Origin of the sequence: Limnothrix sp. FACHB-1083, from assembly GCF_014696485.1 — a bacterium.
In the GTDB taxonomy this organism is placed as follows: domain Bacteria; phylum Cyanobacteriota; class Cyanobacteriia; order CACIAM-69d; family CACIAM-69d; genus CACIAM-69d.
The window spans coordinates 1-56,383 of record NZ_JACJQD010000008.1 but is presented as its reverse complement, the minus strand read 5'-3'; the positions used below and the strand labels follow the sequence as shown (position 1 = coordinate 56,383).

Annotated in this window: 55 protein-coding genes, 1 other RNA gene and 1 pseudogene (1 of these 57 cut by a window edge); 27 read left to right on the top strand and 30 right to left on the bottom strand. The window is 55.2% G+C overall.

Translation table 11 applies throughout. The features are described from left to right. A protein-coding gene (locus H6F46_RS11595; RefSeq protein WP_190354989.1) for a PAS domain S-box protein crosses the window boundary here: on the bottom strand, positions 1–527 show its beginning. 3,283 nt of this gene lie to the left of the window's left edge; 527 of the gene's 3,810 nt are visible here — the first part of the coding sequence; the start codon lies at positions 525–527; its stop codon lies beyond the left edge, outside the window. A 636-nt stretch (positions 528–1,163) separates the two neighbouring features. Next, positions 1,164–1,307 carry a hypothetical protein gene (locus H6F46_RS11590; protein ID WP_190354990.1) on the bottom strand — a complete coding sequence of 48 codons (144 nt, stop codon included), beginning with the start codon at positions 1,305–1,307 and terminating at the stop codon, positions 1,164–1,166. 86 nt (positions 1,308–1,393) lie between these two features. On the opposite strand from H6F46_RS11590, the gene H6F46_RS11585 reads away from it, so the two are divergent. Beyond that, a complete protein-coding gene (locus H6F46_RS11585; RefSeq protein ID WP_099533263.1) occupies positions 1,394–2,875 on the top strand; it encodes an adenylate/guanylate cyclase domain-containing protein in 1,482 nt (493 codons plus the stop codon). On the opposite strand, the gene H6F46_RS11580 is transcribed toward H6F46_RS11585, so the two are convergent. From H6F46_RS11580 to H6F46_RS11570, 3 genes are all read right to left on the bottom strand, one after another. Beyond that, the gene (locus H6F46_RS11580; RefSeq protein WP_099533262.1) at positions 2,872–3,399 is read right to left on the bottom strand and encodes a phycobiliprotein lyase; all 528 of its coding nucleotides are present in this window, start codon (positions 3,397–3,399) and stop codon (positions 2,872–2,874) included. The genes H6F46_RS11585 and H6F46_RS11580 overlap by 4 nt on opposite strands. Positions 3,400–3,552: 153 nt before the next feature. Next, entirely contained in the window at positions 3,553–4,269 is a 717-nt protein-coding gene (locus H6F46_RS11575; protein ID WP_190354991.1) for a HEAT repeat domain-containing protein, read from the bottom strand. 88 nt (positions 4,270–4,357) lie between these two features. Further along, positions 4,358–4,975 carry a methyltransferase domain-containing protein gene (locus tag H6F46_RS11570; protein WP_190354992.1) on the bottom strand — a complete coding sequence of 206 codons (618 nt, stop codon included), beginning with the start codon at positions 4,973–4,975 and terminating at the stop codon, positions 4,358–4,360. Positions 4,976–5,128: 153 nt separating this feature from the next. Between H6F46_RS11570 and H6F46_RS11565 the strand changes: the two genes are divergently transcribed. The 3 genes from H6F46_RS11565 (at position 5,129) to H6F46_RS11555 (ending at position 10,629) form a co-directional block, all read left to right on the top strand. Continuing rightward, positions 5,129–6,622, top strand: coding sequence for an FAD-containing oxidoreductase (locus H6F46_RS11565; protein WP_190354993.1), 1,494 nt, complete (start codon positions 5,129–5,131; stop codon positions 6,620–6,622). Positions 6,623–6,748: 126 nt separating this feature from the next. Beyond that, positions 6,749–7,753, top strand: a complete 1,005-nt coding sequence (locus H6F46_RS11560; protein ID WP_190354994.1) for a BMP family ABC transporter substrate-binding protein — start codon at positions 6,749–6,751, stop codon at positions 7,751–7,753. A gap of 623 nt (positions 7,754–8,376) precedes the next feature. Then, positions 8,377–10,629, top strand: a complete 2,253-nt coding sequence (locus H6F46_RS11555; protein ID WP_190354996.1) for an ATP-binding protein — start codon at positions 8,377–8,379, stop codon at positions 10,627–10,629. Positions 10,630–10,797: 168 nt separating this feature from the next. Here H6F46_RS11555 and H6F46_RS11550 read toward each other — a convergent pair whose 3' ends face one another. From H6F46_RS11550 to H6F46_RS11540, 3 genes are all read right to left on the bottom strand, one after another. After that, the gene (locus H6F46_RS11550) at positions 10,798–11,247 is read right to left on the bottom strand and encodes a secondary thiamine-phosphate synthase enzyme YjbQ (RefSeq protein ID WP_190354997.1); all 450 of its coding nucleotides are present in this window, start codon (positions 11,245–11,247) and stop codon (positions 10,798–10,800) included. Positions 11,248–11,368: 121 nt separating this feature from the next. After that, positions 11,369–12,382 (bottom strand): ribosome biogenesis GTPase YlqF, encoded by a 1,014-nt coding sequence (gene ylqF / locus H6F46_RS11545; RefSeq protein WP_199291527.1) that lies wholly within the window; start codon positions 12,380–12,382, stop codon positions 11,369–11,371. Between the two features lie 34 nt (positions 12,383–12,416). Continuing rightward, positions 12,417–13,904 (bottom strand): proton extrusion protein PcxA, encoded by a 1,488-nt coding sequence (locus H6F46_RS11540; RefSeq protein ID WP_190354998.1) that lies wholly within the window; start codon positions 13,902–13,904, stop codon positions 12,417–12,419. Positions 13,905–14,136: 232 nt separating this feature from the next. On the opposite strand from H6F46_RS11540, the gene H6F46_RS11535 reads away from it, so the two are divergent. Beyond that, positions 14,137–16,359, top strand: coding sequence for a recombinase family protein (locus tag H6F46_RS11535; protein WP_199291526.1), 2,223 nt, complete (start codon positions 14,137–14,139; stop codon positions 16,357–16,359). A gap of 75 nt (positions 16,360–16,434) precedes the next feature. Here the strand turns inward: H6F46_RS11535 and leuD are convergent, their stop codons facing one another. Together leuD and dnaA are read right to left on the bottom strand one after the other, a co-directional pair. After that, positions 16,435–17,028 (bottom strand): 3-isopropylmalate dehydratase small subunit, encoded by a 594-nt coding sequence (leuD, locus tag H6F46_RS11530; RefSeq protein WP_099533286.1) that lies wholly within the window; start codon positions 17,026–17,028, stop codon positions 16,435–16,437. A gap of 92 nt (positions 17,029–17,120) precedes the next feature. Continuing rightward, the gene (dnaA, locus tag H6F46_RS11525; protein ID WP_190354999.1) at positions 17,121–18,539 is read right to left on the bottom strand and encodes a chromosomal replication initiator protein DnaA; all 1,419 of its coding nucleotides are present in this window, start codon (positions 18,537–18,539) and stop codon (positions 17,121–17,123) included. A 744-nt stretch (positions 18,540–19,283) separates the two neighbouring features. Here dnaA and H6F46_RS11520 point away from each other — a divergent pair. Together H6F46_RS11520 and H6F46_RS11515 are read left to right on the top strand one after the other, a co-directional pair. Next, on the top strand, positions 19,284–20,093 hold the full coding sequence (locus H6F46_RS11520) for a carbon-nitrogen hydrolase family protein (protein WP_099533253.1): 810 nt from the start codon (positions 19,284–19,286) through the stop codon (positions 20,091–20,093). 166 nt (positions 20,094–20,259) lie between these two features. Next, on the top strand, positions 20,260–20,904 hold the full coding sequence (locus tag H6F46_RS11515) for a hypothetical protein (protein WP_190355000.1): 645 nt from the start codon (positions 20,260–20,262) through the stop codon (positions 20,902–20,904). A gap of 2 nt (positions 20,905–20,906) precedes the next feature. Here the strand turns inward: H6F46_RS11515 and H6F46_RS11510 are convergent, their stop codons facing one another. After that, positions 20,907–21,422: an AAA family ATPase gene (locus H6F46_RS11510; protein WP_190355001.1), complete on the bottom strand. Its 516-nt coding sequence runs from the start codon at positions 21,420–21,422 to the stop codon at positions 20,907–20,909. Positions 21,423–21,619: 197 nt separating this feature from the next. On the opposite strand from H6F46_RS11510, the gene hflX reads away from it, so the two are divergent. Further along, positions 21,620–23,494 carry a GTPase HflX gene (gene hflX, locus H6F46_RS11505; RefSeq protein WP_190355002.1) on the top strand — a complete coding sequence of 625 codons (1,875 nt, stop codon included), beginning with the start codon at positions 21,620–21,622 and terminating at the stop codon, positions 23,492–23,494. 140 nt (positions 23,495–23,634) lie between these two features. Here the strand turns inward: hflX and H6F46_RS11500 are convergent, their stop codons facing one another. The 4 genes from H6F46_RS11500 to H6F46_RS11485 form a co-directional block, all read right to left on the bottom strand. Continuing rightward, the gene (locus H6F46_RS11500; protein WP_242027915.1) at positions 23,635–25,059 is read right to left on the bottom strand and encodes a type IV pilus twitching motility protein PilT; all 1,425 of its coding nucleotides are present in this window, start codon (positions 25,057–25,059) and stop codon (positions 23,635–23,637) included. 347 nt (positions 25,060–25,406) lie between these two features. Further along, positions 25,407–26,630, bottom strand: coding sequence for a folylpolyglutamate synthase/dihydrofolate synthase family protein (locus tag H6F46_RS11495; protein WP_190355031.1), 1,224 nt, complete (start codon positions 26,628–26,630; stop codon positions 25,407–25,409). A 374-nt stretch (positions 26,631–27,004) separates the two neighbouring features. After that, positions 27,005–27,118 carry a photosystem II protein Y gene (locus H6F46_RS11490; protein WP_099533248.1) on the bottom strand — a complete coding sequence of 38 codons (114 nt, stop codon included), beginning with the start codon at positions 27,116–27,118 and terminating at the stop codon, positions 27,005–27,007. Positions 27,119–27,265: 147 nt separating this feature from the next. Continuing rightward, entirely contained in the window at positions 27,266–27,820 is a 555-nt protein-coding gene (locus tag H6F46_RS11485) for a gamma carbonic anhydrase family protein (RefSeq protein ID WP_190355003.1), read from the bottom strand. A 139-nt stretch (positions 27,821–27,959) separates the two neighbouring features. Between H6F46_RS11485 and H6F46_RS11480 the strand changes: the two genes are divergently transcribed. Then, positions 27,960–28,466: a TIGR02652 family protein gene (locus tag H6F46_RS11480; protein ID WP_099533247.1), complete on the top strand. Its 507-nt coding sequence runs from the start codon at positions 27,960–27,962 to the stop codon at positions 28,464–28,466. A 27-nt stretch (positions 28,467–28,493) separates the two neighbouring features. Continuing rightward, positions 28,494–28,949 (top strand): VOC family protein, encoded by a 456-nt coding sequence (locus H6F46_RS11475; protein WP_099533246.1) that lies wholly within the window; start codon positions 28,494–28,496, stop codon positions 28,947–28,949. A 92-nt stretch (positions 28,950–29,041) separates the two neighbouring features. Here H6F46_RS11475 and H6F46_RS11470 read toward each other — a convergent pair whose 3' ends face one another. Next, positions 29,042–29,413: a DUF1818 family protein gene (locus H6F46_RS11470; protein WP_099533245.1), complete on the bottom strand. Its 372-nt coding sequence runs from the start codon at positions 29,411–29,413 to the stop codon at positions 29,042–29,044. Between the two features lie 178 nt (positions 29,414–29,591). On the opposite strand from H6F46_RS11470, the gene H6F46_RS11465 reads away from it, so the two are divergent. The 3 genes from H6F46_RS11465 (at position 29,592) to H6F46_RS11455 (ending at position 32,453) form a co-directional block, all read left to right on the top strand. Further along, positions 29,592–30,236: a histidine phosphatase family protein gene (locus H6F46_RS11465; RefSeq protein ID WP_099533244.1), complete on the top strand. Its 645-nt coding sequence runs from the start codon at positions 29,592–29,594 to the stop codon at positions 30,234–30,236. 221 nt (positions 30,237–30,457) lie between these two features. Continuing rightward, entirely contained in the window at positions 30,458–31,429 is a 972-nt protein-coding gene (locus H6F46_RS19860) for a 2OG-Fe(II) oxygenase (protein WP_199291524.1), read from the top strand. Beyond that, on the top strand, positions 31,407–32,453 hold the full coding sequence (locus H6F46_RS11455; protein ID WP_190355004.1) for a hypothetical protein: 1,047 nt from the start codon (positions 31,407–31,409) through the stop codon (positions 32,451–32,453). The genes H6F46_RS19860 and H6F46_RS11455 overlap by 23 nt, the downstream gene beginning before the upstream one ends. Positions 32,454–32,531: 78 nt before the next feature. On the opposite strand, the gene ruvX is transcribed toward H6F46_RS11455, so the two are convergent. Both ruvX and H6F46_RS11445 read right to left on the bottom strand, forming a co-directional pair. Then, a complete protein-coding gene (gene ruvX, locus H6F46_RS11450; protein ID WP_099533241.1) occupies positions 32,532–33,005 on the bottom strand; it encodes a Holliday junction resolvase RuvX in 474 nt (157 codons plus the stop codon). Between the two features lie 42 nt (positions 33,006–33,047). Continuing rightward, the gene (locus H6F46_RS11445; RefSeq protein WP_099533240.1) at positions 33,048–33,824 is read right to left on the bottom strand and encodes a hypothetical protein; all 777 of its coding nucleotides are present in this window, start codon (positions 33,822–33,824) and stop codon (positions 33,048–33,050) included. Positions 33,825–34,262: 438 nt separating this feature from the next. Here H6F46_RS11445 and H6F46_RS11440 point away from each other — a divergent pair, with 438 nt between their 5' ends. Next, on the top strand, positions 34,263–34,634 hold the full coding sequence (locus tag H6F46_RS11440; protein ID WP_099533239.1) for a hypothetical protein: 372 nt from the start codon (positions 34,263–34,265) through the stop codon (positions 34,632–34,634). Between the two features lie 69 nt (positions 34,635–34,703). On the opposite strand, the gene H6F46_RS11435 is transcribed toward H6F46_RS11440, so the two are convergent. Then, entirely contained in the window at positions 34,704–35,219 is a 516-nt protein-coding gene (locus tag H6F46_RS11435) for a hypothetical protein (RefSeq protein WP_099533238.1), read from the bottom strand. 151 nt (positions 35,220–35,370) lie between these two features. On the opposite strand from H6F46_RS11435, the gene H6F46_RS11430 reads away from it, so the two are divergent. Together H6F46_RS11430 and H6F46_RS11425 are read left to right on the top strand one after the other, a co-directional pair. After that, entirely contained in the window at positions 35,371–36,612 is a 1,242-nt protein-coding gene (locus H6F46_RS11430; protein ID WP_190355005.1) for an FtsX-like permease family protein, read from the top strand. A 965-nt stretch (positions 36,613–37,577) separates the two neighbouring features. Then, positions 37,578–38,219, top strand: coding sequence for an ABC transporter ATP-binding protein (locus H6F46_RS11425; protein ID WP_347278321.1), 642 nt, complete (start codon positions 37,578–37,580; stop codon positions 38,217–38,219). A 62-nt stretch (positions 38,220–38,281) separates the two neighbouring features. Here the strand turns inward: H6F46_RS11425 and H6F46_RS11420 are convergent, their stop codons facing one another. From H6F46_RS11420 to sipA, 3 genes are all read right to left on the bottom strand, one after another. Then, positions 38,282–38,977: a DivIVA domain-containing protein gene (locus H6F46_RS11420; RefSeq protein ID WP_190355007.1), complete on the bottom strand. Its 696-nt coding sequence runs from the start codon at positions 38,975–38,977 to the stop codon at positions 38,282–38,284. Then, complete coding sequence (coaD, locus tag H6F46_RS11415) at positions 38,935–39,444, bottom strand: pantetheine-phosphate adenylyltransferase (RefSeq protein ID WP_099533235.1); 510 nt, start codon at positions 39,442–39,444, stop codon at positions 38,935–38,937. Before coaD ends, H6F46_RS11420 begins: the two co-directional genes overlap by 43 nt. 79 nt (positions 39,445–39,523) lie before the next feature. Continuing rightward, positions 39,524–39,769 carry a regulatory protein SipA gene (gene sipA / locus H6F46_RS11410; RefSeq protein ID WP_099533234.1) on the bottom strand — a complete coding sequence of 82 codons (246 nt, stop codon included), beginning with the start codon at positions 39,767–39,769 and terminating at the stop codon, positions 39,524–39,526. 329 nt (positions 39,770–40,098) lie between these two features. On the opposite strand from sipA, the gene H6F46_RS11405 reads away from it, so the two are divergent. Beyond that, positions 40,099–41,277, top strand: a complete 1,179-nt coding sequence (locus H6F46_RS11405; protein WP_190355008.1) for an acyltransferase family protein — start codon at positions 40,099–40,101, stop codon at positions 41,275–41,277. A 293-nt stretch (positions 41,278–41,570) separates the two neighbouring features. Beyond that, positions 41,571–42,032, top strand: a complete 462-nt coding sequence (locus tag H6F46_RS11400; protein ID WP_099533232.1) for a DM13 domain-containing protein — start codon at positions 41,571–41,573, stop codon at positions 42,030–42,032. A gap of 90 nt (positions 42,033–42,122) precedes the next feature. On the opposite strand, the gene H6F46_RS19855 is transcribed toward H6F46_RS11400, so the two are convergent. The 3 genes from H6F46_RS19855 to H6F46_RS11390 are packed head-to-tail and all read right to left on the bottom strand — an operon-like array spanning position 42,123 to position 43,922. Beyond that, positions 42,123–42,212 carry a 4-Cys prefix domain-containing protein gene (locus H6F46_RS19855; protein ID WP_370567125.1) on the bottom strand — a complete coding sequence of 30 codons (90 nt, stop codon included), beginning with the start codon at positions 42,210–42,212 and terminating at the stop codon, positions 42,123–42,125. Further along, complete coding sequence (locus tag H6F46_RS11395) at positions 42,209–43,249, bottom strand: adenylate/guanylate cyclase domain-containing protein (RefSeq protein ID WP_370567134.1); 1,041 nt, start codon at positions 43,247–43,249, stop codon at positions 42,209–42,211. The genes H6F46_RS19855 and H6F46_RS11395 overlap by 4 nt, the downstream gene beginning before the upstream one ends. Before the next feature lie 4 nt (positions 43,250–43,253). After that, a complete protein-coding gene (locus tag H6F46_RS11390) occupies positions 43,254–43,922 on the bottom strand; it encodes an MASE1 domain-containing protein (RefSeq protein ID WP_190355009.1) in 669 nt (222 codons plus the stop codon). Positions 43,923–44,461: 539 nt separating this feature from the next. Here H6F46_RS11390 and rplU point away from each other — a divergent pair. Next, a complete protein-coding gene (gene rplU / locus H6F46_RS11385; RefSeq protein WP_099533282.1) occupies positions 44,462–44,800 on the top strand; it encodes a 50S ribosomal protein L21 in 339 nt (112 codons plus the stop codon). A 124-nt stretch (positions 44,801–44,924) separates the two neighbouring features. Continuing rightward, positions 44,925–45,194 (top strand): 50S ribosomal protein L27, encoded by a 270-nt coding sequence (rpmA, locus tag H6F46_RS11380; RefSeq protein ID WP_190355010.1) that lies wholly within the window; start codon positions 44,925–44,927, stop codon positions 45,192–45,194. Between the two features lie 206 nt (positions 45,195–45,400). On the opposite strand, the gene H6F46_RS11375 is transcribed toward rpmA, so the two are convergent. From H6F46_RS11375 to H6F46_RS11360, 4 genes and pseudogenes are all read right to left on the bottom strand, one after another. Then, complete coding sequence (locus tag H6F46_RS11375) at positions 45,401–46,828, bottom strand: WGR domain-containing protein (RefSeq protein ID WP_190355011.1); 1,428 nt, start codon at positions 46,826–46,828, stop codon at positions 45,401–45,403. Positions 46,829–46,998: 170 nt separating this feature from the next. After that, on the bottom strand, positions 46,999–47,628 hold the full coding sequence (gene ruvA / locus H6F46_RS11370) for a Holliday junction branch migration protein RuvA (protein WP_190355012.1): 630 nt from the start codon (positions 47,626–47,628) through the stop codon (positions 46,999–47,001). A 17-nt stretch (positions 47,629–47,645) separates the two neighbouring features. Beyond that, a complete protein-coding gene (locus H6F46_RS11365; RefSeq protein ID WP_190355013.1) occupies positions 47,646–47,891 on the bottom strand; it encodes a hypothetical protein in 246 nt (81 codons plus the stop codon). 386 nt (positions 47,892–48,277) lie between these two features. Continuing rightward, positions 48,278–49,102, bottom strand: a pseudogene (locus H6F46_RS11360) (Npun_R2479 family HD domain-containing metalloprotein); the annotation flags it as partial. A gap of 261 nt (positions 49,103–49,363) precedes the next feature. Between H6F46_RS11360 and rnpB the strand changes: the two are divergent. Both rnpB and rnc read left to right on the top strand, forming a co-directional pair. After that, positions 49,364–49,888, top strand: an RNA gene (gene rnpB / locus H6F46_RS11355) — RNase P RNA component class A. A gap of 24 nt (positions 49,889–49,912) precedes the next feature. Continuing rightward, positions 49,913–50,749, top strand: a complete 837-nt coding sequence (gene rnc, locus H6F46_RS11350) for a ribonuclease III (RefSeq protein ID WP_190355014.1) — start codon at positions 49,913–49,915, stop codon at positions 50,747–50,749. A 9-nt stretch (positions 50,750–50,758) separates the two neighbouring features. Here rnc and H6F46_RS11345 read toward each other — a convergent pair whose 3' ends face one another. After that, positions 50,759–51,793, bottom strand: a complete 1,035-nt coding sequence (locus H6F46_RS11345; protein ID WP_190355015.1) for an Npun_R2821/Npun_R2822 family protein — start codon at positions 51,791–51,793, stop codon at positions 50,759–50,761. A 243-nt stretch (positions 51,794–52,036) separates the two neighbouring features. Between H6F46_RS11345 and H6F46_RS11340 the strand changes: the two genes are divergently transcribed. The 5 genes from H6F46_RS11340 (at position 52,037) to H6F46_RS11320 (ending at position 56,269) form a co-directional block, all read left to right on the top strand. Then, on the top strand, positions 52,037–52,279 hold the full coding sequence (locus H6F46_RS11340) for a hypothetical protein (RefSeq protein WP_190355016.1): 243 nt from the start codon (positions 52,037–52,039) through the stop codon (positions 52,277–52,279). Positions 52,280–52,431: 152 nt separating this feature from the next. After that, positions 52,432–53,268, top strand: coding sequence for a hypothetical protein (locus H6F46_RS11335; protein WP_190355017.1), 837 nt, complete (start codon positions 52,432–52,434; stop codon positions 53,266–53,268). Positions 53,269–53,274: 6 nt separating this feature from the next. Continuing rightward, complete coding sequence (locus tag H6F46_RS11330) at positions 53,275–54,531, top strand: BREX system ATP-binding domain-containing protein (RefSeq protein ID WP_190355018.1); 1,257 nt, start codon at positions 53,275–53,277, stop codon at positions 54,529–54,531. A 3-nt stretch (positions 54,532–54,534) separates the two neighbouring features. After that, positions 54,535–55,740, top strand: a complete 1,206-nt coding sequence (locus H6F46_RS11325; protein ID WP_190355019.1) for a BREX system ATP-binding domain-containing protein — start codon at positions 54,535–54,537, stop codon at positions 55,738–55,740. After that, positions 55,727–56,269 (top strand): DEAD/DEAH box helicase, encoded by a 543-nt coding sequence (locus H6F46_RS11320; protein ID WP_190355020.1) that lies wholly within the window; start codon positions 55,727–55,729, stop codon positions 56,267–56,269. The genes H6F46_RS11325 and H6F46_RS11320 overlap by 14 nt, the downstream gene beginning before the upstream one ends. Positions 56,270–56,383 lie beyond the last annotated feature (114 nt).

Sequence of the window (56,383 nt, the reverse complement as noted above, 5' to 3'; positions counted from 1 at the left end):
AAGTGCTCTGTGAAGTCAATAATCATGGCGTAATAACCATGAACGCTTTGATCGATCGCTTGGTCGGGAATCAGGGTAGCTCGAATATAGCGCTGGCCTCCTTGGGCATAGGGAATAACACTTTCATAGGTCACAATTTCCCCTTTTAAGACCCGATCAATATGGGGTTTCACGAATTGATAAGCCTGTTGGCCGATTACCTCAGCGACTCGCTTTCCGCAAATCTCTTGAGGACAGAGACCAAACCAATCCTCATAGCTTTGGTTAACGTAGCGATAATATAAATCTCGATCGCAATAGGCAATACAAACGGGCAGGAGATCCATAATCTGCTGCCACTTCAAGGGATTATTCAAAAATATTGATGGGGATTTTTGGGCCGGGCTGGGCTGACGAGGCTTGGACTCCTCCAGTTTGGCTTGCAGGGCTTTTAGCTGCGCTTGGGCTTCGGCCAAGGCAGTTTGGGATTGTGCAAGCTGTTGTCGTAGATGCTGAACTTCAGGATCAGGCTGGAGGAAGTCAGTCATAGCTAGCGGGGCAGACGTAGAAACAAGTGGTGAATCATGGTTATACCTTGCGATCGGGGCCAATTCTCTGGATTCATCTCCTTATTTATTTTTATGATTGACCGCATTTGACTGTGTTGCTGGGATCATTAACTTGGGCAAGGGTGACCGATCAGTGATGGAAAATCAATCTTGTTATGCACAAATTGCGCTCAAAACCAGTTTTAAAAATAAAGTGCTAGAGATCAGATTTTGAAAATGAAGCCTTAGAGATTAACGCTTGGGAATGAAGCTTTGGGAATTCAGAACTGAGAAGATATCTGAGAAATAACTTGGGGTACTGGCAAAGTGCTAGTGGTCATGGGGGCAAGGAGCTTAAGCCCCTTGTCTTCGTCGATCAATGGGGTAAGCAGAGTATCAATTTTGACTGTTTAAACATTTTCTGCGAGGGCGATCGAGTTTGGGCCGACATCGTTAATCTTTGCGGGGTTGATCACCCTTAAACCGGATGATTAGTAAGTGAGATTGGTCACAGATTTCAAGCAATGCTACGGGTTTTCAAAAACCGGGGGATGGGTCAACAGACCGCTTTCCGAATCGGGCTTTGGGGGGATGAATTGCAAAGAGACAGAACTGTTCTTAATCGCGGTGTGATGGTCAGCGCCACTCAAAACCCGATCGGGTCGCTTGTCCGGTTTTGGGCACGATCGAGCCGTAAGGGCTGTCAGGGTTGTCCTGCCCTTGGGGCGATCCGGCGGTGACCGAGGGCGATCGATTGCCTGCCCCGATTCCCCCATGCACTGTGCTGGTTCCGCCGACTACACTGAGGACAGCCCCACCCAAGCAAGCTATGGGACTGCCATTCTAATTTCGCCCCGTTCATCCCCATGAAACGTTTGCTGCAACCTTTTCAGGCTCGTTTGTCGCGAACGGTGGCCTTGGGGGTGTTGTTTAGTATTGTGACCATTGAGGCGGTGATTCTCATTCCCTCCTATTGGCGAAGGGAACGTGAGCTAATTGACTACATGCAACGGATTTCCACCGCCAAGGTGGTGACCCTGGCACGTTGGTCGCAGGCTGCACCGGAGTTTCAGGATCCCGTGCGGTTGGCCCAGCGGTTGGCCAATCAGACAGATGACCCGATTTCCCTGTGGAAGGGGCTGGCATTCTATGACCAATCGGGGCGTTTGGTGGCCACGGTGGGCGAAAAGCCTGAGTTGACCATCACGGCGGTGGCCGCGGGTCGCCGTGAACAACTGAGCCGCGATCAACAACGGCTCGATTTGGCTTGGCCGCCCGATGCCAGACGCAACTACACCCTGGTGGTTCGCCACGACATGAACCCGGTTTATGCGGAATTGCGGGCTTTTATTTTCCGCATTCTGGGATTGGTGGTGCTGATTTCGGTGTTTGCAACGGGGGTGACGATGGTGGTGTTGTCGCGGGTGGCGATCGTGCCGATTTTGCAAATGCGCGATGACCTGCGGCGAGCGGCGGACTTAATCAGTCGTGAGGATACCTCTGGGGAGATGTTGTATGCCTGCCAGGTCGATCGCCCCGATGAGTTGGGGGAGGTGATTACGGCCTTCCGGCATATGTATAACCGGATTCACCAGGAAATTTTGGAGCGGCGACGGGCAGAGCGGGAATCGGAAAGCCTGCTGCTGAATATTTTGCCCCCCGCGATCGCGGAACGATTGAAACGGGGCGAACACCCGATCGCAGAACGGTTTGAACAGGCAACGGTGCTGTTTGCGGATTTGGTGGATTTCACTGGACTAGCAGCCCACATCACCCCGGGCGAGTTGGTGCAACAGCTCAATCACATTTTTTCCACCTTTGACGCGCTGGCCGATACCTATGGCCTCGAAAAAATCAAGACGATCGGGGATGCCTACATGGTCGTGGGGGGTGTTCCGGATCCGCACCCGGACTGTGTGACGGCGGTGGCGGAAATGGCGCTGGCCATGCAACGGGCGATCGTGGCCTACCAGCCCGCCGCCGACTCCACCCAGCACCCCTTTTCGATCCGGATCGGGATCCATACGGGGCCCGTGGTGGGCGGTGTGATTGGCATCCGCAAGTTTATTTACGACCTGTGGGGCGACACGGTGAACACGGCCAGCCGAATGGAGTCCCATGGAATGCCGGGCCAAATCCAGGTGACCGAAGCGGTTTACCAAACCCTGCGCGATCGCTTCCAATTTGAGCGGCGGGGCGAAATTGCCATCAAGGGCAAGGGCACAATGACCACCTATTGGTTGCTCGATCGACTGGCAACCAACGGCCCCATGAATGGCGCAGCCGCGAACCCGGCGGCCCACCCCCCGATCGCCTCTGGATTGTCGGGAAATCGCCAGCCCTCCTAGGCCTTGGGTGGCGTTACGCCCATCCGAATTTCGGAGCAGAAGGAGGCAAAGGTGGGGCCGCCCGATCGGGTTGTGGTGCTCGATCGAAACCGGAGATTATCGCTAGCAAACCAAATTCGCTCCTCAATCCAGCCACCCTCCACCGGCAGGGTAATCCACAGGGCCCCATCGCTGCCAAAACTGTAGCGACCGGGTTGGGGTTGGCCGTTGCTGCCCGGCGTGGCCAACAGCGGCCCCGCTCCCGACGGATCCGGAGCCAAAGCCAACAGCACCGAGGATCCCAATTCCTTATTCGGAGAAGCCGTGATCGCTTCCCAACGCATTTTCAGCCCCGCCGCGATCGCCTGCGGATCGGCCCCATATTTCTGACAAAGGGCGATCGCCTCCGGTGCGTCGGCCGTTAGGGTCTCCATCCAAAGATCCCCTTTGCCCAAAACGGATTTGCGATCGGTCAAATTGTGGCCCGTCCGTTGGGAAAACCACTTACCCACACATTTTTCTAAAAACTCAGCGATCGTGCTCATGATGAAACAAGGAATTGATGGTTGATTAGGGTTTTGCCGTAAAAAAATACTCAAAAAAGGTCAGGGCTGAAATGGATTTGGCCCTGGGAAGCCGAAAATTTGTTGCGATCGCCTGGCCGGGTCACAGTCTGGATCTGAGCCAGGCCAAGCAACTCAAACTCCCCATGAATCCAGGGTCTGATCGGCCGCAGGATTCGACGGTTGATCGAGCTGATCAAGCTGTTGCAATCCATAGTGTGCCGCTTCGGCCACCTGGGGATGGCTATCTTTAGCAAGATATTTCAGGGCCGATCGGCTCTTCTCACTGGGCAACTTACCCAACGATTCCGCCAAGCGTTGCCGCACCAGCCAATCATCCGACTGCACAAAGGTCAACATCCGCTCAACGGCTTCCACGGCTCCCACCTCGCCCAGCGCCGCGATCGCCGCCTGCTGCACAATCACCTCCGCACTATCCAGCGCATCAATCAGGGTTTTGCGGGCACGTGGATCGCCCAAGTTCCCTAACGAAACGGCCGCACTGAAGCGCACCAACCAATCCGTATCCTCATAGAACAGGCGGATCAGGGGTTCAACGGCGCGGGTGTCGTGCAAATAGCCCAACGCTCCGGCTGCATTGGCGCGGATGCTGTAGTCTTTGTCCGCCAACAGGCCCATCAGCAGGTCAAAACATTCCTCTGTGGGCTTCAGTCCTAGGGCAAAAACGGCCATGGTGCGCACTTGCAAATGGTCGTCGTTGAGAACTTTTTTAATCAGCGGTACGGCATCAACCGGCGACACATCCCGCAGAGCCGTGAGGCCCAGGAGCCGATCGCGCGAATTGGGGCTTTCGAGTTGGTCGGCAATGCGATCAAGATTGGGGTCGGACATGGGGTGAGGCTACCAAAACGGATCGACGAATTGGCCGAGCATTTCACCATCATACCAAGGGCCAACTCTCCCCAGACATGACCGGGGATCACGGGGCCAGCCGCGGCCGCAACCAACCCAAATATTCCTCATCGCGTCGTCGATCGATGGAGTGAGCCGATTGTTGCAGTTCTTGGATCACGAACTGTGGCTCAAAGAGTTGCTGAATTTCGGCAATGCTGGTGCCAAAGGGTGGGCCACCGGGGCGATCGTGGGTGAAAAACACCGCCACCAAGGAGCCTTGATCCTTCAGGAGCGATCGCATGGCCTGCACATAGGCCGGCCGCAGACTGGGATCGATCGCACAAAAGCAGGTGTGCTCAATTACCCAATCAAATTGCCCAGCCCAATTGGCCGCCAAGTTTAAAATATCCGCCTGCACAAATTCCGCCGCCACACCCCGATCGCGGGCAGCCCGGTCAGCTTCGGCAATGGCAGAAGGGGCCAAATCAAACCCCACAACCTGAAAGCCCCGATCGGCCAAAAACACCGCGTCATGGCCCCGGCCGCAGCCCACCACGGCCATGCGTCCTCCCGGTGTCACATCGGGGCGATCGGCCCAGGCCACCAAAACAGGTGATGGCTGTCCCAAGTCCCAACCGGTTTTGCCCGTTTGGTAGGCCGTTTCCCAAAAATCAATCGTTGGTTGTTCCTCGTTCAGAACCATGTTGAGGTGTTTGCCGCTAGTTGATGAATTGGTGAATCAGTTCTTTGACCATTATTCTTTGACCATTATCTAGGTACGGTCTGACGGTGCTTTTTCCTGCCCAAGATTTCCATCTCGCTCCATTTCACACCCCCATTTCACGACCTCTGAATTATGCAATCGATCGCCCTTCCTCAGGATTCGTTCAATCAACAGTGGCTAGCGGCGATCGCCCCGGAAGATTGGGTAAATCCGCAACCGGCGGATTGCTATGACCTAGTGGTGGTGGGCGGCGGGCCGGCGGGTTTGGTGGCGGCGGCCGGCGCGGCGGGCTTGGGCTTGGGGCTAAAAGTGGCCCTCATTGAGCGCCGCTGGTTGGGTGGGGACTGCTTGAATGTGGGCTGTGTTCCTTCCAAGAGCTTGATTGCGGCGGCCAAAGCGGCTCGATCGCCCGTGGAACCGGAAACCTTTGCGGCGGCCATGGCCCAACTGCGGGCCGTGCGATCGCGCTTGGCGGTGCATGACTCAGCCCAGCGGTTTCAGGGGCTGGGGGTTGATGTGTTTTTGGGCGAAGGGCGCTTTCAAGATCCTCGGGCGATCTCGGTGGGTTCCCAAACGCTGCGGTTCACAAAAGCCGTGATTGCCACCGGAACCCGCCCACATGTGCCGCCAATTCCGGGCTTGGCCGCAGCCGGCTTTGTCACCAACGAGACTCTTTTTAACTGGGTGCAGCGGCCCGATCGCCTGGCCATTTTGGGTGGCGGCCCGATCGGCTGCGAACTGGCCCAGGCCTTTGCCCGACTGGGAACCCACGTGACCCTCATTCAACGGCGATCGCGCCTGTTGCCGCGCGAAAGTGCTGCCGCCGCTGCCATTGTGCAACGGGCCTTGGAGCGGGAGGGAATCACGGTGTTGACAGGGCAAACGGTGACCCAAGTGGATCGATCGCCCTTGGGTTGTGAAATTCAGATGGCCCAACATCCTGCGATTGCTGTGGATGAAATTCTGGTGGCCGCTGGTCGATCGCCCAATGTTGAAACCCTGAACCTGGAAGCGGCCCAAGTGGCCCTTGGCCCCCAAGGAATCGCCGTCAATGATTTTCTGCAAACCAGCAATCCTCGCATCTTTGCGGCGGGCGACGTGTGCCAGGGCGATCGATTCACCCATGCGGCCGATGCGGCGGCCCGTCTTGTTTTGCAAAATGCGCTATTCACGCCCTTTGGCCTGGGCAAGGGCCGCTGGAGCAAGGTCACCATGCCCCGGGTCACCTACACCGATCCGGAAGTGGCCAGCGTGGGCTGGATTGATCCCGGAGAGGGAATTAGCCCAATTGTCCCGGGGCCGGCCCCTCGGTTGATTGAAGTACCCTTAAGCCAAGTCGATCGGGCCCAGACCGATCGGGTTGCCGAAGGGTGCTTGCAAGTGTGGCTAGCCCCCGATCGAGACCAAATTTTGGGGGCCACGCTCATTGCTCCCCACGCGGGCGAAACCATTGGCGAAATTACCTTGGCCATGGCCGCCGGTTGGGGGCTGGGCCGGCTCGCCAAAGTGGTGCATCCCTACCCCACCCAGGCTGAATGCATCAAAAAAGCGGCGGATGCCTATCGCAAAACCCAACTGTCCGATCGCACCCGCCAGTTACTGGGCTGGTTGCATCGTTGGAGCTAGGCCGCCTCTCGATCGCAGACGGCGGGCCCCAAGCAAGCCGCCTGGTTTGGTTGGCTTAGCCACCTGTCCACCCCAGACACCGCTTCTGACCCTTCCCTCTTCTTCCCTCTCCACTGAACGACTGCTATGAAACGACGGGATTTGCTGTATGGCCTAGGCGCTGCCGGTAGCGCGATCGTCCTCAACAATTGCACCTTCGCGCCCAGCACGCCCCAGCGCAGCCGCCGAGCTGCGTTGTTCAAGGTGGCGATGCTGTTGCCTCGGGGCGCAGACAGTGACGATTGGTGCCGAGAAGGGATGACCGGCCTCGGGCGCATTGAGCGGGAATTAAACGCAGCAATTGCCTACACCGATGAAATCAATAAGGGGTTGCCTGCCAGCTTGCCGCAAGCGCTCGATCGCTACGCCAAAGAAGGTTTCGGCTTCATCATTGGCCACAGCGGAACCTTCCGCGACGATATGGTCAAGGCGGCGGTGCGCTACCCCCGTACCCGTTTTGCCATAGTGGCTAGCGACAGTGGCAACAACCGGAATTTCGGAGCCTTGGGCTATCGCAATGCTGAATTGGGCTATCTATTGGGGGCAACCTTGGCCTTGCAGCCCAAATTGCAACATATTGGCCTCGTCACCAGCCTGCCCACCCCGCCCATTAAGCAATTCAACTTAGCCTTTCAAAATGCCCTGCGCCGCTTTGCCCCCGATCGCAAGCTTTCGATCGAATGGGTGGGGAGTTTTGATGATGAACCCAAGGCGATCGCCCTCACCCAAAAGCTGATCGGCGCGGGAATTGATGGGCTGGCCATGAATTGTTGGACGAATAATCCTGCCATTGTTAACGTAGCGGTCGATCGCCAATTGCCCATGGTGGTGTTGGGCCCCGATTCTCGCAAATTGGCCCCCAACTTAATTTTGGCCAGTGGCCTCATCCACGTGCCAGAGCTAATTTTGCATGGGGCCAGACTGGCCCAACGGGGACGTTGGGAAGGTCGCCAATACCTCTTTGGGCTATCAGAACGGGTGCTGGAATTTATTCCCACCACTGGTAACCTGAACCCTGAGAGTCAAAAGGAAATTGCGGATCTCCATGACCAAATTCGTAGCGGCCGCTTGGAGGTTTTAGAGGAGCGTTAAGCCATCAGGGTTTTGGGATTGGATCAAGTACTCTCAATCTCTCGTGGCAATTACCAGCGCACTTAAAACAGGTATTGATTTAGGTATTGGCTTTGGTATTGGCCATGATTGAATTTGGGGTTTTGGTTGAATTTAGTTCAGTGGGGATCAATCCGCTCGGAAAATTCCTCCTAGACTGCAAGCTGAATAGCCAGGGAGTTGAGGTATCGCAAGGAACAAGCTGAACAGCAAGAAAATAGATGTACAGCTTGATAGACCGAATCAACCGACCAATGGACGGGTTCATCGATCAACCTATCGATCAACTTATTGATCTCTTGGTTGATCCCTTGATTGAGGTGCAAGCTGATCAGCCAATGGACAAGCTGATGAGTCGGCTGATGAATGGGTGAATTCATCAATTGGGCTATGAGTCAATTGGCCGGTTGATTGATGGGTCGATTAACCGATTAATCCATGTGCCTGCTGATGTACTGGCTGATGTGCTGGCTGATGTATGGTTGGGCTATGGGTTTAACAGCAACAGTTGCTCGCCAAATGATGCCGACGGTTAAGGTGCAGGGGAAAGTGCTGAACAATCGTCAACCCTCTGCTGCCGGCGAGGCGTTATGGATTAGCCACGAATGAGGCTCAAACAACGGTTTCAGCAATTGGTGAACTATCGCCGCTGGTGGCCCATGTCCCTGGCGCTGCAAATCCGTTTGGGGCTGACTTTGATGGTCTCCCTGGGAACGCTGGCCACTGGGGCCCTGTTGGCCTACAACAGCACTCAGGTGCAACTGAAAACGCTGCATCAGTTGCAGGCGGCCCAATCGCGGGCGGTGGCTGAGCGCATTAGCACCTATCTCGAGGATTTCCAGCGCAAATTGGGCTATTTGTCGCGGGTGACGGGGTTGTCGGAGTTGCCCGTGCCGGTGCAGCGATCGCTCTTGGAGGCGTTGATTCGCCACGATTCGGCCTATGAGATGGTGGCGATTTTGGATCGATCGGGACAGCCCGTCACCTTTGTGGCCACAGATCCCCTCTTTCGTCCCCAAAACCAAAACCACACTGTGGCCTTCTCGCGGGCCTACCGCTGGGCCGAAGACTATGTGGGTTGGGTGGAATCAGAGCAACTCCACGATCGGCGGGTGCGCTGGATCATGATGAGCGTGCCCATTCGCGATCGCTCGGAGCAAATTTCGGGGGTACTGCTGGCCCGGGTGAATTTAGATTTCCTGGATTCTGTGCTCAGCGAGGCCTGGAGTGAGGAGGCGGGCTATACCTATTTGCTCGATCGGCGCAATGTGGTGCTAACGGTCAGCGATGCCGACCCCACCACCTTCGCTCCCATTAATTTAGAGCTAGAGGGGCAACACCTAGCGGAACATTTGGATCAGGCGATCGCGGGGGAGGTGACCCAATATCAAGGCTTAAAACAGGCGCAGGTGATTGGAACCGTTGCGCCCATCCCCTCCAGCAACTCCAGCGGCTGGCGAGTGGTGACGGAGTTGCCCTTGGCCGATGCCTATGCGCCGCTGCGTGACCTGATTTTACAGATGACCCTTGGGGCGATCGCGGCGGGAGCGGCGGCCGGCTGGCTCAGTTGGCGCTTGGCCCACCGGGCGATCCATCCCTTGCAATTGCTGACCTATGAGGTGATTAAGCTCGATCGGGCTTCCTTTCTGCAACTCCATCAACACAGCCACATTGACCAGCTCGCGGCCACCCACGATCGCCATGAGCTAGGTATTTTGGCGCGGGCTTTCAAGGACATGGCCCACCGGCTGGGGGAATCTTTTGTGGCCTTGGGCAGGGCCAATGAAGAATTGGAACAGCGAGTTTTGGAACGGACGATCGAACTGCAACGGGCCTTGGATGATCTGCGCCATACCCAATTGCAACTAATCAAAACCGAGAAAATGTCCAGTGTGGGTCAATTGGTGGCCGGATTAGCCCACGAAATTAATAATCCCGTCAGCTTTATTTTTGGCAACCTTGCCCATGCTCGTTCCTATTTTGAAGATATTGTTGAACTACATCAAATTTGCATTCAAGAATTGGGCTATCAGCCCGATGAACCCATGGAACAGGCTCTGGCCAAGTTGCCGGAGCGAGTACGCGAGAAATGGGAAGAAATTGAATATGATTTTATTCTCCAAGACTATCCAAAATTGCTGCAATCCATGGAATATGGAGCAGTTCGCATTCGGGATCTGATTCGCAACTTGCGAGAATTTGCGCGCCTGGATGAGGCAGAAGTCAAAATTGTTGACCTCAATGCCAGTCTTGAAAGTACCCTGACAATCTTGCAAAATCGACTGGGGCCCATGCCAACTCGCTCTTGCATTACCTTGCATCGATCGCTGGGAGAATTGCCCACCGTCACTTGCTATGCGGGCCAGCTCAACCAGGTGTTTTTGCAAATTTTGAGCAATGCGATCGACGCAATGGATTTGTTGCCCAATGATGAACAGCCGCAATTGTGGATCACGACCGGTTGCCTCGATGAAGCGATTGTGATTTCGATTCGAGACAATGGCCCCGGTTTGGATGAATCCGCCGCCAACAAAATTTTTGATCCCTTTTTCACCACCAAGCCCGTGGGTCAAGGCACAGGATTGGGCCTATCGATTAGCTACCAAATTGTTGTGGAAACCCATGGCGGTTCCTTGGAAGCCAAGAACCATCACCAAGGGGGGGCGGAATTTACCATTACGTTACCGCTCGATCGGCTGACACAGTTGGCACGCCGCACCGTTCCCCATGATGCGGATGCTGATCATGATCTGGCCATTGATCCCAGGGAAGGAATTGCCCAAGCTTCTGCGAATCGGGTCAATAGCAATACAATCACCACCAGTCCGGCGGCGACGGTGGGCATTCCGCTAATTTAGCGCCAATGTTTGCCAGTCCCTCCAGTTAACTGCCCAAAGGTTGGTAGTGTCGTAATTCACGAATGATGAGCCTATGAAAGTCTTGCGACGTAAGCGATCGGTTACCGAAAAACGAAATGGGGGCAATTTCCCAAGTCAGAATGGGTTAGTCAACCGTTTAAGCACCCCTTAAATACCCCAAATTTGCAAAGACACGGAGCGCGATCGGGGGCCATCTAACTCAAACAGCAGCACCGATTGCCATTGCCCCAAACCCAGTGCCCCGTTCACTAGAGGAATCACCTGCGAGTTACTCAGGGCGATCGCCATCAGATGGGAATGGGCATTGATCGGCTCATCTTCCGGCACATCTCGCAAATGCAGATCGTTGTGGCGATAGGAACCCATGGGTGGAGCCAAAGTTTTTAGCCAAACTTTTAGATCCTGCAACAAGCGCACTTCATATTCATTCACCGCCAAGGCCGTGGTGGTGTGCAAAGAAGAGACCAAAATTTGACCGTTTCGAGCACCGGTTTGCTGACAAAATTCAGTAACTTTTTCGCGAATTTCGGGGGTTAAATCATAGATTTCAATCCCTGAATCGGTGTTTCGTTTCAGGGTGTGGTGAACGATTTGCATGGAGCTAAGGGAACGATGGGCAGAGAATGAAAAAACAAATCATCAGGGGCAAATAGGATCGAGCAGGATCAAATAGGGCTGAAGTGATTTGAATTGGCTTGATTTGAATTAATTTGGATTGCTAACTGGGCGGTAGTTCCAGGGGCAAATTACCCAACGCGCCCTTCCGAAAGTCTTGCAATAGGGTACGGGCGGCCCGTTCCCGATCGCCCTGATAACGAAATTCCGCCAACGCGGGCACATAGTCCTCGCCGTTCAGGAGTCCCGGAGCCAAGCCATAGCGTTTTTCCAGCGCCCGATCGCCCGTCGATCGGGCTGTTGCCGTTGGAGGTGCTGTGGAGGTTTCTGTTAGGGATTCTGGCAAAGTTTCTAGTGAAGTTTCTGGCGAAGTTTTTGGCGAAGTTTCTGGTGAAGTTTCTGGCGAAATATCCACCGAAGTTTCGAGCGTCGGTTGCGGATCCAAATTCAACCCACAAAGCAAATCCACCAAAGCCGCCGCCACCTTTTGGTTGTCGTAGGCCGCTTGGCCAATGTCGTCACAAATGGCTAACTTCACGGCCGCCGACTGATCCACCAAATTGGCGGGCAAAATGCCCGGCGCATCCAGTAATTCCAATTCTGAAGAAATTCGCACCCACCGCAATTGGCGTGTTACCCCCGGTTTGGCCGCACTTTCGACCACGCGCCGCTTCACCAACCGATTAATCAGCGCCGACTTGCCCACATTCGGAAACCCAATCACCGCAGCCCGCACCGGCCGCGGCCGCATTCCCCGTTGCAGCCGCCGCTCATTCACCCAAGCCGCCACATCCTGGGCCGCATGGGCGATCGACTTGACCCCCTGACCCTGGCGCGCATCGGTGAAATAGGGTATTTCCCCTTGCGATCGCATCCACTGTTCCCAATTTTGGCGAACGGGCCCCGGGATGGAGTCCACCCGATTCAGCACCAACACGCGGCCGGTTTTGGTGCCGGGGCGCTCCAGCCAACTTTGCAACTTTGGGTGATGGGTGGCCAGGGGAATCCGCGCATCCCGCACCTCAAAAACCACATCCACCAATTTGAGTTGCTCCAAAAGGGCTTTTTCGGCTTTGGCAATGTGACCGGGATACCACTGAATGGTTGGGGTAATCATGGGCGGGCAAGGGTGGAGAAGAACTGGAAACGGGCTACTCGTTCATGTCTTTGTAAGTGGCAACGGCGGAAGGCGAAATGCGATTGAGATATCGGAAAATCCAATACTTAATCACGGCATCCAAAATCACCGGAAAGGTCGCAATAAACAAAAACATGAAGTCTTTATTTTCCGGTAGCCCCAGGTGTCGAGAAATGCCGCTGACCACCACTTCCCAGCCGTGGGCCGAGTGATATCCCACAAAGATATCGGTTGAAAGAATGATCACGAAGGCCTTAGCGCTGTCGCTCAGACCATACATAATCTCATCAATGAAGGACTTGAGGACGGCAATTTCTTCGCGACTATAGGCAATGACTAGCCCAAACCCGGCCAGGGACAGGAAATCGGAAAAGACATTTTTGAGGGCATCGGCGCTGCGAACCCAGGATTCATTGGCAATTTCTTCAGCTTTTTCTTGAACTTTTTCCTCAATTTCTTCGGGGGTGAGTTTGGGCGTTTTGCCCAAGAGGGACTGGAAGTGCAGGAAGTTTTCATAGCGCTCTAGCTCAACCAGGGCTTCTTCTTGCATGTCCATGTTGAGGAAGACGTTGTTGATGCTGGGGTGATAGACCCGATCGACGATCGGCCCCACCAGGAAGTTTTTGGACATCTGCTGCACCAACAGGGGCACCAAAATCAGCAGCAAGATGAATTTGAGCGAAACGATCGTCCGAACTTTGGAGGTGCGATAGTTTTGCAGCACTTCTTCTTCGGAACGATCGTCCAGGTCGCGCCGCACGCGATCGAAGGTGGTGAGGAGCGATCGGGGAATGAGGCCGGTGCTGCCGGTGGCGGAGGGTTTGCGCATTCCGCCGGAGATGTTGCGCGTGGCCACGTTCAGGGCCCCGGTTCGCCAACTGGAGGGCCGCTTGGGGCGAATTTTGGCGGCGTTGGCGGCGGCCTGCCACGATCGGGACTGGTCTAGGGCGGCGGTGGTGGTGGTGGTGGTGACGGGCGGCGATTCCTCCGGGGTGGCGGGCAGGTTGTCGCTGTTGAGTTCCAGCCGATCGACCGATCGACCGTGGACATAGCGATCCAAGGTATTGTCAATTAGCTCCAGTTTTTTGAGCACGATGAAGGAGCGATCGCCCGGCTCCGAAAATCGTCGGCCGCTTGCGTCGGTGCTGGTGGCGATCGGGGCGTTGGGATTGCTCAGGCCCGCTTCGGTTTTGCGGCCGGGAATCCCGATCATTTTGGTGCCAAAATCCAAAAAAGCATTGCTGCTGTTGAATTCCCACAACCGCACATCGATCATTTTCAGTTGTTTTTGCAGCTCGGTGCGAAAGTAATCGCAGGTGCTGTCACCGTAGCGGGTGCTGTCGAGGTCGATTGGATTGCCCTCGAAGTAACGATCTTCCAGGGCCCGAATGGCGAGGGCCGCTTCATAGGCCTGGTTGAGCGCCCGTTCTGGGGTGGACTCATACCAACTCCCCGCATTCGCCCAGAGCGATCGCAAACCCGGAAGCCACCGATTCTTCATATTGTTCAAAGGCGGTTGAAATGCTGTGGCCAGCGATCGGGCTGACAGGTTGACATCTTTCCCTGAGGAAAATTCAGGGAATTCCGAGCCGTTATTTAACCCCACAACCGCAGTTGCCCAACGAGACCCAAAGGGCAACCCTGGGGCGGGACTTGAGGCTTGGGTATTGGGGTGATCGTTTGGAATCACTGGGCGATCGGTATCATAGCAAAACCATCATTTTTCCGTGCTTGTGGCTAACCATTTCCCGGCCTCCGCCACGTTTGCGCCCGATCGCCCGGCTGCGATCGCCCGATCAATTTGGATCACAGGCGGGGCCCTCAGCGGCAAAACCCAAACCCTGGTGGATTGGTTCCAGGGATTGCGGGATCAGTTGCCCCCGGGGAGCCGGGTGTTGGCCCTGGCGGCCAGCAGCGAAACCCGTTGGGCCCTGATGGAGCGATTGGCGGCGGTGGGTTGGCCAGCCATCGACTGCACCACTCCCCTGGGCTTTTTTGAGCAAGAGGTGATGCTGTTCTATCCGTTGCTGGCGGAGCGGGCGGGGTTTGTGCCGCAATTTCCACTGCTGTTGCGCCCGGAAAATGAACAGGAACTGGCGGGGCAGTTGTGGGGCCAGGCGCTGGATGAAAACCCCGATTCACCGATCGCCCAGCCATTGCGAGAGCGGGCTGTGCGGCGGCTGTTGGATCTGTTGCAGTTAGCAGCCAACAGCGGCACGGATTTGGCGGAAATTCCCGATCGCCTGGTACAAGGTCTGGGGCCAGCGGCGGCGGTGGAACTGCCGGGAAATTGGGTCGATCAGGCGGGCGCTCTGATTGTGGAGTGGCGAGACTGGTGCTTGCGGCGCGGTCTGCTCACCTACGGGCTGGTGAGTTGGCTCTATGGCCACTTTTTGCTGTCGGATCCGCGCTATCTCGATCGACTGCAACGACGCTATCAAGTGGTTTTGGCCGATGACACCGATGATTTTCCGGCCCTGGCAGGGCGGCTGCTGACCCTGTTGCAAAAAGGCGGGGCCTGGGCCGGCTACACCCACAATCGGGATGGGGCCAGCCGCTTGGGGTTGGGTGCGGATCCCGCGGCCTTGCAGCCCTTAGCCGATCGCTGCACCGATCATTTGGATTTGGGACGCGCGAATCACGATTTGGTGCAACGGGTGGCTCCGTTACTAACCACGGTGGCGCGGGAACCCTTTGCGATCGCCCCCTGGGCCGAGGCCTGGCCCCCCACGGTGCAAGTGCTGACCACCATTGCTCGGGCCCAACTGCTGCGGGAAACGGCCGAAACCATTGTGCAAGCCGTCCAAACGGAAGCCCTCCAACCCCAGGACATTGCGGTGATTAGTCCCGGTTTGGACTCGATCGCGGGCTACACCCTGGCCTCCATCCTGCGCGATCGGGGGTTACCCGTAACCCTGTTGGGCAACCAGCGCCCTTTGATTAGTTCGCCCACGGTGCGATCGCTCCTGACCCTGTGGACGTTGGTTTATTCAGGTTTGGGCGACTGGCTAAATCGGGAAGATGTGGCGGAAATGTTGGTGGGGCTGAGTACGGAACCGGATCCTTGGTTGGCTACCCCGGAACCGGCGGCCACCGGGGCCGGGTCGATCGGGACAGAAGCGGAGTTAGATTTGGCGCTGCCGGACTTGGCGGAAACCAGCCCCACGGGCCTGCGCCGGGCGATCGATCCCGTGCGTGCTGGCCTGATTGCCGATCACTGCTTCCGTCCCGATCGACAGCGGCCGGAACTGTTGCCCGTGGAAGTCTTTGCCCGTTGGGATCGGTTGGGCTACCGAGCCACCATGGCCTATCAAAAGCTGCGATCGTGGATTAGCGAGCAACAGCAACAACTCCGCCAGCACCTGGTTCGCAGCCCCCTGATTGTGCTCGATCGCGCCGTTCAGCAGTTTTTGTGGCATGGGGGACGCTTAGATCCCGCCGAATTGGCCGCCCTGCGCGAACTCCTAGAGGCCGCCCATCGCTATTGGGACATCAGCCACCGCATTGATCCCCAAGCACCGGAAACGGAAACCATCCACAAATTCATTGCTCTGTTACGACGCGGCACGATCGCCGCCAACCCCTTCCCCAGTCAAGTGCTGAACCCGGCCCCCAGCGGCATCACCCTCGCCAATATTTTCCAGTACCGCACCGCTCGCCTTTCCCACCGCTGGCACTTTTGGCTAGATGCCTCCTCGCCCCTTTGGCCCCGGGGGGGCGCAGCGGTGTTGTTCGGCTCACCCCTGTTTCTGCAAGATTGGAACGGTCGCCGCCGCACCCCAGACGACGAGGAACAAGCAGACCTCGATCGGTTCGATCGGGTGGTGCATGACCTGTTGGGGCGTTGCCGCGATCGGCTTTATCTGTGCCACAGCGATCTATCGGTCACCGGCCAAGACCAGTTGGGGCCCATGCGCCCGGTGATCGATGCCAGCGAGCTTGGAGTTGGCAATTAGGAAATCGGGGCTTTCCCGTTCGTCTGCAACCCGGATTCCACCGTGGCGAGATCGTAGGGGGCAAGACGACAGGCCCTAAGCCCAAGCCAGGTAAGGCAAACGGCCAGCAGTGGCCTGCACGGCCTCTCCTTGACTGACCAATTGACCGCAGCTATCCCACATGCCGCTGAGGAAGGCCTGGCGCGGCCCTTCCTTCATGGTGACAGTGATGGTTAAGTCCCCGATCGCAGCGGTCAGATTCACCAAATCCAAGGACACCGAGGCGCTGGGGTTGGCTTCAATGGCCCCTTGCAACGCCAACACATCCTCATGGCTAGCCGTGACGCAGGGAATCCCGATCGCCACGCAATTGCTAAAGAAGATTTCCGCAAAACTTTCGCCCACAATCGCCCCAATGCCCCAACGGGCGATCGCCTGGGGCGCATGTTCACGGCTGGAACCACAACCAAAGTTACGATTCACCACCAACAGCTTGGCCCCTTGGTATTGAGCCTGATCGAAAGGATGTTCGCCGTTCAGTTGGGTGCGATCGTCCGCAAAGGCATGTTCACCCAACCCATCAAAGGTGACACAGCGCAGAAAGCGAGCCGGGATGATGCGATCGGTGTCAATGTCATCACCGCGTAACGGCAAACCAGTACCCGAAACCCGTTGAACTTGACTGTTGATTTCGCTCATAGGACTGCTAAAAGGCTGCTGATGATCATGAAACAGAGTGGAATTATCCTACCGCAATCGGAAATACTCTTAACTGAATGCCCTTAACTCGCCGTTGGTGGAGCCGGAGGTTGAGCCGCCAAATTAATTCGATCGCTCAGTTGGCGCAAATTTTGGGCAAACTCCGGATCCGCATCCTTTAATTGCGCCACTTTGTCGCAGCTATACATCACCGTGGTGTGATCTTTGCCGCCAAATTCTTCCCCAATTCGAGGCAAACTCAAATCCGTATGTTGCCGCATCAAATACATCCCAATTTGACGGGCTTGGCTAATTTCTCGGCGGCGAGAATTGCCCTTCAAATCCTCGATCAAGATATTGAACGCATCCGCCACAATTTGAATCACCGACTCGGGCGAAGCTTCCACCGTTTCCACGGGCGGGTTCAAAACCGGTGCAATGTTCTGCACCGTCATCGGCAATCCCGAGATCGAAATATAGGCCACCGCGCGAATGAGGGCCCCTTCCAATTCCCGAATATTGGAAGTATAGCTAGCGGCAATATATTCAATAACATCGCGGGTCATCCGAATATTTTCATACTCGGCTTTTTTCTGCAAAATGGCCATCCGGGTTTCAAAATCCGGCGGTTGAATATCGGCAATTAAGCCCATGGAAAACCGGGACGACAGCCGCTCTTGCAACCGAGGAATTTGACTGGGCGGGCGATCGCTCGCTAACACCACTTGCTTGCCCGCCTCATGCAACGTATTGAAGGTATAGAAAAACTCTTCTTGGGTATATTCTTTACCTTCAATAAATTGAATGTCATCCACAATGAGCACATCAACGGCGCGGTAAAACTCCCGAAACCGTTGCATTCCGTCCTTGCGAATGGCGGCGATCAAATCATTGGTGAATTGTTCGGTGGAAACGTAATAAATTCTGGCATTTGGATCTGTTTCCAGGCGGTAATGACCGATCGCCTGCATCAAATGGGTTTTGCCCAGTCCCACTCCCCCACACAAAAACAGGGGGTTAAATTCCCGACCCGGCGACTCGGCCACCGCCAGGGAAGCCGCGTGGGCCATGCGGTTGTTGGCCCCCACCACAAAGCGCGAAAAGGTATATTTCGGGTTCAGTTCCGTGGCGGTGCGGCCCCGATCGCTGGGGGCAGGGCTGGCGATCGGCGGGGCACTGGGGGGATCGGCGATCGGCTCCGGTGGCGGCAAAAAGGCCTCCGGGTCGATCGCCCCGCCAACGCTTTCATCACCCCGGGCCGCCACGATCTGAATTTCCACCTCATGGCCCAACACTTCGCGGGCCGCCTGGGAAATAGCCTTTAGGTAATACTTTTGCAGCCAATTGCGAGCAAAGGGCGTGGGAGTCCGCACCACCAAAGCCTGATCGTCTAAGCGCTCTGCGATGGCCGTTTTGATCCAAGTTTCAAACGTTGGCCGACTCAGTTGGTTTTGGAGCTGATCCAAAACCTGACCCCAGAACGCATCGAGCGATTTTTCCACGGTGGACATCCTCTGGACGAATCTCGATCGAACCCCCATCGCAGGTCACCGGTAGCGATTCCACCCGTGCCCAACACCCCCAACGGTGTATTGCCCCGCGACTTCAGTTCGATGGCAACCATTCGATTGCACTGGTTGACTGCATAGGTTGACTGCATAGCATTGACTGCTGGGATGGCAGCGATCGCCACAACCGGCAACCAGTGCAGCGAAGTTATTCTAGCCGTCTTTGTTCGATTGAACGGATCGAACCCGACCCAGCACACAAAAACCCGGTCAAAATCAACATAACAGCCCCAAAAACCAGGGCAGCGATCGGGCAGTTGGGTCACCCTCACGCCATTGCGTTGGCCCCGTCAGTAGGTTGGACTGGGCCGATCGGCCCGTCATCAGATTCCTCAAGACCCTGATTCCATGCTGGTCTGGTCGATCGCGCTCCAATCATCAACACAACTCCAGCAGCGAAATGCAGCATGAAGGGTCTGCTCGCTGACATCTAGTGTCCAGCAAAGAGCCATAAACCTATCATGAATCGGGCCAAGGGGCGATCGGCCGGAATTTCTTAAACAATTCATGCGCCTTCCGTGCACCCTTCATCCGTCTTCCCTTCGGCTCAATCTGCCATTCAGACTTGGCATGGTTAATGACTTGGGTGTAACTGAACGCAACGAATGGGAAGAATTTACGGATAATCTAATGCGGGCCATCTGCCCCTAATTCCTGTTGTTAAACCGATCTGAACCTATGAAGTCCTACCTGGCGGCGGCAGTCCAAATGAACAGCCAGCCCGATCTGGCCCACAACCTGGCCCAAGCCGAAGACTTAATTGATCTGGCCGTGAACCGGGGGGCAGAACTGATTGGCCTGCCGGAAAACTTCTCCTTTTTGGGCGAAGAAAACGCAAAACTCGCCCAGGCCAGCGAGATCGCCGCCGCCAGCGAAAAATTCCTGAAAACCATGGCCCAGAAATATCAGGTCACCATTTTGGGGGGTGGATTTCCCGTGCCAGTGCCGGACAACCAGGTGGCCAACACGGCGCTGCTGGTGGATCCCGATGGCTCCGTGGTGCGATACGAAAAGGTGCATTTGTTCGATGTGGATTTGCCCGATGGCAACACCTACCGCGAATCGCAAACGGTGTTGGCCGGTTCCCACTTGCCGCCCCTCTATCGATCGGACAATTTGGGCAATTTGGGTCTCTCGGTCTGTTATGACGTGCGGTTTCCGGAGCTATATCGCCATCTGTCCAAACAGGGCGCAGATGTGTTGTTTGTGCCCGCAGCCTTCACGGCCTACACGGGCAAGGATCATTGGCAAGTGTTGTTGCAAGCCCGGGCGATCGAGAACACCTGTTACGCGATCGCCCCGGCCCAAACAGGCCTCCACTACGGCCGCCGCCAGTCCCATGGCCACGCGGTGATTATTGATCCTTGGGGCACAATCTTGGCCGACGCGGGGGATCCGGTGGGCCTCGCGATCGCGGAAATCAACCCTGATCGACTGGCCCAAGTTCGTCGCCAAATGCCCTGCCTGGAGCACCGCGTTTTCGGCTAAATGTCCACCTGATTAACGCCCATCCAAACAATCCATCCAAACAACGGGGGCGCAACACCCGCCCCCAAAGCTTGATTTTCTAATTATTTGCAAATTCCCTTTCCTGCAAAAACCCAGATACTATTAAACGAATCACTTTATATAAAATTTTGAGTTCCAGGCTGCCATGGTTCCCCGAGTTCAGCTTTTAACCCTGATGGTAACGGCATTGTTGCTTACGGTGAGCTTCGGAAAATCAGCCCAGGGCCAGGACACAGACCCCCTGTGCTACTTCACCGATGCGGCTGGCAACCGCCGGGATCTCAGTGCTTGGTGTGGTCGGCCGGGCAACAATCCAACGGCCCCAAACAGCGCTCCAGCATCTGCGCCGATGGGGCCACCTCCGGCGGCCACTAGTGCCAATGGCGGCGGCAATGTGGAGCTGTTGCAATGCTGGTTTGAACAGGAAAGTAGCTCAGAACAACCGTCAGGTCTCACGAAAACGGTGATTCATTTGATGGGATCAGTTCAAAATCGAACAGGAAAGCCAGTAACAGATGTTAATGTACGCTATGTTGTGCGAACACAGAATAGTATTTTGAACCGAGCGGGACGATCACTGAATGATCGTTCACTGGGAATGGGTGCTCAAGGGCTTTTCAACCGCAACGATCAACCGATCGCCCTGGAAATCAAACCTATTGATTTGAGAGGCTGGTATGTACGGATTGAAGGAATTGACTGGATAGAAGCAGGTGTGGCTCGTTCCTATCAATTTGCGCAACCTGAAGACTGTTTCTTGGCCGGTAGATCCAGACCAGAGGGAAGCTGAAACTAAAAGGTTCCAATAATTTCCAGTTGATCAAAGCCTTCTGCCAGTTCTGGGGGCGATCGATCCAATTGTTGAGCCATCCGCTCAATGACATGGGCGGGAACCTGTCGATCGCGCTGGGCATTCCAGGCCAAGCATTGCTCCAACGGGGTTTGCACCCACCAGCCGATAATCTGGCTAAACCCCAATTCCCGTGCGGTTTCTAAGATTCGCTGTCGTTGGCGCGGGTCGGCGTTGGTGGCATCGTAAACGGCATCGGCTGCGTTGGCGATCGCGGTTTGCAGTCGATCGCACACCACCTGCCAAATGGCTGACCAGTCGCCCTGAACAGCCGCATCACCAAAGAGTTCAGCCCGGATGGCATCGGTGGAAATCCAATGTCGATCGGGAGCGGCGGCTTGCCACTGGCGAGCCAGGGTGGACTTGCCACAGCCCGGCGGCCCAATTAGCACGATCAGGTGAGTCGTGGGCAGACCAGAGGCGGGGGGATCAGCAACGGGGCGATCGGGAAGTGGCATGGTGCTGGAATGGGCTAATCAACCGGTTAACGCCACAGGTTAACGCTGTAGGTTAACGAGATCGGCTAACGAGATGGTTTGAGCATGGTTGAGCCGTTGAACCGCCTAAGGATCAGGGATCACCCTCGCCTTAGCCGGCCCGGCCCGCCTAAAATTGAACCATTCTCCACTGCCCGATCGCCCCTCCCAGGCGGGAGATGCGCGGCGATCGCCGTTTGGGGATCTGGTTCATTTTGCCGTTCTATTCTTTTCCATTTTTTTGTCGCATTCTGAGGTGGCTTATCGAAACCATTCATGGAGATCTGAAAGGTCTCAAAACCAACCAACTCAAACAACTGAAGCAGCTTTATCATCAGCGCGTGCCCGGCGATCGCTTCACCACGCCGGAATTTGCCCAGCGCTTGGCCGCCATCAGCACCGAACTGGAAAAACCCCTTTGCGTTTACTTTAACCGGCGGGGCCAGGTGATTCGAGTTGGCGTGGGCACACCGCGCCAAACCCAAATCCCGCCTTTGGAATTGCCGCGCTATGGGGCCGAGCGCCTGTGCGGAATTCGTTGCATGGCCACCGCGCCCGAGTCAGAACAGCCGGGAACCGGAGCCTTGACGGCTTTGGCCCTGCAACGGTTGGATGCGTTGGTTTGGTTGCCACTCACGGGCAGTGGCTTTGCGCGGCGCGGTGGCGGTGTGGGGGGCTATGTGAAATCGGCGCGGGTGGCCCATCTGTTGCCGCCGTCCAATCTGCCGGGTTTGGTGGTGCGAGGGACGGAATCGACGGCCGAAAGCGTCACCCAAAGCACCACGGTGTTACCCCCTGTCCCGATCGAGGATTTGGCGGAACAGGACTTTCTGGACTTTGTGACGGGGCTGGAGGCCGAGTTTGCCCGAGAAGTGTCCGGCCTAGAGATTGATCAAGCGGGCGATCGGGTGTTGTTGGTGGGGGTGCAAACGAGCGATCGGGATCCCAGGGCCTTTGAAGACGGGTTGGTGGAACTCGATCGGCTGGTGGACACGGCCGGCGGTTCCGTGGTCGGTGTGGTGCGCCAAAAGCGATCGCGCCCCCATCCCCAAACCGTGGTGGGTGAAGGGAAGGTGGAAGAAATTGCCCTCCAGGCCCAGAGCTTGGGGGCCAACCTAGTGGCGTTCGATCGGGACTTGTCCCCGGCCCAAATCCGCAACCTGGAAAAATTCATCGGCACGCGCGTGGTCGATCGCACCGAGGTGATTCTCGATATCTTTGCGCAACGGGCCCGATCGGGCGCGGGCAAGCTGCAAGTGGAACTGGCCCAGTTGGAATATCTCATGCCGCGACTGACGGGCCGTGGCCAAGCCATGTCTCGGTTGGGCGGCGGCATTGGAACCCGGGGGCCCGGTGAAACCAAATTGGAAACCGAACGCCGGGTGATTCAGCGGCGCATTGCCCGCTTGCAACGGGAGGTGAACGAACTCCAGGCCCACCGCAACCGCCTGCGCCAACGTCGCCAACACCACGATGTGCCGACCGTGGCGATCGTGGGCTATACCAACGCTGGAAAATCAACCCTGTTGAACGTGCTGACCGATGCGGAGGTCTATGCGGCCGATCAACTGTTTGCCACGTTGGATCCAACTACTCGCCGCCTGACCCTGACTGCGCCCGCCCCGATCGCCCCAATCGCTGAATCGGAATTTCCAGACAGCCCCGAATTTGCGGAACCCACCGAGGGGCGATCGATCCTGCTTACGGACACGGTGGGGTTTATTCAAGAGCTGCCGCCGCCCTTGATGGATGCCTTTCGCGCCACCCTGGAGGAGGTGACGGAAGCAGAGGCCCTGTTGCACTTGGTGGATTTATCCCATCCTTCCTGGCCCCGACATATTGCGGCGGTGCATGAAATTTTGGGTGAAATGCCGATCGTTCCGGGGCCGGAGCTGCTGGTTTTCAACAAAATCGACGCGGCCAGCTCCGAGGCGATCGAACAGGCCAAGGCGGAATGTCCCCACGGGGTGTTTATTTCCGCAGGCGATCGCTTGGGACTCGAAACCCTCCGGCAACAGTTGCTGAACCTGGTTCGCTACGCCACGGGAGAATAGGCCCCTGCCTGATCGATCCTGCCCGATTCATTCTGATCGATCCTGCCCGATCGATCAGGCGGGACACACCGCCGCAATGGGTTAATCAACCGTTAAAACAGCAGCTTTCGGGCCTAGGGCCTAGGGCCTTGCGCCCCGACCTAGACCGCAGAGCTGTAAAGAGAGCCACCTCGCAACATAATCGCCATTTCGTTCTCGCGGGGCGAATTGGCGAGAGCAATCTCCTCGTTGATGCGCCCTTCCAAATAGAGCTTGTAGAGAATTTGGTTCATCGTACACATGCCCTCGTATTCCGATCGGGGAATGATGTCCTCCACCTCGTCAATCTGCCCTTTCTTGATGTAATCCCGAATGGCATCCGTGTTGATCAACACCTCAAAGACCGGGGCCCGTTTGCCGTCGGTGGTGGGCACTAGGGCTTGAGAAATGCAAGCCACCATCGCTTCCGCAATTTGGGTTCGCACGGCCTCGCGATCTTCCGGTGAATAGAGCGCCAAAATCCGCTCGATCGTCTTGACGGCCCCGTTGGTGTGCAGCGTTCCGAATACCAAGTGACCGGTTTGGGCAGCCTTCAGGGCGGTTTCCACCGTTTCCCGATCGCGCATTTCCCCAATCAGAATCACGTCTGGATCTTCCCGCAAGGAAGCCCGCAACGCATTGTCAAACCGTAGGGAGTGAATCCCCACCTCCCGCTGATTGATCACCGATCGGCGGCTTTGGTGGACAAACTCGATCGGGTCTTCGATCGTGATGATGTGCCGGGTCATGTTGCGGTTGATGTAGTCAATCATGGCCGCCAAGGTGGTGGACTTCCCGGAGCCGGTGGGCCCCGTCACCAAAATCAACCCTTTGTGGGCATGGCAAACGTTCGCAAAGGCCGCCGGTAAACAAAGCTGCTCAAAGGTCTTGATTTCCATCGGAATCAAGCGCAACACCATCGCCGGCCCATTCAGGGTTTCAAACAAATTGATCCGCACCCGCGCAAAGGGATATTGGGCCGCCCCGTCAAAGTCTAAGTTTTCTTGAAAATGCTGAATTTCCACATCACTCAACACCTCTTGCATCCAGGCCATGAAGGTGTTGTCGTCCGTGGTGGGGTAGGTGGTGGGCTGCATTTGCCCCCGGCTGCGGAAGCGCGGTTCTCGGCCCACGGCCAAATGCACATCGGAATAGTTGTTGCGAAAGGCTTCTTCCACCAACTGCCGCAGGGTGGGCGCACCTTCCGAGGCCTTCGCCCGAGGGAGGGGACGGCGGCCGCTGACGGGGCTGGCTTCTGGGACGATCGGGCCCGGTGGGGCCGTTTCGCCATTTTCCCCAATCACCTGAAACGACCAGTCCGCCCGCCGATCGCCCAAATTCACACTCAGGTGGTGGTTGCCGGGCTTGGGAAACACCAGGTCTAAGCGCCAAGTGCCGTCCTTGGCCACGATCGGCCCTGTCATCTTGAAGTCATTATTCAGACTGACGACCAACGGTTTGCCCGCATCATCGGGCGTTGCCACACCGGCCACCACAAACCGCTGGAGCGGGCGCACGGGTTGGCTGGGAGCCTGAACAATTTTCATTGAGAAACCTCCAAAATCCGTCACTACTTCACTAGCAATTGCCACCATTCGCTCGCGAAGGCTGCAATCGGGAGGCTTCCTGCTTCATCACGGCGAAGTCCGCTTCATCCGCAACCTAGGCTGACAAGACCGGACTGGCCGCCGTTTCGAGATGAATCGCCCCGCTTCCGCCCCGATCGATTTTCAATCCACAGTTTGGCCTATGGTCGAAAGCCCTTGCATTCAGCCTGACCCACCCATACCTGCCTGCTGCTGGAGAACTGGGAAACCGGCAAGAGGGTTCCCCTGAACTCCGTGATTTTGCGGATCAGGCTCCCTTTGTTTCTAATCCAAAACCAATGGATTTGTCAGCTTTTGGCTGCTAGGACTGGGGAAATGGTGGGGGTGCTGATCCGGAAGAATTGCCCCAAAAGATACAGGGAACCACAGAGCACCACGGGCCGATCGCCCGCCAGGGCCGCCTCCAAAGCTGGCAACAGATCCGTGAAGGGGCGACCCTCTGCCAGGGCGATCGCCTCGGGAGCCAGATGCACCAATGCTTCGGGGGCGATCGACTGGGGATCTGGAACAGGCACGGTGTAGAGCCGATCGCCCGATCTCAACAGGATCCGCAACACGGCGGCCGCGTCCTTGGTGCTCAACATACCCATCACCCAGATCACGGGCCCCAAATTTTGCTGATCCACATAGTCCCGCAGCACTTGGGCCGAGTCATGGTTGTGGGCCCCATCCACCAGCAGCGATCGCCCCTGATGGGTTGTCCACTGCAACCGGCCCGGCCAGCGGGCGTTGGCCATGCCGGTTTGAATGGCTGGGTTGGAAATGGCCCAACCGGCCGATCGCAACTGTTGCACCAGCCCGATCGCGACGGCCGCATTGGTGCGCTGGACAGTTCCGGCCAGGGGCAGCGGATAGGCTAAATTGCCCGATCGCACCCAAGGTAAGTGCGGCCAAGATTCGGCCGGCGGGGCGATCGGCTCGGCCGGCTCCACCCAATCGATCGGGCAGGCCAGTTGGGCCGCGCGATCGGCCACCACGGCCCGGGCCTCGGGCGGCAGGGGAGCCACCACCAGCGGCCGCCCCGGCTTCAGGATGCCGGCTTTTTCTCCGGCAATTTGTCCCAAGCTGTCGCCCAAAACCTGCCAATGATCCCGTCCGATCGAGGTGATGGCACAGGCGATCGGCCCGTCCACCACATTGGTCGCATCCAACCGCCCCCCTAGCCCCACTTCCATCACCGCCAAATCCACCCGCTGGCGCGCAAAATACAGCCAAGCGGCCACGGTCACCAGCTCAAATTGGGTCAGGGAAATGCCGGTTTGGGCGATCGCCTGTTCCCCCTCACGCAGCAACTCAGCCAGAACTTGCGGTTCGATCGGAACTTGATCCACCGTGATTCGCTCCGTCCAATCCACCAGGTGCGGTGAAGTGTAGCGCCCGGTGCGATAGCCCGCCGCCGTCAGAATGCTGGACAGGTAAGCACAAACGGAACCTTTGCCATTGGTTCCCGCCACATGGACGATCGACACCTGTTGCTGAGGGTTTCCCAAAGCCGCCAGCACCCCTAGCATCCGCTCTAAGCCCAACTGCACGCCGAAGGGTTGAAAACTAGCTAATTGCTGGTCTAGTTGGCCTACCTGATTGGTCTGATTATCCTGATTGGTCTGATTATCCTGATTGGCCTGGTGAGCGTGATTGGCGTGATTGCCCTGATGATCCTGGGTTGCCGGGTGAGCTGCACTGACGGAATTTGCTGAATCTAGCGGCTCTGGGTTTGATGGTTCGATCGCCGGGGTCATGGTGTTGTTCCTTAGCCTATTGCGCCTTGCGAGGGGCCAAAAATGCCCAAAAACAAGTAGGAGCGCCATCAAAGCGCCCCTACTATTCTGCGATTGGGTATCGATTGTGGGCGATCGCGACAAAACCGCCAGAGTTTACTACGAACCTAGCTGTCTAGCTGACGACGCAATTGCTCGAGAGCTGCCTTACCAATGTTGAAAACAGCCCAGCCAGCAGCCAGCAGCAGCGGAGACACCACAACCAAAACGCGCCAATCCATATCTTGATCTCCCGTAACAGTTCTAAAAACAGGCGAGCCAATTTAATTAAATGCCATTGTCGGGCATTTGGGGCCTCCCGAACGCGACCAGTCGATCGGAATCCTGGGAACTGGGTCACTGGCGGGCATTGGGGTAGGCCGAGTTACCTAGTGCGCCCCGTGAAAACCCAGATCCGTGCCCTGGCCGCCATGCACCAGGGCCAACTTTACGTAGCGGGCCGCATGTTCAATTTGTTCCGCCACTTCCTGATCGCTGAGCGATCGGACGACCTTGCCCGGAATTCCCACCACGAGCGATCGGGGTGGTACCTCTTTGGTCACCACGGCCCCAGCCCCCACGATGCTACCCGCACCCACGCGCACGCCGTTGAGAATGATGGCTCCCATCCCGATCGTGCAGCCCCGTTCAATGTGGGCGGAGTGGATGATGGCCCGGTGGCCCACAGTCACATCGGCCTCAAGAATTGTGGGCTGGCCCGGGTCGCCATGGATCACTGCGCCATCTTGGACATTGGTGTTTTCGCCAATGTCAATCCGCTCCACATCCCCCCGCAGCACCGCGCCATACCAAATGTTGGCCCCGGCGGCCAGGGTGACCCGGCCGATAATGGTGGCGTTGGGAGCGACAAAGGCCGCAGCCGCGATGTCTGGTGTGCCCAAAATGGGATGGGCGATCGCCCCTGTTGCCTCTAGACGTGACATAAACGTGACAAATATTTCAAGAAGCGTTTGTTTTGCCCAGACCGCCAAAATGCCATCGCTATAATAGGGTAGCGAGGCGACGGCCCGCGATCGAACCCCCGCTCCCACCGCCGTCCTGCACGAGGTTTCGATCGAACCCATGCTGAATCCGACGTTGCAATATCCCATCTTTGGCCCAGAAATTTTGTGTCCCCATTGTCGGCAGCCGATCCCGGCCCTGACCCTTACGGACACGTACCTTTGTCCCCGGCATGGGGCCTTTGAAGCCGACCCCAACACCAAAGAACTGGTGCATTTGCAATCCAGTCGCCATTGGCGGCAGTGGGAAGGTGAATGGTATCGCCAGCATACGCACCCCGACGGCATTCGCTTTGAAATTCATGAAGCGCTCGATCGGCTCTATACCCAAGGCTTCCGGGCCACAAAGGTAACCGTTGCCCATCGTTACCAAACCCTCATTGCGTCCTATCTCGATCGGGCAAACCCGCGCAATCCCAGTTCCGACGGTCGGCCGCGGCTTTATGGCTTGCCGGTGGAATTCAGCGCCACGGAAGCGGCGGATCCCTGTTGGGATGTGATTAATTTTGTGTTGGACAAGGAACCCGGTGTGCCGGTGCGCTATCCCTATTTCCGGCTGTTTGAGTAGCCCAAGGGGGGGGGCGGTAGCGGCGCAATGCACCATGTTTCCTTAAAAACGGCGGATATTCACCGGGCGATCGCGTTTTATGAAGCGATCGGGTTTGGGATGGCCGAACGGTTCACGGCGGGCATGACCCTGGCCTGTTGGATGGAAGGTTGGGGGGGACGGATTGAGCTGCTGCAAGTGCCGGAACCCCAATCGCCGCCCGATCCCTTTGGCAATGAGCATTATGTGGGCTACTACCATTTGTCGCTAGATTTGGCCCAATCGCCCGATCGCCCAGAAACGCTGCCGGATTGGTTGCGTCTGATGGGCGATCGCCTGGCTCCGCAACCCCTGCCCCTGTTGTTGGCCCCTTGCCAGCAAATGATTGGCGATCGGGTCTATGAGGTGGCATTCATCGCAGATCCGGATGGAATGCCGATCGAACTGTTGCGCCTTCAATCTCAACTCCCGCCACCCAAGGGCGCGATCGACGCTGAACATTGAGCCACCGTTCAGCGTCGTGGCGTTCTGGTGAGGCACGATGTTCGGGAATCGCGTTGAGAGATGGCGTTGAGAGATAGCCTTGAGAAAGGGCGCTAAAACAGCCCGATCGTGCGGGCCGCCTGCACCAACCCATCCACCGCTTCCGGCGGCCATCCCCCTTCAGCGCCCCGCCCCGACAGCAACACAAACCGCACCCCAAAGGCATCTGCGTAGCCCTCGGCCCCCAGCCAGAGCCGATCGCTCTCCACCTCGCAAGCAATTTTTTCCTCGGGCATCAACTCATCGGCGATCGCCCGCACTGAATCCACCAGGCGATCGAGCAGTCGGCAAAAGTCGGTTAACTCCGGCTCCGTCAGCTCCACAGCCCAATCATCACTGCCCACCAATCCCGAAAATTTCGTGGCCGAAGGCTGCCAGCCCAATCGCCATCCTGGGCCAGACTTCAAGATTCGATCGTTAGCCATAGCGCTGTTGATTGGCCCTAAATTGCCGGATTTAGCTTATCTCCGGATTGAACTGCTCCGAGCAAATGTCTGAAAAGTGCCTTCATGGAGACCGTCTAATTTTTCCACTACTCCTCTTCAGTCCTAGGATTGAATCTAGGATTGAACCATTGAAGCTCCATGTCGATCGAACTCCACCATGGCTCTTAAGCTCTTCTTCTTGCGTCATGCTCAGACGGCCTACAGTGCATCCGGTGGTTATTGCGGCACGCCTGAAAATGATCCCGGCCTCACGCCCGAGGGGCATGAAATGGCTGAGAAGTTCGCGATCGCCTATGCCTCCCTTGAGTGGACAGCCATTTACACCAGTCCGCTGCGCCGCGCGATCCAGACGGCAACGCCTCTGTGCGAAATGACGGGGCTGAATATGCAGTTGCGAGATGGGCTAAGGGAAATTGCCTACGGAAAGTGGGAAGGGTTGCATCCCCGCGAGGTCGATCGAATCTATCACGATGACTATGTGCGGTGGCTGACGGATCCGGCTTGGAATGCGCCCACGGGAGGCGAGCGGGGTGTGGACATTGCCCGCCGAGCTTCATTGGTTTTGGACGAAATTGAGCGTCGTCACCCCACGGGTTCAGTGCTGTTGGTGTCCCATAAGGCAACGATTCGGATTTTGCTTTGTGTGCTGATGGGCATTGATGTGGGTCGCTATCGCGATCGCTTCTCGTTGCCGGTGGCGGGGTTGAATGTGGTGGAAATGAGCGATCGGGGCCCCCTGTTTCACAGTGTGGCCGATCGGAGTTATTTGGATGAACGGTTGCGGGCCCTTCCTTCCACTTAGGAGCATGGCGAGAAACCTGGGCCAGAAATCTGGTTAGAAATCTAGTTAGAAACCTGGACAAGATCGATCGCCATGGCTTTTCCTCCAGGGAATCAAGATGGCCGCCGCAATCAGTTCTCAGATTCCCGACCAATTTGATAAGACGGAAGGAATCCACAGGAATCAACGCCGATGGTTGACTCCTGGATAAACCTCTGGCAACCTAACTCCCCCCATAAACGGTGACTCAATCAGACGAAATGCAGGGTCTGCTCGATCGAGCAGTGAGCACCCTCAATGAAGCGCTGGACTCTCCTGAACTGTCATTGCGCGATCGAACCTTGGTGGCCCTGCGTGTTTTGGAATTGGCCCATGGAACCGACCCGATCGAAGGTCTCAACACCGATGGTTGGGAATTGCCGCAACTGACCCAACGCCTGACGAACCCGGGCCCGGAATCGTGGTCAGCATCGCCACTGGACGCAAGATTGCGATCCGCTTCCAAGGGCCAGCCCGCCATCGGCCCCGATCGCCCCCATTCAGACAGCACCGCCACCACCCAATATCAGTCCCTGGCTTACCCCGTTGCGACTGCTCCTTCAGCGGCTCGCAATGACCAAATTTTGGAGCCAACGGTTTTAGAAATTGACAACTTTCTAAGTCATGAAGAGCATCAATTTGCCCTCAGCACGGCCTTGAATAAGGCCGATCAATTCGTTGGTTCCAAAACCACAACCAACGCCAGCGATTACCGTCGCTCCAGTATTTTGTATGCCACGCTCTATCCAGATCTCTACGAACTCTTGCGCCAACGGTTAATTGGTCTATTGCCAACGGTTGTGCAGCAATTGGGAATGCCTGGCTTTGAGCCGGGACAAGTTGAGATGCAGCTAACGGCTCACAATGATGGCTGTTTTTATAAAATTCACAACGATTCAGGCAGTCCAGAAACGGCCACGCGCGTCCTGACCTATGTTTACTATTTCTATCAGGAACCGAAGCGATTTTCGGGTGGTGAATTGCGAATGTATGAAACGGATATCAGCGGGCCCATGGTAACCGCGTCCGATCGCTTCGAGACCATTGAACCGCTGAATAATCGGATTGTCTTTTTTGATAGTCGCTGTAAACATGAAGTGCTGCCCGTTGTTTGTCCGTCGCGCCAATTTGACCATGGCCGGTTCACGCTCAATGGCTGGATTCGGCGGGCTTAGTCCTCGGCGGGGATCAGTCCGGCGGGTTTGGTTGGGTTGTCTGGGGGCGGGGTTGCTGTGGTTGGCGGCCGGGGCAGCCGGGGCGATCGAGCCATCCCAACCGGCCCGGCCGGCTCCCATTCCCTACGTAGCGTTCGATCGAACCGAGTTGCAGTTATATCCCTATCGTGGCCGCAATTTGGTGTGGCTGTTGCCGGAGGGAACTTGGGAGCCGGAACGATTGCAACCCCTGATTGAACTGGTCGATCGCGCCTATGATTTCTATGCCGAAGCCGTGGCCGGCAAACCCACCCCCTACGGCCCCACCATTCGCGATCAATTGGGAACGGTGGCCATTGTTCCCAAAACCTGTGGCGGTGGCTGTGGCTACATTTCCAGCACCGGCATCGAGGTGAAGGCTCCTTATTTCCAAGATCTTTACAATACCTATCAGAAAACCGGCGAGTTTGAGACCCTGCCCATTTATGAGTTGGGGCGTAATTTTTGGCTGAAATCCTATGCCAAAAAACTGGAATATCAGGGAGCCGATGCTAGCGTTACGGTACGCACCGGGTTTGCAGCTTTTATGCGTTTGGAAGTGTTGGACGTGCTGCAAATTGAGCCGGGATCGGTGTATGGCACGCCGTTTGAAATTTATCGTCAGGATTTGCGATCGCTCCTATGGCGCTATCAAGCCGATCGCACTTTGAATTGGCACAACACCCTGCGATCGGGTCAAGCTCCCAAAAACCCCCTCTGTTCCGAGCGGGGAATTTGCATTGGTGCGCCGGAATTGTGGGCGGCCATGCTGCTGGAAGTGCGCGATCGCTACAGTCCCAACGATCCCACCTTTGCTAAGCGGTTGTGGGCCGCCGTGCGCGATCGCCCCGATGCCACCAGCACCCAAGCAGCCGTGGACAACTGGATCATTGCCCTCAGCGAAACCACCCAGCACAATTTGGTTTGGCTCTTTGAAGATGTGTGGCGTTGGCCCGTGTCCGATCGCGCCAAGCGTGCCGTCCGACATCTGCCGCGCGGGATTTAGCCCAGGGCTTTGAACAGGCTGGATGCACCCGGCGGAATTTCTCTGTGAAATTTTCTCTGTGAAATTTCTCTGCGAAACTCAGTTCTTGGGAGAGCTATTCGCTAAAAACCGCTCCACCAAAACGATCGCCGCAATATCATCCACCGGGCGGGGCGGCTGGCGCAGGCCCCGAGGCAGCAACTTTCGCCAACCCCGAGGCGGATAGAGTTCCCAATAGCGATCGCGCGCGGCTAGGGTGCTGTAGCGTTCATCAACCCGTTGGATCGGGGGGGCATCGGGCCAACCCTGTTCCAGACGGCTGACCCAGGCCTTGGAAGTGGTTTGGTCACCCATAATGATGGCCGTGGCTTGGTATTGTTGCTGCCATTGGCGCAATTGCTCGATCGCCCCGTCCGATCGCACCACCTCATGGGCCAAAATCTCGCCACTCGATCGCAGCACCGCCAATCCACATTTGGCGCTGCCCGGATCAAACCCCAAATAAACCGCTCCCGATTCAACCGCCCTCAAATCAGCCGCCCTCAAATCAGCCGCCCCTAAATCAACCGCCATAGACTCTCATCGGTTGCGCAGAACCAAAACACAGCAACCCGCCTACTTAGCCGCACCGGCCGCACGCCGCGTCTTAAGGGTGACATTCATGCCCTCACCGGACTGCTCCAACACCAGCAGCGGCGTGGGTTTGGCCTTTTGATCCCAACTGATGGTGACGATGCGCCCCTGGATCGTCGGTTGCCACCGATCGTCATCATCATCCGCCAAACTGAGGTAGCGCTCCAGGCAGTTGATGATTTCCTCGATCGTCCGGGAAGTGGGCTGGGTGGGCAATTTGGTGATGCGCACCTGCACTCGAAACAACACCCGCTTCACCCGCTTCACGCCATCGGTGCAAGTTTCATACTCCACATCAAAGAGCTGATCCACTTGGCGGCCTTGGTTGGTCTGCGCGTTGTTTTGAGTGCCAGCCTGTTGTTGGGTCGGCCGCAGGGCCACGGACACCATGGTTTTGATCTTCATCTTGATCTGATTCACGATCGCGAAGTGGAAGATCTCCTCCTGCATCCGCATTCGCAAGTAATCCAAGTTGAACTCACGAGAATTCACAAGATCGGGATTTGCTTCCATCTTGTGAATGCTTTTGAGGGCTAAGTCAAGGCGTTTTTTGAGTTCACGAACTCGGAATTCTTCTGCACGAATTCTCTTGTGGAGCTTGTCTGTTTCTAGCTTGAAATAAACACCACCAGCGACCAGCAACACTGCCAAAGCGCCACTGCTCATGAGCCATAAATTATTAGCAGGAGCCGGGGTGGTTGGGGCCTGGGCCAGGGGCCCGGCGGGCAAGCTAATGACCGGAATAATGGAGGTCGTCATGACAGGCAATGTTGTCATTGAATGACTCATTGGGCAACTCACAGATACGAATCCTCACGGGCGATCGGTGAATTTGTTGAATTCGATGAATTTTTCGATGAATTTAGAAAATTTCCCGTTTCCCCCCTGTTAGTCAACGGTAACTTTCTTTTGATTAACCCCCTGGAGCCAATCACCGTAGCTGCGGTGCGATCGGGTGGGGGCCAAAACTTCCTAGACGCAGACAAGCACAAAGTTACCCCCCACCGCGACCACTGGCAACGTTGAGAATTGCGAGAATTGTGGTCTGTGGGGCCATGCTGGTTGGGTTGGGTTCCGTGAGCCTGAACCCGTTCGGTTGGAGATAACACCCATCGTTCACATCTAGTCTACATTGGCAATAGAGACGATAGAATAAACGCCTTGGAATATAAGCTTTGAACATCATTAATAGAAACAATGGATTACACCAGCGGCGGATCGCCCTACGTGTTGTTGGCGGCCGGGGTTGCGGCGGGAGCGCTGTCGGGGTTGGCCTTTGCGAAAAGTTTGCGCGAACAGGGGCGAGTTTGGCTCAAGTCACCCGATCGGGATCCGGCGGCCATGAAAGGGCCTGAGTTGTGGCTCCCGTTTGTGGGGATGGCCGGCGGGGCTGGCTTTTTTTTGGCGGCCACATTGCAGTGCTTCGCGTTCCCGATCGACCTGTCCTATAAACTTTCCGTGCCGGTGGCGGTGGGCGGAGCGCTGACGGTTTGGTGGCAGTTTGGAATTATTTTGCGCCAAATTCAACGGGGCGGCGTGGGGGCGATCGACCTCAATTCGTTGCGCTAGGGCCAGCGGAACCTGCCACCCCATTCAGCCCACGAACAAGGTATTAGCGGAGGGTGCTAGTGGAGAGCGCTAGTTGATGATGTTTGCTAGGCGATCGAACACTTGCGCCACCACCCGCTGGGCTTTTTCATCCAGCCGATGCCAGTCCACATCCCCATCCTCCCCAATCAAATCCAAATCAATGGTGACCATCACCTCATCGCCCGCACTGAGGGTGCTGAGGGCTTGGTAGTCGCGGAAGCAAATGCTGTAGCACAGTTCCCACACGTCAACGCGCGTGGACTGGCCATCGTGCTCCAGGGTGAACCAATAGCCCGGATAGGGTTGTGGCAAGTCATCCAACGCCGCCGTAATTTCCGCTGCCCGTTCGCCGCTGGCGGTGGTTAGTTCCTGCTGCAAGAGGGTGACACGGGTTTGGATTTCTTCAGACGTGCCGTAGGGAAAGACGGGAAATTCTTCGTAGGTTCCTTTCCAGCCGGAAGATTCCAGTTGCTTGCGAATGTTGTCGATCGTTCGCAGGAAGGCTGGCTGCATCAGTAACTCAGCCCGATACCAATCGTTTAAATCTGTTAATTTGGGACGCATCTGCTGTCGATGAACCGTCAAAACTGCAATACAAAAAACTGACTAGAACACCTAGCTTATCCGCTCTGGTCATTGGCGCGCATCTCTCGATTCTGACGGCACTGATTGCTCGGTCTGATGAACTGCTTGGCGATTCTTTTTTAGGTGGTCTATGCCCTCGATCGCCCGTAAAAATCTATTTGAAGATATTCCGCGCCTGTTGGTGGCCCAAGCGGGAATTCTGTTTGCCGTGAGCCTGGTGACGATCCAAACGGGCGTGTTTCGCGGTTTCACAGAATCCACATCGCTGCTGGTCGATCGCTCCAAGGCCGATATTTGGGTCACGTCCAAGGACTTGGTGCATCTGGAACTGACCCTGCCCCTGTCCTTCGACCACCTGAGCCGTGTCCAGCGGTTGGCGGGGGTGGAACGGGCGGAGCCGCTGATTTTTGGCAAAGTGCTGTGGCGTGCTCCCAACAATCGGATTGAGTCGGTGATTACCTTGGGCTATCAGCCGGATGGGGTGTTATTTCAACCTTGGAACCTGACCCAAGGCCGAGCAACCGAAGTTCAACAACCCTACCGGGCGATCACCGACGTAACGAATCTTCGGAAGTTGGGGCTGTCGCGGGTGGGCGATCGGGGCACGGTGGGTTCCACCCCATTGCAAGTGGGCGCGGTGGGCCAGGGGCTGCAATCGATCGTGTTCAGCCCGTTTTTGTTCATGTCTGCCGTGTCGGCCAACAGCCTGCTGAGTGCTGGGCGAGAATCGCGGCTGACCTGTAGTGTGCAGCCCGATGGGGGACTGGATTGTGTGAATCGGGTCAGCCCCAAGCCCACCGGAGCCGATCGCCCCGTGCCACCTCGATCGCTCAATGCGTCCGACCCGGTGAACTTTATTTTGGTGCGGGCCAAGCCGGGCAGCTCGATTCCAGACCTCCAGCGCCGCATTGAAGCGGCCTTGCCAGACTCCCGAGCCTTCACCCGCGCGGAGTTGTCCCGCCTCTCGCAAACCTACTGGCGCGATCGAACGGGGGTGGGGTTTATCTTGACCCTTGGGGCGATCGTCGGGGCGATCGTGGGCATTGCGATCGTGGGCCAAATTCTTTACGCCTCCGCCAGCGAGCGCGTCCGCGAATTCGCCACCCTCAAGGCCATGGGCGCTTCCAGTTGGGTTTTGCGCGGCATTATTGTTGAGCAGTCCCTTTGGATGGCCGTCTTGGGATATTTACCCGGCATGGGCCTTTGTTTGGGCGTGGCGCAATTTGCCACCACAGCCGGTGTCGTCATCGCCATTACGCCCCTCAGCGCCTTTTTGACCTTTGGTGTGACGGTGGTGATGTGTGTCAGTTCGGCCCTGTTTGCCATTCAAAAGGTTAATCGCATTGACCCCGCCGTGGTTTTCAAGGCCTAGAAAGAGCCATCATGACCCGGCGATTGCGCTAAGATGCGATCAATCAGTGTGCGCCCCAGTGTGCCCCATCCTTAGCCATTCATGAGTGATTCATTAATCATGAATCGGTTTTGCATGAGTTACTGATCGGTCATTCGTGGTTGTTTGCGATTTTAATGATTTGCAATTCATATCAATCAGCATTCTTGAGTCAATCAAGACAGATCAATTAAAAAATTAAAAAGTCAATTATAAACTAATCGATCGCCCCATTACCCAATCTTTGCTTCATTATCGTTTTCTCATTTCTTGAAAATCAGCTTAAGATTGCTTTAATATTACTTCTATATTTTCTCGTTTCTTTCTTGCAATAAAATGCTTTCTCTGATTGCTTTGTTGATCATCATCTTAGTCATTTATTTCATATCTTCCGGCAATTGAGGATCACTCTATGTTTTGATTAACGTTGCTTTTGAGTCGCCTGTGAGTGATTTTTGACCTGTTTTCGGCTTGCTTTTCTCGCTGGGCTATTTTTGTGGCCGCTTCTGAAATTGTCTGTCATGGACGGAAATAAACGGATCCCCTTGGCCGAAACTGGGAATATCGATCGCCTGGAGTCGCGAATTCCCAAAATTTCCCCCAATCCTGGGCAACCTTGAAAATAGACAATTCTAAAATGGAGAGCTATAGACAATTAATGAAGTGGTTAACGGGCCTCCTGTTCCCGATCGCCAAGAACTGATCGATTAGTCACCTCGGCCAGGTCGGTTAACCGCTTACACTAAGCTCTACCCCCACCACCCACCTCGATCGAATCGGTATCATCTCCCATCCTTAAACCAGCCGTTTCCCCCATGACCGCGTCTACCAATTTCACGACTGCGCCCACTTTAACCGCTCCGGTGTCGCCACCCCTGATCCGTCGCGATCGCTGCCATGAGGGCAAAGGCGATTGTACTTGGGCGATCGACGCGCGGCATGTTGACATGCGCTACAGCGGTGGCGATGAAGCCATCCATGTGCTGAAGGATGTGAGCCTGCGGGTGAAGCGGGGGGACATTCAATTGCTGATGGGGCCGTCGGGGTCGGGCAAAACCACGCTGCTGTCAATTTTGGCGGGCATTTTGACCCCCACTAGCGGCCATGTGGATCTGCTGGGCCAGGCAATTACCCAGTTGTCTCCAAAGCAGTTGGCTAATTTCCGGCTCCAAAATATTGGATTTGTGTTTCAGGGGTTCAATCTGTTTCCGGCTCTGTCGGCGGCGGAAAACGTGGAAGTGGCCCTGAATTTAAAGGGCATTCGCGGCCCCCAGGCCAAGAAGATGGCGCGAAAGTTGCTCGATCGCGTGGCCTTGAGCCATCGAGCGGATCATCTGCCCAAGGTGATGTCGGGTGGGGAAAAACAACGGGTGGCGATCGCCCGGGCCTTGGCGGGCCATCCACCGCTGATTTTGGCCGATGAACCAACGGCCGCGTTGGACTCCCGCAATGGTCATGGGGTGATGGAACTGTTGCGGAGTTTGGCCAAGGAAGATGGCAGCACGATCGTGATTGTGACCCACGATCCCCGAATTATGGATATTGCCGATCGAGTGGCCCACTTGGAAGATGGCGAATTGAGCAATTGAACTGAGCAATTAAGCTGAGTAATTGAGCTGAGCAATTAGGGGCAACTCCCCACGGGTTTTGGCTATTTGCCCAATTTGCCCATGGCGCGATCGGCTTCTTGCTGTAACTGTTGGCGACCGTTGCGAATGACCCGCAGCATGTCGCCCAGTTGTCGCTCAATGCTGCCCAAGACCCGATCGGCATAATCATCAGCCCCATCTTGGATGGCTTCGCATTCCGAAATGGCGGCCCGCCGCATTTCTTCCAACTCAGCGGCGGCGGCCTGGCGCGTTTGGTCTAATTCATTCAGCAGCCGATCGCGTGCGGCCTGGCATTCTTCTTCCACTTGCTGCCGAATGGAGTCTGCTTCTAGTTGGGCATGGCGCACCAGCTCCGTTTCGGAAATGGCGCGGGCGGCCTGCTGTTTGGCCCCTTCGATGATGTCTTTGGCCTGCTGCTGGGCTTCAAAGAGAATTTGCTCCCGTTGCCGCACGATCGCCTCGGCCTCCCGGAAGGCGGCGGGTAAATTTAGCCGCACTGAATCCAGTTGATCCAGCAACACTTCCTCATCCACCAAGGTGCGTCGCCCGAAGGGAATGCGGGGACTGTCCAGCACAATTTCTTCGAGCCGATCGAGGGCCCGTTGCACATCAAAACCGCTCGATCGTCCCTGGGAACTCGCCGCCGATTGCGTCTCATTCGCTGCTGGTTCCGCCGCCGAAGCTGCCGAATCCGCTACGGGCTGGGGGGCGAAACCAGAGGCATCTGAGGAAAACATCGCTGAATCTCCGCAACAACAGGATCGGGAACGAGGCGATCGACCGGGCCACCAAAGCGGGCGATCTCTTTCACCAAGCTACTACTCAAAAAACTATACTCATTGCGCGTTGCCAAAAAGACGGTCTCGATCGCCTCGGAGAGCGTCTTGTTGGTATGGGCCATTTGCAGCTCGTACTCAAAATCCGACAACACGCGCAATCCCCGTAATAATACGGTTGCCTTTTGTTGTCGAGCGTACTCCACCGTCAAACCATTGAAGGTATCGACCTTAACATTGCTTAAATGGCTGGTCGATCGCTCAATCAGTTCAATCCGTTGGGCCACCTCGAACAGGGGTTGTTTATTGGGATTGCGCAACACCGCCACAATCACCTGATCGAACAGTTGGCAGCCTCGCTCAATGATATCCAAATGCCCCAAGGTGATGGGGTCAAAACTCCCCGGATAGATCGCCCTGACACCCATATGGTCTCTGCTCTAGCTCAATTGGATCAGAAAATTCAGAGGACTTAGCAAATTTACTTCAGGAATTGGGGTTCAGCATTCACGGAGTCTGCACCCGTTCTAGATATTGCGCCGTCAGCAGATAAGCCCCATTGGCAAACCGAATGGCCCAACAGTTCCCGGGCCGGCAACCCAACACCGTTCCCAAGTCCCCGATCGTCAAAACCGACGGCGGCCGCAACATGGGCATGGGTTCCGCCGTTTTGACGTAGGGCGGCAGGGCCACAAGCCGTACCCGATCGCCCGCGGCCAGGGTGAAACGGTCAGAGTCTTGCAATTCGCTCATAGGTCAGGAATCAGGTTAGGACGCGGGTTTGCACGCGGTTCGGGACTGGAGTTGAGGTCTGAATCGGGATTTCAATCGGGATTGGAATCGAGAGCTAGCAAATTGGGATGGCTGAATGAAAACTCAACCGAACCCGATCGCCCCTTCCCCCCGTCCAGACTAGCACCCGGCTTTCAGTGGCTGACCCGTCGCAGACGAATCGCCCCTAGCCCATATCGCAAGCCGGTATCGCAATCCGTTATCGCAAGCCAGTATCGCAAGCTGGCATCGCAAATTTGTATTCTTGCTTTCAGTTGTTTGCGCCGGTTGATTAACCCACCGGTTTTGCCATGACGGTCGATCGCCCTTTGCCCGCCGAACCTACCAAACCCCCAAGGTTTCGGTGCTTAGACCTGCTGCGGGGCCTGGCGATCGCAGCCATGATCTTGGTGAACAATCCGGGCAGTTGGGCCCAGGTTTATCCCCCCCTGCTCCACGCTGAGTGGCACGGCTTCACGCCCACAGATTTGGTCTTTCCGCTGTTTTTGTTCGTGGTTGGGGGAGCCATGGCCTTCTCCTTGGGGCGCGTGGCGGAAAAGGCCCCACTCGATCGCCCCCAACAGCGGCAAATCCATCGCAAATTGCTGCAACGGGTGCTGATTTTATTTGGCTTAGGCTTAGCCCTGAATGCCTCCACCCTGTTGATGCGGACTTGGTTTGAAGGGGCCCCGCTCCTGTGGGAAAAATGGCGAATTTTGGGTGTTTTGCAGCGAATTGCCTTGGCCTATGGTGCTTCGGCGCTCCTGGTTTTGCACTGCTCTCGACGGGCCCAAGCGATCGCCGTGGCGGGCCTGTGGTTGGGCTATTGGGCCCTGTTGAGCACCACGCCGCTCACGCCCGATGGTTCGATCGTCGGTTGGGTCGATCGAACCCTACTCGGCGCAAGTCATCTTTACCAACTCACCCTGAATCAACAAACCGTGGCCTTTGACCCGGAAGGACTGTTGAGCACCCTTCCCGCGATCGGGTCTACCCTAGCGGGCTATTGGGCGGTGCAGTGGCTGAAAACCCAGCCCATCAAAGCCCTCACCGCTTGGCGCTTGACGGGGGCCGGCGTAGGGGCGATCGCCCTGGGTCGCCTCTGGGATTTGGCGCTACCGCTGAATAAGCAACTTTGGACCAGTTCCTATGCGCTCTATGCCGCCGGTTGGTCGATCGTCTTGCTCGCAGGGTGCTATGCCCTCACGGAAATCCGGCGCGCCCACGGCATTAGCCGCCCCTTTGAAATTTTTGGGATGAACGCAATCACGGCTTTTGTGGGTTCCGGGTTGGTGGGTCGGCTGCTGAATCGCACCCACATTGGCAGCGGCCCCGATGCCCCCAGCACCTACCAATGGCTCTATCAAACCCTGTTCGCTTCCTGGGCGGGCCCCATGAGCGGCTCGCTGTTGTTTGCGATCGCGATGGTGCTGCTGTGGTGGTTGGCCATGTATGGGTTCTATCGCCGGGGCTGGTTCCTGAAGGTTTGAGGCCTGAGACCGCGATGGGTATGGGCTGGCAACGTTGAGAATTGGGGAATTTGCAGAGCAATTAGCAACCCGATCGACCCGATCGTCGCGCCTCATTTCCCACTCATCTGGGACTCATCTTGCCCGCCTACCTTGGTAAATGTGGACAGGCAACCCAGCAACTCCAACCAGCGCGATCGCCTCAAACCTTGTTGTGTAGAGACCCTGTGGATTCCTCAGGGGTGCTGCCTTGCTGTCGCCACGCCAGGTTTCTCAGTGTCACCCAATCTTTAGGTTCCGAGGACTGAATCGTTATGAAACGGACTGTTGTAGCGTTGGTTTTGGCTATGAGCGCGATCGCCCCGGTTGCTGCCATGGCCGTTGCACAAACCCCCTCCGCCACCCTGGCCCAGCAAAGCCGCGTCACCCTGCCCAAACAGTCAACCAGGGTGCTCAAGTCCGGAAACTTCATGGCCCTGGAGCATCCCACCCAAGGCACAGCCCGAATCGTGATGGAAGGCTCTCAGAAAATTCTGGAATTTGGCAACAACTTCCGCAGTGACAGTGGCCCAGCTCTGAGGGTGGTGTTGCATCGATCTGCCCGACCGGGAATGCAACTAACGGAAGGCCAATACGTGGTGTTGAGTGCGTTGCAAAAAACCTCCGGTTCCCAACGTTACGTGATCCCCAACAATCTCAATTTGGCGCAATACCAATCCGTGGCCATTTGGTGCCAACAGTTCAATGCCACCTTTGGGGCCGCAACGCTGAACTAGGCTTCCGTAGCAGGGCTGCGACTTTGCTGGCTGACCAAGGGCCGCCCAGGGCTTCGCAATTCAGGGTGGGCCCTTCGATCGATTCCTGGATTAAATAAGCGGTCGGCCACAGGCAGCACAGTTCGCTGCATGATCGTCATTTTCGGGGGCAGTGCAACGGGAGTTTAAGCAGTAGCTCATGACGGGGGATGTGGATGCAAACCAGGATCTGAATCTTGGTGGCTGCTGAGTTCACCGATTAACCAATAGGTGATCATTTCGCCTTTGCCCTTCACAGCAATTGTGCCCCGTTGCTCCAAGTGGAAATAGCTGTGCAGGCGATCGAAGGCCGCTTGGCTGACTTGAATTCGCCCCGGCTGCCCCAGGGTTTCCATCCGGCTGGCCACATTCACCGTGTCGCCCCAGAGGTCATAGACCAGCTTTTTCATCCCAATCACCCCGGCTACGGCGCTGCCGCTGTGGATGCCAATTCGCAACCGAAAAGGGCTGCCATCGGGCTTGCGATATTGCCCGATCGCCTGTTGCATGGCCAGGGCTAAATGGGCGATCGCAAAGGCGCTGTTCGATCGGGGCTTGGGCACACCGCCCACCACCATGTAGGCATCCCCGATCGTCTTGATTTTTTCCAGGCCGTATTGCTCCACCAGATCATCAAAGGTGCAAAACACATCATTCAGGAATTGCACCACCACCGTGGGCGGGTGCTGGGCGGCAAAGCTGGTGAAATCCACGAGATCCGCAAACAAAACGGTCACATCGTTGAAGGTTTCCGCCACGGTTTGGGAGCCGCTGGCCAGTTGTTCCGCCACGCCAGCGGGCAAGATGTTGTGTAATAGGTCGTTGATGCGATCGGTCTGGGCCGCCAGTTCAGCCGTGCGGCGGGCCACGCGCTGCTCTAGTTCACGGTTGAGGGCCGCAAGCGATCGCGCCGATCGGGAGCGCTCGGATTCCGCCGCCGACAGCACCATCGAAGTAATCGTGATTACGCCCAAAAAGGCCTGCAAAAACAGCACCGCCTGTTGGGTGCTGCTGGCTTTGGCCACAAAGGGGCCCATCCCAAAGGCCGTGCCCCCGATCGCGATCGCTGAAATCAGAAATGACCCCACCGCTGCGGCCCTTGGCCCAAACTGCATCCCCGCCCACACCACCAGGGGAAAGGGCAAATATTCCAAAGGATAGCGAGCAATATCCGCCTCCGTTTGGGCCCAAAAGACAATGCCGCTACTGCCGAGTAATAGCCCGAGCCAAAGGGTGCGCAGGAGCGATCGGCGCGTGCTTTTGTGTCGGCGCAGGCGGGTGATCCGTTGCCAATCTTGTTAGCTGGAGTTGGGCCACCATCAAAATCAGCGGCACAAAGACCAATATCCCCATGGCATCGCCCAAAAACCAGCCCCAACGCACCGTCGCAAACTCCGACCAAGGCAAGTTGCCGGTTAAGCACAGGGCCAACACACCGCAGGTGCAATTAATTTGGGGGGCAATCAGCACACCGCTGACCAAAAACTTCAGCACATTCGACACGCGATCGAACACATTGCTGCCCCCCAGCCGCCGAAACAGCCACACCCCAAGGACAGCCTGAACCGTTGCGCCCGTGCAGCCAAACAGTCCCAACAGGGGAATGGTGATCCCCGGATGGATCAGGTCATAGAAATTGATGCCGAGGGCGATCGCCGGCCACAGCCGAAAGCCGCCCAACATCAGGGCCGCTTGGGCAATGCCGGCCGAGGGCCAAACCGCCGTGCCAATTTGGTGCAACCCCGGCAGGGACACGGCCACATAGGCCGCGAGTCCGTAGGCGATCGCCACCACAATAATTGACCCGACCAGTTCTCCTCGGGAGCCGGGTTGCGCAAGTTTCCCAAATTTAACCAGCCAGCGATGATTCAAAATCCGTTGGGCGCTTGCTTGGGGAGCCTAGTGGGGAGGGAGCGATCGAGGGTGGATCGGACGCAATGCTAATGGAGATCCTAATGCGAGAAACGCTGAAGCATCGATCAAGGCCGGCGCTGGAAAATCGGGATAAGGACGATGAGTTCCTGGATTAGTTCATGAGCGGGGCATTTTCAATCATGAATTAGTCAGATCATGAACTAGGTCTCATGAGTTGGGTCACGAGTTGAGTAATTGGATTGGGTAATTAATTGGATTGGGTGATTGAGATTGGCCGATCGCCCAAAATGGCCATCACCAAACGGCCACAATCAAGATGGCTATCAGATTCAATAGCAGTTGACAGAACACCAAGCCTTGGGGATGATGGTAAATCGGCGCTTAGTCAGCCAACGACGACCTAGCGACCCCCGATCGCCCCACTTGTTTGAAACGGCTGCGATCGCGTCGCGTTGCAATCTTGCTCGGATCGGGTCGAGCAAAAGCCAGCCTCCGCGCCAGCTACCCGTACGGCAACCCTCATTTTCGGAACTTCCATGGCCTACGCAATTGTTGAAACCAGCGGCACACAACTTTGTGTCGAACCGGGTCGTTTCTATGACGTGAACCGCGTGTTCGCAGAAGTAGACGAAACCGTTACGCTCGATCGCGTTCTGTTGGTTCGCGACGGCGAAACGATCGACATCGGCGCACCCACCCTCGAAGGGGCCACCGTCACCGCCAAAGTGCTGCGCCACTTCCGCGGCCGGAAGATTATTGTTTATAAGATGCGCCCCAAAAAGAAAACCCGCAAAAAGCAAGGTCATCGCCAAGAATTGACCCGTTTGGTGATTGAGTCGATCACCTACGGTGGCAAGACCGTTGCGGCGGAATAAATCGATCGGGAATTGCTTTGGTTCATCTCCATCAGCCCGCTGGTGGTTGCATGGGCCAAGGCGCGATCGAGTGGCAGCCCCCACAGTAGCGAAATTCAACCGAAGTTTTTAGAGGTAGCTCGTCATGGCTCATAAAAAAGGGACAGGTAGTACTCGTAACGGTCGCGACTCTAATTCCAAGCGCTTGGGTGTGAAGCGCTACGGCGGTCAAATCGTCCGCGCTGGAAACATCCTGGTGCGTCAACGGGGCACTCAGTTCCACCCCGGCAACAATGTGGGTCGCGGCAACGATGACACCCTGTTCGCCTTGGTGGATGGTGTGGTGACCTTCGAGCGTCGCGGCAAGAGCGGCAAAAAGGTCAGCGTTTATCCTGCTGCTGCTGTCGAAGCCTAGGGACTTTTTTCGTCTCTCAGCATCGCTCATTAGATTGGCCTTTGAGGGGCGATCGAGCGATCCAAGATCAGAACATTCAGCCATCATTGGGCGAATTTTTTGAACTCTGGATCTAAGGCTCGATCGCCCCTTAAGTTATGGCTGGATCGATTGCGGCTCCCATTTGCAGCGGCAGAACAGGAACTTGGGGCATGAGGCCACGGCTCCTAGTCCACCAGCCGCTTAATTTCCCCGCAAACGCGATAAAACTGTCCCCGGGCCGATTCCCGCAACTCGCTCACCACATACTTAGCGCCCTCTTCGCGCACATTGCGGGGAAACTGCACATTCCAATCGGCATGGTAACCAGGGGACAGAACTCGCACTCGCAACTTGTCCCGATCGCGCACACATTGCACCACGATGCCTTCGCCGGGACTGCTGACCCGTTCCACCACATCCGAAACCGCCGTGCCTTCCCCTTGGGGTGCAAGAATTTCAGCCGGTGCGGGAATTTGCCCCTGCTGGGCCGCCTCGATCGCCTCGGGACTCACATCCAAACAAGCCAAATAGCCATTGGTCGTCACCAAATACAACCGGCGATCGTGCCACTGCATAGACAGGGCCGATCCGCAGCCGCTTGCTAACTTCCAAAGCCGCGTTCCGGTGCGATCGAAACAATAAATTGACGAGCAATTATCCCCCGCAAAAATATATTGCCCCTCCGCATCAGCCGCGCAAGAATAAACCGCTGAATCGCACTGGCATTGGGTTAATAATTCACCCTGTTTGCTGAATTCATAAACCAATTTACTGCTCGTGCCTGCATAAACCGTGGAGCACCCTTGCCAACCAAATAGCACAGAGCCTTTGGTGGATTGTTGCCATTGCACGCGCCCTTCCAAAAAGTCATAGCAGGTGATGCCATTGCTGTGGCCGTGGTAGATTCCTTGGTCATCACAACGCACCATCCAACCGGCTTGGCCCGTGGAAAGCCTAGTCCAATTGCGCTCTTCATCTTCCGGGTGAAACAGCGCCACCTGACCATTTTGATCGGAAACGCCTAGCCATCCGTCATAGATATCGAGCCAATAAATGTCGATGTTTTCTTCAATTTCATAGGCCAGTCGCGGCAGTTTTCCCGACAAGTCATAGACATTGCCGTCATCGCAACCGGCATAGAACCACAGATCATCGGCTACCAAACATTTCACACCGTCGGGTAGCTGAAATTGATTGAGAACTTGGCCTTCCAGGTCAAGGGCAAACACTTGGCCCGATTGATTGCCTACCCAACAGGCGGTGGGGCCGATGAAAATGCCAAAGGCGGCGGCTCCGGAGTTGAATTGCCACAGCACGGGGGCCGATCGGGCGGTGGAACGGCTGCTGGTGACCTGGCGGCGCGTGACGGAACGCTTGGGCCGGCCCCCTTGCACGGCGGGTTCATAGCCCTTGCGCAGTTTTTCTTGAATCTTTTTTTGGGCAGCGGCCTGGGCTTTTTCGGGGGTGGGATAGTCCTGGGTTTGCAGCCGTCCAGAATCCCCGATTCGGCCGTAGCGGATGCTGACGGTGGTGTCTTGCACCGTGACTTCATAGAACTTGTGGGATCCGCCGTCGGCTTCTGACAGCTCCAGGTAGGTGACGGAATGGCTCATGGGGGGGCTGAGGGAGAGTTGAAATCTGCCCGATCGGGGAGACTTGCTCCAACCTAGCTTCTGTGGATGGGTTGATCAACTGATTGCCAATGGGGGGCAATTTGGACGGCAGGATGACTGAATTCTCCGATCGCGCCACCCGATCACGCCACCCGATCGCCTCAAATACCTCAAAGGGCCGATTGACTCAGCCAGGCGATCGCCTCGCGAATCCACCGCTCTGGATCGCCTTCCTTGCTGAGGGCGGTTTGCTGGCCCACAGCCTCCAGGGCTTGGGTCACTTCCTGATCGCTGTAGCCCAAAGCCAAAAGGGTCATTTCCACATCTTCCCGCACCAGCCCCACCGGCCCGGCCGCGGGCGTGGTGGACAGCCCCGACTGATCGCGCCATTCCGCCAACTTGGTCTTTAGTTCTAGGGCAATTCGACCGGCGGTTTTGGGGCCAATGCCGGGGGTTTTTGCCAGCAGGTTGGCGTTGCCGCTGACGATCGCTTGGATCAGCACCGGTAATTCCAGGCGATCAAGCAGGGCGATCGCCAACTGTGGCCCCACACCATTCACGGCAATCAGTTGACGAAACAAATCCCGCTCCGCCACCGTGGCAAACCCAAATAGCAACCATCGATCGTCTCGCAGTTGCAAATGGGTGAAAACCTGTACCGTTTCGCCAATCATCCATTCCATGGTCGATCGGGGCAACAGTTGCACTTCATAGCCCACCTGAGCCACATCCAACAGCCCGATCGCCCGATTGCCCTGCACCTGAAGGGCCACAACCTGACCACGCAACGATCCAATCATTCGCGCCTCATTCGCGCCTATTTACCCACCATCACCGGCCGCACCGATCGGGGCCGCTCCGTCACCGTCGTGGGGCCACAGCTTCGGTATTCATAGGCATCGCAGGGCGCATAGCAATTGTTGGGCCGCCAGCATTCAGAAGCCCACAGCAGCGGCCGCCACAGGCAGGAGCCATCTGGGCATTCCTGCAAAGCCGGTGACAACAACTGCAACACGATTAGATAGGACACCACACCCATGAATATGCGCGTACCGACAAACATTGCAATTCACCTCCTCTGTTAGGGCTATTGCTAGGGCGATCGATTGGGGCCATCCTACCCTAATCGTCCTAGCGGGTTCGAGGGAGTTTCGCCACCCATTGGGGCCAGAACTCCCGGATGGTTTCAGGCTTGAGCTTAGGCAGGCTTGAGTTTAGGCAGGCTTGAGCTTAGGTTTGAATCACCGGAATTTTTGCAGCACTATTCAACGCCTCTAGGGCTTCTTCAGTGCGTTCTTCTCGTTTCAGCTCGGTGAGATCGCCATTCAGGGCATGATCTAAATTCTGATTTAAATCATCATTACGGTCAGGGGTTCGATCGCCACTGCGCTGACCGCTTGGATCCTCTTTGCGATCGCCGGAATCGGGCGGAACCACCGAATCTTCCGGTTCATGCTCCACCACAAACACATTGGAATAAAGATTCGCAATCACTTGCTTGCCCTGCTGAGTCAGGCGCAAATATTCCAATGCATCTTTCACATAGGGAAAAACACCATTCCAATAGAATTTGGGATAGTTTTTGCGCAGATCACCCGGGTGGGCATAGCCTAAATATTGATTGGTGCCAGTTTCTTCAAATTCGTAATAAAGTGCGCTGATTTTATTCAGATAGCGCGGATCGGACAATTGACCAATTAAATCTGAAGCCCGCACCATGCCTGGATAGTTCAGGGTGTCTTGGTGATCTTCTTCCTTGGGAACCGGGAAGCGGGTGAGTTCAATGTTGCGCTCGATCGCCTCGGAGTCAATTAATTTGTGACCCCCAAAGCGTTCCTTTATAAACATTTTGGCGCGATCGACATGGTAGGGCGTGAGGCTGGCATCGGAGGCCCCCGGCCGCAGCTTCACCAACTCATCTCCGCGGCCGGTGGCGTAGTAGCGGCCATTGTCTAGGCGACAAACCCCTTTGACATAGCCAATGTCGTGACAGAGCAGGGAGATGATGAAATGCAGCCAATCTTCTGGCGACACGCCCCCTTCGCGAATATGTTTGCCCCGGATCACTTCCTGGCCCACCAGGGTGACCAGGATGGTGTGTTCCACGTCGTGGTAAAGCGCGTCACTGTTGGCAATATTTTCGAGGGCCATGTTGCCGGCCCAGCCAATGATGTCTTCGTACTCCGGTTTCCAGCCGCCGTAGGTACGCCGATAGCCCTCTTTGAGGCGATCGACAAATGCATCAATCAGAATTTCCGTGGCGTTAAACAACATAGGCGAGGGGGTCGCGGGAGGCGATCGCAGCGCATCCGTTGGAATCCGAGTCGATTGTAACTGAGTCTGAGAGTGGCTTGCCGTTGTTGAGTAACGGTTTGCCCATCAGCGCGGCCCTAGCCTAAGGCTTTGGGAACCGGTTTGGGGGCAACGGCGATCGCCCTGGGGGGTGCGAGATCCATGGGGGACGGGCATTCATCCGGGGCCGTGAGTCAGGGTCACGAGTCAGTTTTGCAACCAAGCGATAAACTGGATGGACGGAGAGTGTAGGCGAGGCGGTTGCGGATGATGAGCCTGTGCTCGCTTGGGCTGGCTGTGGCCGGTTCAAGGGGCGATCGGTCGTCATCTGAGGAAAGTCCGGGCTTCCGAAAGACCAGGCTTGCTGGGTAACGCCCAGTGCGAGCGATCGTGAGGATAGTGCCACAGAAAAATACCGCCGAGCCACCGAGCCGCTTAAAAATTCCCCACCCAAACTGTCCCACTTTGCTGCGGCAGAAGATTGTTTTCGGTGACTGAATTGTTAACGGCTCTGGCTCGGTAAGGGTGCAAAGGTGCGGTAAGAGCGCACCAGCAGCATCGAGAGGTGCTGGCTCGGTAAACCCCGGCCGGAAGCAAGGTGAGGGGCAAGGGTTGGTCTTTTTCCTGTCCCGCTTTGAGAACCGCTTGAGGCGATCGGTAACGATCGTCCCAGATAGATAACCGCCCATTGATTGGCCCTTGGCGTGCGGCTTGCTGTGCTCCGAGGCCAATTGAGGACAGAACCCGGCTTACGTCCTGCCTCTCCTTTTAATTTGTTGTCCAGAAGCGTTCATGGGTTCGTTGGCATCAACCGTATTAAGCTATCCCCGCCGACAACGGGATCTCGAAGCCCTGTTATTGCGCATGGGGCTGGATGAGGGTGCAACTGTCGATTGGGTGTTGCTCGATCGGGCCCTGACTCACCCCACGGCGGATTCCCAAACCAACTACGAACAGTTGGAATTCGTGGGGGATGCGATCGTGCGGACGGCAGCGGCCGAATTGCTGTGGGAAACCTATCCCGATTGGCCCGTGGGCGAAATGGCGGCGGCGCGGGCCATTTTGGTGAGCGATCGGATGTTGGCGCGAATTGCCGACACCTATAATCTGGAGCGCTACCTGATCATGGGCGGCAGCGCGGCTCGGGATTTGGAAGGGCGGCAATCGCGCTTGGCCGATGCCCTGGAAGCAACCATCGGAGCCTTATATCTTTCGGTGCGATCGCTGGATTTGGTGCGGCCTTGGCTCGATGACCATTTTCGAGCGATCGCCCACCAGGTGCGCAACGACCCGGCCCGCCAAAACTACAAGGCAGCCCTTCAGGAATGGACCCAAGGGCGCTACAAATCCTTGCCGGAATATCGAGTGCGGGAACTGAGCGCCGTCCATGGGGATGTGCAGCGCTTTGAGGCCCAGGTTTGGTTCCATGGCCGTTGTTTGGGCCAAGGCCGCGGTCGATCGCGCAAGTTGGCGGAACAGGCCGCGGCCCAAGAAGCCTTTTTATGGCTGTGCGATCGGGATGATTTGCCCAGTGATTTACCCGGTGATTTACCCAGCAATTTGCCAGGCCCTTTACCGGGCGATCAATCAAGCAATTCCCCTGGTGATGCGCCCGGCGATCGCGAATGATCGCGAACATTAGGCTGACTTGCGCATCCATTGTTTAAATTTCTGCTTGAATTTCCGTTGGGCCCGCTCCCACAGACTCGGAGGCGCATTATGGGCCCGGGGGCGACCGACCAAGCGGGGGCGCTGCTGCGGATGCTTGAGGTAGCGGTAGTGCAAGAAGGTGTCGCGATAGGGAAAGGTGATGTTTTCGCCCGCGCAAACCCTGGAAAATAGGGACGACGATAGACCGATGTAGTGCAAATAAAGCAGGGGGCGATCGCGATCGAACACTTGCCCCGATCGCTCCACAAAATGTTTTGAAGTGACGCTATTGCCCGTGACCTGTTCTTTGGGCCAATGGTGCGCACAGTTATGAACCTTGAGGTTCGATCGCATCACCAAATAGTTCAACAGTGCCTGATCAGCCGATCGGGGATAGAGCACATCTGACTCGCCGGCCTGAAGCTGTTTCAACAATTCATCGCAGCGATCGAGGGTCAGCACGCCCCGCTTGGTGGCATACAGCCCCGAACAAAACAGCGATTGCTGCATTTGCTCCGGGGAAAACAGCGATTGCAACAGAGGACTCGCCACCCGATACACATGGGCGGGGTCTTTGTACTGAAAATCGTAGGTGACCCAATCGGCGGTTTCCAAGGCCGCAAACAAGGGCGCGAGGGGCTGGAGCACTAAGGTATCCGCGTCCAGATAAATGAATCGATCGAACGGGCCATCGAAGGCCGCCAACCGCCGTCGCCCGCCCATGGTGCGCCCATAAAGATTCGGTTCTTGTTCATAAAGCTGCAAGGCCAGGGGGGTGGCTTCAATGACGGATTTGGAAAATTGATCCCAGCGGGCGATTAAGTCCCAATCTTCCAAAATTTGCACGTGGGGCCAGTCGGCCAAGACGGTTTTCAGGCGATCGATCCGATGGTCATAGGGACAAACCAGCACCGGATAAGGACTGCCATCGGCCAAGCGGCCGCCGTTGGCTTCAACGCTGTTCAAAAAGGCAATGAGCTGATCCAGAACCACATCGTTGGCTAATGTGTAGAGACCATCCATAAAAATTCCCCCCCCCCGGGTCTTTGTGAATTCGATCGCGTTTGGGATCGCTACTCTGTGGAAGCCACCCGATCGCGACTTATTCAGGTTTAACCGATCGCCCCTGGGATCACCGCGCTGGCCATTCGGGGGCTGTGGCCCCACAAGGGGATGTGAGATGATGATTGGTCGATCGACTGAGACCAAGGGCGGCAGCACTCTAGAATTGATTACAATTGATAGAGAGTTGTTGGGAGGGCGCTGATGACGCTACTAGAATTGCAAAATCAGGCGTTACAGTTGCCGATTAGCGATCGCTGGCGCTTAGTCCAGTCCTTGTTGAGTTCCATTCAACAGGAAACGTTGGTGTTCAGCCCCCCAACTCTGAGTGCCAATTCGGTTGCCAGTCTTGCCCCCTGGACTCAAAGCCTAATTGGCGTGATTCAGCTCAGTGAAGAAGATCCAACAGATGTCTATGGAGATTATCTGGAGGAGAAGTACGGGTGAAGCAAGTCTTGTTTGACAGTGACGTGTTGATTGATGTTTTAGCCTAACGCCAACCATTTTCATAGTATTCATAGATAGGAAAAGTCATAAATCTAAAGGTTTCATACTAAGATAGCAAAATCAACTAATACTCCTACGTTAAGGAACCGTATATGGATACTCTCGATACTTACATTGAAAGTTTGACAAAACAGATGCAAGAGTTGGCAATCACAACGGCTGAGGAAGTTACTCAACTCAGATTAAAAGCTGAACAAGCAGAACAAATTCATGAACTCTTAGTCAACACATTTTTATATCTTGGGAAAGGATGGCCACTTCACATCCTAAGTCTCAAAAAACAACAGGAATTGCTATTAAAAATAATGGCATCTGAGCACCATCCAGCAGTAACGATACTAAGTGAAGTTCATCATTTGGCAGTAGAGCAGACAACTAAATTTAGTCGTGCATACTTTCCCAAAATCCTAGCTGATGCCTGTGATCAGGCTAGACTTCCTATTGATAAAGAAAGTAGACACCCAACGTATCTGTTTAATCGCGGTTTTTTCAAGCTGACTGTCAATGAAAGTAAAAAGACTGCTCGCCTATCAAATTACGAGGTAAAGTCCCTTTGGGAAATACCTGCCGATGTTGGAGCTATTGTAGAAGGTATACAACGCGAGCACAAACGCTTGTTTGAGCGGAGATTTTCAGGATCAGAATTTTTAAGCACTATTCGATCTCAGTATCTATCCCTTATTAAGCAAGGCAAGAAAAAAGATGGAGAAAGCATTCCTATCCGCGATATCACTCGACGACTTGGAAAGAACAAAGATAAGTTTCGTACTGATGAGTTCCTCATCGATCTTTCTCAGCTAGTAAAAGACGGGTCTACTAGAATTGACGGTCGATGCCTAGAGCTACAGCAGACTAAAGACGATAATCGAGGGATGCTCCTCTATGGGAAGGAAGAGCAAGGGTATATTGGCTTTGTAGTTTTCAAGTAAAAGTTTATGAACAGGAACATTGCTACCCAAGTTATCGAATCTCTCCGCAGTGGCATCCCGCCAATTAGAGGGGTCAAAGCTTACTCAGTTGGTAATGATAAGCTACTCGAAGGCATCAAGAAGTTTCATCTGAGCAGCATTAGGGAAAAGGGTACTATTCGATTTATCAGCGGTTCGTGGGGGTCAGGCAAAACTCACTTCTTCAGGCTATTGCGGGAAGCTGCTTTTGAAGGAAATTGCCTTGTTTCTAACGTTCAGCTAAATGCCGACGATGCCGCACTCAATAAATTCGAGCGCGTCTTCTACTCAATTATTAGAAACATCGCTACGCCATCTTATCTTGAGGAACAAGCCAGCTCTGAAATTGCTCCCTTTGGGCAGGTACTAAAGGAATCCCTTGCTTTTTTATCCAAAGGTCATAAATCAATGGAGACTGGGTTCTCCTATGAAGATTTTGTCATAGCTAGAGAAGCTCTCATGATTGATCGCAGCATCGACATTGATTTTCGGAAGATGATCGAAAAATATTGGGAGACATTTTTGCCCGAGTCTTCTGATCGAGCGATTCAAGAGCAAATCCGGGCTGAGATTTTGCAATGGTTTAGTGGAGAAGGCTCAAAATCATCCTATAGCAAACGCTTTGGAGTGAACAAAATCGTTAGCAAGGATAATGCTAAATTGATGCTCCAGTCGCTTGCAGGGTTTGTTAAATTGGCAGGCTATCAAGGTTTGGTCATCCTATTTGATGAAGCCGAGCAAGCCTACTCAATCATGCGAAAATCCTCACTCAAAGATGCACATAACAACCTCTTGTCGCTTATTAATAACATTGAAGATCTCTCGGGTTTATTTCTAATCTATGCCACGACACCAGATTTTTTCAATGATCCGAAACACGGAATTAGTATTTATGGCGCTCTGTCCGGACGAATTGGTAAGCCTCAACCTTGGCAACCCAAGGCACTGGATAAGATTTGGAACTTTGATGAAGTTGTCATCAGCCAAGATGATTATCAGGCTGCGGCTAGCAAGATTCGTCAAGTCTATGCTTTGGCCTATCCAGAAGCAGAACTACCGTCTAGCCAGGAAGTTAAATCATTTGTAGAAGATCTATTGCCTGAATATAGTGAGTATGCCGAAGTTCGATTTTGGAGAGTTATGGTTACGGCTCTAGTTACGTATTTTGATAGACACCAAGAAGGAGAAGAAAGCACCGCAGAGGAAATCTATGTCAGTATCATGGATCGACTGCGTGAGGAATAGTCTATGAATGTGAAAGAGCAAAGAGTAATTGAGTCTCTCCGGCTAGGAATTCCACCTGAAGGATACATTCGCGAATTTACTTTAGGTAGGCTACAGGAAATTGCTACTCTAACCACAACCCTTCAGCAGCCATCATCAACTGCTCTGCTACTGAAAGCTAACTATGGCTCTGGCAAAAGTCACTTGCTAAAGTTTATTCGTGAGGAGGCACTAAGTATCGGTTACGCTGTTAGCTTTGTCACCCTAGATGCTAAATCGGCTGTTCGCTTCAATCGAATGGATCAAATTTTTGGCGCAATATGTCGTGGTATAGAAGTACCAAATACTAAAGATAAGGGAATTACAGCATTTTTTAACTGGATTCTGTCAAGATCAAGAACCGGAAAAATTGCTGAGAATTGGAATCGCATTACCAATGATCAACGCTGGAGTTACTCTAAGGCTATTAAGTCTCCCAGCATTTTTATTGCTTTAAGAGCATGGGAGAGTGACAGAGTAGACACAAATTTAATTGAAGACTGGCTACATCAAATAGGAAGATCAGAAGGATATAGCGCAGCTTATCTAGATCGCGAGCTTATCAGAAAACCTCAGATTTATTTTCAGGAAGGGTTACAAACTAACGGAGCACTCGCATGGTCTAGTTATACAAATAAGACATCATTATTTAATTTCAAGCATAATGCTTATGCTCAAGCTTGGGATGCAGTTGAAGATCTAGACACATTAGCAAAAGCTTCTAATCTTCGAGGGCTGATCATTTTATTTGATGAGTTTGAAGATGTTGTTTACAACATTAGCAATATCGAACATCAAAAGGCTGCATTTCAGAATTTATTCAAGTTTTTTTTTGGTAGTTTCTTCAAGAGTCCATCTTTCTTTGCAGTTACTCCCGGTTTTGTAGAAAAATGCAAGCATCGCCTGATAATGAAGGGTCATTGGGATTACGACTATAGACACTTTGACACCTTACCAACCTTTGAAATGAGTCCCTTAGATGAGAACAACCTACAGAAACTAGCTGACAAAATTCGGCAATTTCATGGAATTGCTTATGACTGGAACTCGAATACACTATCTGTTGGGGAGTCTCTAAGACGTGTTGTTGTCAAAGCAGCATCAACACCCCTTCAGGATCGTACTCGATATACAATCTGTGAAGTGGTTAAATGTCTTGATCAACTGTTTGAAGACAATGAATACTCTTGACTTGCTAGACAAGCGCATTGCATCGGCTTTCTATGGAAATTTTCCAACCTTACGCCCTGCTCAAGAGGCCGCCATTGAACCACTGATTCTAGGAAAAAACCTAGTACTATCTTCTGGTACAGGCTCAGGAAAAACTGAAGCAGTGATGGCACCGCTGATTAGCCGATACTGGCGACAGGCAATTGGATCTGATGCCCTCACGATACTGTACATTGCACCAACCAAAGCTCTAGTTAACGATCTGGAAACGAGATTGAGTCTTGTACTACAGAAAATCAGGTTTCGAGTAGGTATACGACATGGTGATCGCGATGACCTTAAATCTGCTTTGAAGCCACATATCCTAATCACAACTCCAGAATCTTTAGACGTTCTTCTCTTTCGGAAAGATTCTGCCTTAGCCAATATTCAAGCTGTCGTAATTGATGAAGTTCATTTACTTTACAACACTCAACGAGGATTGCAGTTGTCAGTCCTAATTCAAAGACTTAAACAAAAGATAGAGCATCCGCTACAGCAGAAGTGTTGAATGACAGATTCAGGTTATAAAAAAGGGGTAAGAAGATGTAATTCTTACCCCAAACAATCAAAAAGTAATACACCAATGTTACGCTCATTCTCTCAAATCGTCAAACCTATTCTC

What these genes read in the sequence shown, in the direction of transcription:
- H6F46_RS11585 (WP_099533263.1), top strand. Translation starts at nt 1,394, where the DNA reads ATGAAACGTTTGCTGCAACCTTTTCAGGCTCGTTTGTCGCGAACGGTG.
- H6F46_RS11580 (WP_099533262.1), bottom strand. Translation starts at nt 3,399, where the DNA reads ATGAGCACGATCGCTGAGTTTTTAGAAAAATGTGTGGGTAAGTGGTTT.
- H6F46_RS11575 (WP_190354991.1), bottom strand. Translation starts at nt 4,269, where the DNA reads ATGTCCGACCCCAATCTTGATCGCATTGCCGACCAACTCGAAAGCCCC.
- H6F46_RS11570 (WP_190354992.1), bottom strand. Translation starts at nt 4,975, where the DNA reads ATGGTTCTGAACGAGGAACAACCAACGATTGATTTTTGGGAAACGGCC.
- H6F46_RS11565 (WP_190354993.1), top strand. Translation starts at nt 5,129, where the DNA reads ATGCAATCGATCGCCCTTCCTCAGGATTCGTTCAATCAACAGTGGCTA.
- H6F46_RS11560 (WP_190354994.1), top strand. Translation starts at nt 6,749, where the DNA reads ATGAAACGACGGGATTTGCTGTATGGCCTAGGCGCTGCCGGTAGCGCG.
- H6F46_RS11555 (WP_190354996.1), top strand. Translation starts at nt 8,377, where the DNA reads ATGAGGCTCAAACAACGGTTTCAGCAATTGGTGAACTATCGCCGCTGG.
- H6F46_RS11550 (WP_190354997.1), bottom strand. Translation starts at nt 11,247, where the DNA reads ATGCAAATCGTTCACCACACCCTGAAACGAAACACCGATTCAGGGATT.
- ylqF (WP_199291527.1), bottom strand. Translation starts at nt 12,382, where the DNA reads ATGATTACCCCAACCATTCAGTGGTATCCCGGTCACATTGCCAAAGCC.
- H6F46_RS11540 (WP_190354998.1), bottom strand. Translation starts at nt 13,904, where the DNA reads ATGAAGAATCGGTGGCTTCCGGGTTTGCGATCGCTCTGGGCGAATGCG.
- H6F46_RS11520 (WP_099533253.1), top strand. Translation starts at nt 19,284, where the DNA reads ATGAAGTCCTACCTGGCGGCGGCAGTCCAAATGAACAGCCAGCCCGAT.
- H6F46_RS11515 (WP_190355000.1), top strand. Translation starts at nt 20,260, where the DNA reads ATGGTTCCCCGAGTTCAGCTTTTAACCCTGATGGTAACGGCATTGTTG.
- H6F46_RS11510 (WP_190355001.1), bottom strand. Translation starts at nt 21,422, where the DNA reads ATGCCACTTCCCGATCGCCCCGTTGCTGATCCCCCCGCCTCTGGTCTG.
- hflX (WP_190355002.1), top strand. Translation starts at nt 21,620, where the DNA reads ATGCGCGGCGATCGCCGTTTGGGGATCTGGTTCATTTTGCCGTTCTAT.
- H6F46_RS11500 (WP_242027915.1), bottom strand. Translation starts at nt 25,059, where the DNA reads ATGAAAATTGTTCAGGCTCCCAGCCAACCCGTGCGCCCGCTCCAGCGG.
- H6F46_RS11495 (WP_190355031.1), bottom strand. Translation starts at nt 26,630, where the DNA reads ATGCTAGGGGTGCTGGCGGCTTTGGGAAACCCTCAGCAACAGGTGTCG.
- H6F46_RS11490 (WP_099533248.1), bottom strand. Translation starts at nt 27,118, where the DNA reads ATGGATTGGCGCGTTTTGGTTGTGGTGTCTCCGCTGCTGCTGGCTGCT.
- H6F46_RS11485 (WP_190355003.1), bottom strand. Translation starts at nt 27,820, where the DNA reads ATGTCACGTCTAGAGGCAACAGGGGCGATCGCCCATCCCATTTTGGGC.
- H6F46_RS11480 (WP_099533247.1), top strand. Translation starts at nt 27,960, where the DNA reads ATGCTGAATCCGACGTTGCAATATCCCATCTTTGGCCCAGAAATTTTG.
- H6F46_RS11475 (WP_099533246.1), top strand. Translation starts at nt 28,494, where the DNA reads ATGCACCATGTTTCCTTAAAAACGGCGGATATTCACCGGGCGATCGCG.
- H6F46_RS11470 (WP_099533245.1), bottom strand. Translation starts at nt 29,413, where the DNA reads ATGGCTAACGATCGAATCTTGAAGTCTGGCCCAGGATGGCGATTGGGC.
- H6F46_RS11465 (WP_099533244.1), top strand. Translation starts at nt 29,592, where the DNA reads ATGGCTCTTAAGCTCTTCTTCTTGCGTCATGCTCAGACGGCCTACAGT.
- H6F46_RS11455 (WP_190355004.1), top strand. Translation starts at nt 31,407, where the DNA reads ATGGCTGGATTCGGCGGGCTTAGTCCTCGGCGGGGATCAGTCCGGCGG.
- ruvX (WP_099533241.1), bottom strand. Translation starts at nt 33,005, where the DNA reads ATGGCGGTTGATTTAGGGGCGGCTGATTTGAGGGCGGCTGATTTGAGG.
- H6F46_RS11445 (WP_099533240.1), bottom strand. Translation starts at nt 33,824, where the DNA reads ATGACGACCTCCATTATTCCGGTCATTAGCTTGCCCGCCGGGCCCCTG.
- H6F46_RS11440 (WP_099533239.1), top strand. Translation starts at nt 34,263, where the DNA reads ATGGATTACACCAGCGGCGGATCGCCCTACGTGTTGTTGGCGGCCGGG.
- H6F46_RS11435 (WP_099533238.1), bottom strand. Translation starts at nt 35,219, where the DNA reads ATGCGTCCCAAATTAACAGATTTAAACGATTGGTATCGGGCTGAGTTA.
- H6F46_RS11430 (WP_190355005.1), top strand. Translation starts at nt 35,371, where the DNA reads ATGCCCTCGATCGCCCGTAAAAATCTATTTGAAGATATTCCGCGCCTG.
- H6F46_RS11425 (WP_347278321.1), top strand. Translation starts at nt 37,578, where the DNA reads ATGCGCTACAGCGGTGGCGATGAAGCCATCCATGTGCTGAAGGATGTG.
- H6F46_RS11420 (WP_190355007.1), bottom strand. Translation starts at nt 38,977, where the DNA reads ATGTTTTCCTCAGATGCCTCTGGTTTCGCCCCCCAGCCCGTAGCGGAT.
- coaD (WP_099533235.1), bottom strand. Translation starts at nt 39,444, where the DNA reads ATGGGTGTCAGGGCGATCTATCCGGGGAGTTTTGACCCCATCACCTTG.
- sipA (WP_099533234.1), bottom strand. Translation starts at nt 39,769, where the DNA reads ATGAGCGAATTGCAAGACTCTGACCGTTTCACCCTGGCCGCGGGCGAT.
- H6F46_RS11405 (WP_190355008.1), top strand. Translation starts at nt 40,099, where the DNA reads ATGACGGTCGATCGCCCTTTGCCCGCCGAACCTACCAAACCCCCAAGG.
- H6F46_RS11400 (WP_099533232.1), top strand. Translation starts at nt 41,571, where the DNA reads ATGAAACGGACTGTTGTAGCGTTGGTTTTGGCTATGAGCGCGATCGCC.
- H6F46_RS19855 (WP_370567125.1), bottom strand. Translation starts at nt 42,212, where the DNA reads ATGAGCTACTGCTTAAACTCCCGTTGCACTGCCCCCGAAAATGACGAT.
- rplU (WP_099533282.1), top strand. Translation starts at nt 44,462, where the DNA reads ATGGCCTACGCAATTGTTGAAACCAGCGGCACACAACTTTGTGTCGAA.
- rpmA (WP_190355010.1), top strand. Translation starts at nt 44,925, where the DNA reads ATGGCTCATAAAAAAGGGACAGGTAGTACTCGTAACGGTCGCGACTCT.
- H6F46_RS11375 (WP_190355011.1), bottom strand. Translation starts at nt 46,828, where the DNA reads ATGAGCCATTCCGTCACCTACCTGGAGCTGTCAGAAGCCGACGGCGGA.
- ruvA (WP_190355012.1), bottom strand. Translation starts at nt 47,628, where the DNA reads ATGATTGGATCGTTGCGTGGTCAGGTTGTGGCCCTTCAGGTGCAGGGC.
- H6F46_RS11365 (WP_190355013.1), bottom strand. Translation starts at nt 47,891, where the DNA reads ATGTTTGTCGGTACGCGCATATTCATGGGTGTGGTGTCCTATCTAATC.
- rnc (WP_190355014.1), top strand. Translation starts at nt 49,913, where the DNA reads ATGGGTTCGTTGGCATCAACCGTATTAAGCTATCCCCGCCGACAACGG.
- H6F46_RS11345 (WP_190355015.1), bottom strand. Translation starts at nt 51,793, where the DNA reads ATGGATGGTCTCTACACATTAGCCAACGATGTGGTTCTGGATCAGCTC.
- H6F46_RS11340 (WP_190355016.1), top strand. Translation starts at nt 52,037, where the DNA reads ATGACGCTACTAGAATTGCAAAATCAGGCGTTACAGTTGCCGATTAGC.
- H6F46_RS11335 (WP_190355017.1), top strand. Translation starts at nt 52,432, where the DNA reads ATGGATACTCTCGATACTTACATTGAAAGTTTGACAAAACAGATGCAA.
- H6F46_RS11330 (WP_190355018.1), top strand. Translation starts at nt 53,275, where the DNA reads ATGAACAGGAACATTGCTACCCAAGTTATCGAATCTCTCCGCAGTGGC.
- H6F46_RS11325 (WP_190355019.1), top strand. Translation starts at nt 54,535, where the DNA reads ATGAATGTGAAAGAGCAAAGAGTAATTGAGTCTCTCCGGCTAGGAATT.
- H6F46_RS11320 (WP_190355020.1), top strand. Translation starts at nt 55,727, where the DNA reads ATGAATACTCTTGACTTGCTAGACAAGCGCATTGCATCGGCTTTCTAT.